At 66.2% G+C, this 54253-nt stretch carries 57 protein-coding genes (2 of these 57 running past the window's edge); 13 read left to right on the top strand and 44 right to left on the bottom strand.

Features of this window, described 5'->3' with window-relative positions:
* From WKW82_RS19320 to glnA, 3 genes are all read left to right on the top strand, one after another.
* Positions 1-846 carry the 3' portion of an EI24 domain-containing protein gene (locus WKW82_RS19320; protein ID WP_340343935.1) on the top strand. 36 nt of this gene lie to the left of the window's left edge, so 846 of the gene's 882 nt are visible here — the last part of the coding sequence; its start codon lies beyond the left edge, outside the window; it ends in the stop codon at positions 844-846.
* Entirely contained in the window at positions 843-1745 is a 903-nt protein-coding gene (locus WKW82_RS19315) for a competence/damage-inducible protein A (protein WP_340343934.1), read from the top strand. Before WKW82_RS19320 ends, WKW82_RS19315 begins: the two co-directional genes overlap by 4 nt.
* A 148-nt stretch (positions 1746-1893) precedes the next feature.
* Positions 1894-3309, top strand: coding sequence for a type I glutamate--ammonia ligase (gene glnA, locus WKW82_RS19310; protein WP_340343933.1), 1416 nt, complete (start codon positions 1894-1896; stop codon positions 3307-3309).
* On the opposite strand, the gene WKW82_RS19305 is transcribed toward glnA, so the two are convergent.
* Positions 3297-3515, bottom strand: a complete 219-nt coding sequence (locus tag WKW82_RS19305) for a hypothetical protein (RefSeq protein ID WP_340343932.1) — start codon at positions 3513-3515, stop codon at positions 3297-3299. The two genes, glnA and WKW82_RS19305, sit on opposite strands and share 13 nt — an antisense overlap.
* Between WKW82_RS19305 and WKW82_RS19300 the strand changes: the two genes are divergently transcribed.
* The 3 genes from WKW82_RS19300 to ntrC are packed head-to-tail and all read left to right on the top strand — an operon-like array spanning position 3514 to position 6658.
* Positions 3514-4014, top strand: coding sequence for a hypothetical protein (locus tag WKW82_RS19300; RefSeq protein WP_340343931.1), 501 nt, complete (start codon positions 3514-3516; stop codon positions 4012-4014). The genes WKW82_RS19305 and WKW82_RS19300 overlap by 2 nt on opposite strands.
* Positions 4015-4019: 5 nt before the next feature.
* Positions 4020-5096, top strand: a complete 1077-nt coding sequence (glnL, locus tag WKW82_RS19295; protein WP_340343930.1) for a nitrogen regulation protein NR(II) — start codon at positions 4020-4022, stop codon at positions 5094-5096.
* 23 nt (positions 5097-5119) lie between these two features.
* On the top strand, positions 5120-6658 hold the full coding sequence (gene ntrC, locus WKW82_RS19290; RefSeq protein WP_340343929.1) for a nitrogen regulation protein NR(I): 1539 nt from the start codon (positions 5120-5122) through the stop codon (positions 6656-6658).
* Here the strand turns inward: ntrC and WKW82_RS19285 are convergent, their stop codons facing one another.
* From WKW82_RS19285 to xth, 5 genes are all read right to left on the bottom strand, one after another.
* Positions 6659-7408, bottom strand: coding sequence for a GntR family transcriptional regulator (locus WKW82_RS19285; protein WP_340343928.1), 750 nt, complete (start codon positions 7406-7408; stop codon positions 6659-6661).
* A gap of 43 nt (positions 7409-7451) precedes the next feature.
* Complete coding sequence (locus tag WKW82_RS19280; protein ID WP_340343927.1) at positions 7452-7871, bottom strand: aconitase X swivel domain-containing protein; 420 nt, start codon at positions 7869-7871, stop codon at positions 7452-7454.
* Positions 7868-9103 carry an aconitase X gene (locus WKW82_RS19275; RefSeq protein WP_340343926.1) on the bottom strand — a complete coding sequence of 412 codons (1236 nt, stop codon included), beginning with the start codon at positions 9101-9103 and terminating at the stop codon, positions 7868-7870. Before WKW82_RS19275 ends, WKW82_RS19280 begins: the two co-directional genes overlap by 4 nt.
* A 27-nt stretch (positions 9104-9130) precedes the next feature.
* Positions 9131-10150 carry a Bug family tripartite tricarboxylate transporter substrate binding protein gene (locus WKW82_RS19270; protein WP_340343925.1) on the bottom strand — a complete coding sequence of 340 codons (1020 nt, stop codon included), beginning with the start codon at positions 10148-10150 and terminating at the stop codon, positions 9131-9133.
* Positions 10151-10243: 93 nt separating this feature from the next.
* Positions 10244-11017: an exodeoxyribonuclease III gene (gene xth, locus WKW82_RS19265; RefSeq protein WP_340343924.1), complete on the bottom strand. Its 774-nt coding sequence runs from the start codon at positions 11015-11017 to the stop codon at positions 10244-10246.
* Between the two features lie 844 nt (positions 11018-11861).
* On the opposite strand from xth, the gene WKW82_RS19260 reads away from it, so the two are divergent.
* Complete coding sequence (locus WKW82_RS19260) at positions 11862-13340, top strand: coniferyl aldehyde dehydrogenase (RefSeq protein WP_340343923.1); 1479 nt, start codon at positions 11862-11864, stop codon at positions 13338-13340.
* A 236-nt stretch (positions 13341-13576) separates the two neighbouring features.
* Here WKW82_RS19260 and WKW82_RS19255 read toward each other — a convergent pair whose 3' ends face one another.
* Positions 13577-14302 carry an SOS response-associated peptidase gene (locus tag WKW82_RS19255; protein ID WP_340343922.1) on the bottom strand — a complete coding sequence of 242 codons (726 nt, stop codon included), beginning with the start codon at positions 14300-14302 and terminating at the stop codon, positions 13577-13579.
* Between the two features lie 97 nt (positions 14303-14399).
* Between WKW82_RS19255 and WKW82_RS19250 the strand changes: the two genes are divergently transcribed.
* Positions 14400-14657, top strand: a complete 258-nt coding sequence (locus WKW82_RS19250; protein WP_340343921.1) for a type II toxin-antitoxin system Phd/YefM family antitoxin — start codon at positions 14400-14402, stop codon at positions 14655-14657.
* 6 nt (positions 14658-14663) lie between these two features.
* The gene (locus WKW82_RS19245; protein WP_340343920.1) at positions 14664-15089 is read left to right on the top strand and encodes a type II toxin-antitoxin system VapC family toxin; all 426 of its coding nucleotides are present in this window, start codon (positions 14664-14666) and stop codon (positions 15087-15089) included.
* A gap of 106 nt (positions 15090-15195) precedes the next feature.
* On the opposite strand, the gene dhaK is transcribed toward WKW82_RS19245, so the two are convergent.
* The 17 genes from dhaK to WKW82_RS19160 all read right to left on the bottom strand — a co-directional run bounded on the left by dhaK (position 15196) and on the right by WKW82_RS19160 (position 29961).
* Positions 15196-16185: a dihydroxyacetone kinase subunit DhaK gene (dhaK, locus tag WKW82_RS19240; RefSeq protein WP_340343919.1), complete on the bottom strand. Its 990-nt coding sequence runs from the start codon at positions 16183-16185 to the stop codon at positions 15196-15198.
* A 22-nt stretch (positions 16186-16207) separates the two neighbouring features.
* Entirely contained in the window at positions 16208-16828 is a 621-nt protein-coding gene (dhaL, locus tag WKW82_RS19235; RefSeq protein ID WP_340343918.1) for a dihydroxyacetone kinase subunit DhaL, read from the bottom strand.
* Between the two features lie 26 nt (positions 16829-16854).
* On the bottom strand, positions 16855-17883 hold the full coding sequence (locus WKW82_RS19230) for an ABC transporter ATP-binding protein (RefSeq protein ID WP_340343917.1): 1029 nt from the start codon (positions 17881-17883) through the stop codon (positions 16855-16857).
* A complete protein-coding gene (locus WKW82_RS19225) occupies positions 17876-19000 on the bottom strand; it encodes an ABC transporter ATP-binding protein (RefSeq protein ID WP_340343916.1) in 1125 nt (374 codons plus the stop codon). Before WKW82_RS19225 ends, WKW82_RS19230 begins: the two co-directional genes overlap by 8 nt.
* An 11-nt stretch (positions 19001-19011) precedes the next feature.
* On the bottom strand, positions 19012-19218 hold the full coding sequence (locus WKW82_RS19220; protein ID WP_340343915.1) for a hypothetical protein: 207 nt from the start codon (positions 19216-19218) through the stop codon (positions 19012-19014).
* Positions 19215-20171, bottom strand: a complete 957-nt coding sequence (locus WKW82_RS19215) for a carbohydrate ABC transporter permease (RefSeq protein WP_340343914.1) — start codon at positions 20169-20171, stop codon at positions 19215-19217. The genes WKW82_RS19220 and WKW82_RS19215 overlap by 4 nt, the downstream gene beginning before the upstream one ends.
* A gap of 7 nt (positions 20172-20178) precedes the next feature.
* A complete protein-coding gene (locus WKW82_RS19210; RefSeq protein WP_340343992.1) occupies positions 20179-21135 on the bottom strand; it encodes a carbohydrate ABC transporter permease in 957 nt (318 codons plus the stop codon).
* 33 nt (positions 21136-21168) lie between these two features.
* Complete coding sequence (locus WKW82_RS19205) at positions 21169-22491, bottom strand: ABC transporter substrate-binding protein (protein ID WP_422823527.1); 1323 nt, start codon at positions 22489-22491, stop codon at positions 21169-21171.
* Positions 22492-22561: 70 nt separating this feature from the next.
* On the bottom strand, positions 22562-23593 hold the full coding sequence (locus tag WKW82_RS19200) for a LacI family DNA-binding transcriptional regulator (protein ID WP_340343912.1): 1032 nt from the start codon (positions 23591-23593) through the stop codon (positions 22562-22564).
* Positions 23594-24003: 410 nt separating this feature from the next.
* Positions 24004-25062: a phosphatidate phosphatase App1 family protein gene (locus WKW82_RS19195; protein WP_340343911.1), complete on the bottom strand. Its 1059-nt coding sequence runs from the start codon at positions 25060-25062 to the stop codon at positions 24004-24006.
* Entirely contained in the window at positions 25059-26093 is a 1035-nt protein-coding gene (locus WKW82_RS19190) for an NAD(P)H-dependent flavin oxidoreductase (RefSeq protein ID WP_340343910.1), read from the bottom strand. Before WKW82_RS19190 ends, WKW82_RS19195 begins: the two co-directional genes overlap by 4 nt.
* Positions 26090-26584 (bottom strand): dihydrofolate reductase, encoded by a 495-nt coding sequence (locus WKW82_RS19185; protein ID WP_340343909.1) that lies wholly within the window; start codon positions 26582-26584, stop codon positions 26090-26092. Before WKW82_RS19185 ends, WKW82_RS19190 begins: the two co-directional genes overlap by 4 nt.
* A 70-nt stretch (positions 26585-26654) precedes the next feature.
* Positions 26655-27488 (bottom strand): thymidylate synthase, encoded by an 834-nt coding sequence (locus WKW82_RS19180; RefSeq protein ID WP_422823522.1) that lies wholly within the window; start codon positions 27486-27488, stop codon positions 26655-26657.
* A gap of 1 nt (position 27489) precedes the next feature.
* Complete coding sequence (locus WKW82_RS19175; RefSeq protein WP_340343908.1) at positions 27490-27804, bottom strand: CcdB family protein; 315 nt, start codon at positions 27802-27804, stop codon at positions 27490-27492.
* Between the two features lies 1 nt (position 27805).
* Positions 27806-28075: a type II toxin-antitoxin system CcdA family antitoxin gene (locus tag WKW82_RS19170; protein ID WP_340343907.1), complete on the bottom strand. Its 270-nt coding sequence runs from the start codon at positions 28073-28075 to the stop codon at positions 27806-27808.
* A 57-nt stretch (positions 28076-28132) separates the two neighbouring features.
* Positions 28133-29551, bottom strand: a complete 1419-nt coding sequence (locus WKW82_RS19165) for an FAD-binding oxidoreductase (RefSeq protein WP_340343906.1) — start codon at positions 29549-29551, stop codon at positions 28133-28135.
* Entirely contained in the window at positions 29548-29961 is a 414-nt protein-coding gene (locus WKW82_RS19160; RefSeq protein WP_422823521.1) for a DUF2069 domain-containing protein, read from the bottom strand. Before WKW82_RS19160 ends, WKW82_RS19165 begins: the two co-directional genes overlap by 4 nt.
* Before the next feature lie 125 nt (positions 29962-30086).
* Between WKW82_RS19160 and WKW82_RS19155 the strand changes: the two genes are divergently transcribed.
* Genes WKW82_RS19155 through WKW82_RS19145 form a run of 3 tightly spaced genes read left to right on the top strand, consistent with a single transcriptional unit; the run spans position 30087 to position 32348 of the window.
* The gene (locus tag WKW82_RS19155) at positions 30087-31283 is read left to right on the top strand and encodes a YihY family inner membrane protein (protein ID WP_340343904.1); all 1197 of its coding nucleotides are present in this window, start codon (positions 30087-30089) and stop codon (positions 31281-31283) included.
* 27 nt (positions 31284-31310) lie between these two features.
* On the top strand, positions 31311-31679 hold the full coding sequence (locus WKW82_RS19150) for a thioredoxin family protein (RefSeq protein WP_340343903.1): 369 nt from the start codon (positions 31311-31313) through the stop codon (positions 31677-31679).
* A 3-nt stretch (positions 31680-31682) separates the two neighbouring features.
* Positions 31683-32348, top strand: a complete 666-nt coding sequence (locus WKW82_RS19145; RefSeq protein WP_340343902.1) for a Rossmann-fold NAD(P)-binding domain-containing protein — start codon at positions 31683-31685, stop codon at positions 32346-32348.
* 112 nt (positions 32349-32460) lie between these two features.
* Here the strand turns inward: WKW82_RS19145 and rraA are convergent, their stop codons facing one another.
* From rraA to WKW82_RS19065, 16 genes are all read right to left on the bottom strand, one after another.
* Complete coding sequence (gene rraA / locus WKW82_RS19140) at positions 32461-32961, bottom strand: ribonuclease E activity regulator RraA (RefSeq protein WP_340343901.1); 501 nt, start codon at positions 32959-32961, stop codon at positions 32461-32463.
* Positions 32962-32963: 2 nt separating this feature from the next.
* Entirely contained in the window at positions 32964-33929 is a 966-nt protein-coding gene (locus tag WKW82_RS19135) for a Bug family tripartite tricarboxylate transporter substrate binding protein (protein ID WP_340343900.1), read from the bottom strand.
* 27 nt (positions 33930-33956) lie between these two features.
* On the bottom strand, positions 33957-35945 hold the full coding sequence (locus WKW82_RS19130) for an aconitase family protein (RefSeq protein WP_340343899.1): 1989 nt from the start codon (positions 35943-35945) through the stop codon (positions 33957-33959).
* Between the two features lie 93 nt (positions 35946-36038).
* Entirely contained in the window at positions 36039-36926 is an 888-nt protein-coding gene (locus WKW82_RS19125; protein WP_340343988.1) for a LysR substrate-binding domain-containing protein, read from the bottom strand.
* A 49-nt stretch (positions 36927-36975) separates the two neighbouring features.
* On the bottom strand, positions 36976-38010 hold the full coding sequence (locus tag WKW82_RS19120) for a phosphotransferase family protein (RefSeq protein ID WP_340343898.1): 1035 nt from the start codon (positions 38008-38010) through the stop codon (positions 36976-36978).
* The gene (locus WKW82_RS19115; RefSeq protein WP_340343897.1) at positions 38007-39218 is read right to left on the bottom strand and encodes an acyl-CoA dehydrogenase family protein; all 1212 of its coding nucleotides are present in this window, start codon (positions 39216-39218) and stop codon (positions 38007-38009) included. Before WKW82_RS19115 ends, WKW82_RS19120 begins: the two co-directional genes overlap by 4 nt.
* 82 nt (positions 39219-39300) lie before the next feature.
* On the bottom strand, positions 39301-40440 hold the full coding sequence (gene phaC, locus WKW82_RS19110; protein ID WP_340343896.1) for a class III poly(R)-hydroxyalkanoic acid synthase subunit PhaC: 1140 nt from the start codon (positions 40438-40440) through the stop codon (positions 39301-39303).
* The gene (locus WKW82_RS19105) at positions 40437-41453 is read right to left on the bottom strand and encodes a poly(R)-hydroxyalkanoic acid synthase subunit PhaE (protein WP_340343895.1); all 1017 of its coding nucleotides are present in this window, start codon (positions 41451-41453) and stop codon (positions 40437-40439) included. Before WKW82_RS19105 ends, phaC begins: the two co-directional genes overlap by 4 nt.
* Positions 41454-41476: 23 nt before the next feature.
* Positions 41477-42265 carry an SDR family NAD(P)-dependent oxidoreductase gene (locus tag WKW82_RS19100; protein ID WP_340343894.1) on the bottom strand — a complete coding sequence of 263 codons (789 nt, stop codon included), beginning with the start codon at positions 42263-42265 and terminating at the stop codon, positions 41477-41479.
* Positions 42262-43905, bottom strand: coding sequence for an acyl-CoA synthetase (locus WKW82_RS19095; RefSeq protein WP_340343893.1), 1644 nt, complete (start codon positions 43903-43905; stop codon positions 42262-42264). The genes WKW82_RS19100 and WKW82_RS19095 overlap by 4 nt, the downstream gene beginning before the upstream one ends.
* A 3-nt stretch (positions 43906-43908) precedes the next feature.
* Positions 43909-44448 (bottom strand): carboxymuconolactone decarboxylase family protein, encoded by a 540-nt coding sequence (locus WKW82_RS19090; protein ID WP_340343892.1) that lies wholly within the window; start codon positions 44446-44448, stop codon positions 43909-43911.
* Positions 44449-44478: 30 nt separating this feature from the next.
* Positions 44479-45105 (bottom strand): protocatechuate 3,4-dioxygenase subunit alpha, encoded by a 627-nt coding sequence (gene pcaG / locus WKW82_RS19085; protein ID WP_340343891.1) that lies wholly within the window; start codon positions 45103-45105, stop codon positions 44479-44481.
* Positions 45102-45845, bottom strand: coding sequence for a protocatechuate 3,4-dioxygenase subunit beta (pcaH, locus tag WKW82_RS19080; RefSeq protein ID WP_340343890.1), 744 nt, complete (start codon positions 45843-45845; stop codon positions 45102-45104). The genes pcaG and pcaH overlap by 4 nt, the downstream gene beginning before the upstream one ends.
* Positions 45846-45890: 45 nt before the next feature.
* Entirely contained in the window at positions 45891-47285 is a 1395-nt protein-coding gene (locus tag WKW82_RS19075; RefSeq protein WP_340343889.1) for an MFS transporter, read from the bottom strand.
* Between the two features lie 414 nt (positions 47286-47699).
* Positions 47700-48506 (bottom strand): alpha/beta fold hydrolase, encoded by an 807-nt coding sequence (locus tag WKW82_RS19070; protein WP_340343888.1) that lies wholly within the window; start codon positions 48504-48506, stop codon positions 47700-47702.
* 1 nt (position 48507) lies between these two features.
* Complete coding sequence (locus WKW82_RS19065) at positions 48508-49812, bottom strand: O-acetylhomoserine aminocarboxypropyltransferase (protein WP_340343887.1); 1305 nt, start codon at positions 49810-49812, stop codon at positions 48508-48510.
* 143 nt (positions 49813-49955) lie between these two features.
* Here WKW82_RS19065 and WKW82_RS19060 point away from each other — a divergent pair, with 143 nt between their 5' ends.
* On the top strand, positions 49956-50411 hold the full coding sequence (locus WKW82_RS19060) for a CBS domain-containing protein (RefSeq protein ID WP_340343886.1): 456 nt from the start codon (positions 49956-49958) through the stop codon (positions 50409-50411).
* On the opposite strand, the gene WKW82_RS19055 is transcribed toward WKW82_RS19060, so the two are convergent.
* From WKW82_RS19055 to WKW82_RS19040, 4 genes are all read right to left on the bottom strand, one after another.
* Positions 50366-50917: a hypothetical protein gene (locus WKW82_RS19055; protein ID WP_340343885.1), complete on the bottom strand. Its 552-nt coding sequence runs from the start codon at positions 50915-50917 to the stop codon at positions 50366-50368. The genes WKW82_RS19060 and WKW82_RS19055 overlap by 46 nt on opposite strands.
* A gap of 11 nt (positions 50918-50928) precedes the next feature.
* On the bottom strand, positions 50929-51639 hold the full coding sequence (locus WKW82_RS19050; protein WP_340343884.1) for a hypothetical protein: 711 nt from the start codon (positions 51637-51639) through the stop codon (positions 50929-50931).
* A 341-nt stretch (positions 51640-51980) separates the two neighbouring features.
* Entirely contained in the window at positions 51981-52877 is an 897-nt protein-coding gene (locus WKW82_RS19045) for an alpha/beta hydrolase fold domain-containing protein (RefSeq protein ID WP_340343883.1), read from the bottom strand.
* A 51-nt stretch (positions 52878-52928) separates the two neighbouring features.
* Positions 52929-54253 carry the 3' portion of a homoserine dehydrogenase gene (locus WKW82_RS19040; protein ID WP_340343882.1) on the bottom strand. It continues 37 nt past the right edge of the window, so only the last 1325 of its 1362 coding nucleotides appear in the window; the start codon falls outside the window, past its right edge; it ends in the stop codon at positions 52929-52931.

Genomic DNA, 54253 nt, shown 5'->3' with positions numbered 1-54253 from the left:
GCGTATTGCCTGCGCCCGCGGGTGATCCTGCTGTCGCTCCTGCCACTGGTGCTGATGGTGGGGCTGGCGGCGGGTCTGGGCTATTTCTTCTGGGATCCGGCGGTGGCCTGGACACGCGCAACGCTGGATTCCTGGCCGCTGCTGGCCAACTTCTGGGGCTGGATCGGGCGCCTCTTTTCCGGCGACATCTCGGGCACGCTGGCGCAGCTGGTGGTGGTGCTGGCGGCAACGCCGGCCATCGTGCTGGTTGCGCTTCTGGTCGTGTCGGGCCTCATGGCGCCGGCGTTGACGCGACTGGTGGCCACGCGACGCTTTCCTGCACTGGAACACAAGAAGGGGCCCTCGCTGATCTGGAGCGTGGTCCGGTCGCTGGGGCTCACGCTGCTGGCCTTGCTTGCGTTGGTGGTGTCGATGCCGTTGTGGCTGGTGCCGCCGTTGGTGCTGGTGCTGCCACCGTTGATCTGGGGCTGGCTCACCTACCGCGTGATGAGCTTTGACGCGTTGGCCGAGCATGCCGATGCCGAGGAGCGCACGACGATCCTGCGCACGCACAAGGTGCCGTTGCTGGCCATCGGCGTGTTGTGCGGCTACCTGGGCGCCGCGCCCAGCATCGTGTGGGCATCGGGCCTCCTGTTCGCCGCCGGTTTCTTCGTGCTGGCACCGATCGCGATCTGGATCTACACACTGGTGTTCGCGTTCTCGGCGCTGTGGTTCGCGCACTACTGCCTCGATGCGTTGTCGCAACTGCGTGCCGAGCGTGCCGCGCTGGCCTATGCCATCAACAAGGGGCCGGCCATTTCGCACGATGTGGACAAAGCCATCCAGACTCAATGGGGAGCGCCATGACAAGTGAATCGAGTGGCGCCGGGCCGTCGCGAGCCGCGAACGTCCCCTTGGAGGGAAGCGAGCACACGTCGGTGCCGAGCCTGGGGGCGCAGTCCATCGGCGCCCGGTCCTTTGGCCTGATCGTCGTCGGCGACGAAATCCTTTCCGGCAAGCGCCTCGACAAGCACATGCCCAAGGTCATCGAACTGCTGGCGGCGCGCGGCCTGCAACTCGATTGGGCGGAGTACGTCGGCGATACGCCGGAGCGGATCACCGCGGTGCTCCGGCGTGCCTTCGCCTCGGGGGACGTCGTCTTTTCCACCGGCGGCATTGGCGCCACGCCGGACGACCATACGCGGCAATGCGCTGCGGCGGCGCTCGGCCGGCCGCTGGCCCTGCATCCGGAGGCGGAAGCGCTGATCCGCGAGCGCATGCGCGACACCGCGGTCGAGCAGGGCATCACCTACGAACCCGACCGCCCCGACAACGTGCATCGGCTCAACATGGGCGTGTTCCCGGAGGGCGCGACGATCATCCGCAATCCCTACAACAAGATCCCGGGCTTCAGCGTGGCCGACGTTCATTTCGTGCCCGGCTTTCCCGTGATGGCCTGGCCGATGATCGAATCGGTGCTGGACGAGCGCTATGCCGACCTGTTCGCCCTTGGGCGCAGCGCCGAGAAATCCGTGATCGTCTATGGTGCGATGGAGGCCACGCTCACCCCGCTCATGGAAGCCGTCGAGCGCACGCATCCTGGCGTCAAGGTGTTCAGCCTGCCGAGCGTCGACCATCCGGAGCACGGCCGCCATATCGAATTGGGCGTCAAGGGCAATCCAGCAGGCCTTGCGGCCGCATACCAACAACTCATCGAAGGCCTGCACAGCTTTGAGGCGCGTCTTGGCCCCGAAATGGTGCGTTGAAAAATCGCGCACCAAAAGAGGAGAATAGGCGCCCCATCGGGGCCAAATGGCGTATTCGAGGCCCTTGTCGCATGCGGTGACAATGGCACAGAAACTGCATTCCCAACCCCTGATTTTCAAACCAACCCCCCATCGCAAGGAGAATTTGATGGCAAAGACCGTCGCCGACGTACTCAAGCTCGTGAAGGAAAACGAGGTCAAGTTCGTCGATTTCCGCTTTACCGACACCCGCGGCAAAGAACAACACGTTACCGTGCCGGTCTCGCACTTCGATGAAGGCAAGTTCACCGATGGTCACGCCTTCGATGGTTCCTCGATCGCTGGCTGGAAGGGCATCGAGGCTTCGGACATGCAACTCATGCCCGACCCGAACACCGCCAACATCGACCCGTTCTTCGAGGAAACCACGCTGATCCTGACCTGCGACGTGATCGACCCGTCGGACGGCAAGCCCTACGAGCGCGACCCGCGTTCGCTGGCCAAGCGCGCCGAGGCCTACATGAAGGCTTCGGGCCTGGGCGACACGGCCTTCTTCGGTCCGGAACCTGAATTCTTCGTGTTCGACGGCGTGCGCTGGAAGAACGACATGTCGGGCTGCTTCGTGAAGATCGATTCCGAAGAAGCTTCCTGGAACACCGACAAGGAATACGAGCACGGCAACACCGGCCACCGTCCCGCCACCAAGGGCGGCTACTTCCCGGTGCCCCCGGTCGACAGCTTCCAGGACATGCGTTCGGAAATGTGCCTGGTGCTCGAAGCCCTCGGCATCCCGGTCGAAGTGCACCACCATGAAGTGGCCAACGCCGGCCAGATGGAACTCGGCACCAAGTTCAGCACGCTGATCCAGCGCGCCGACTGGGTCCAGCTGCAGAAGTACGTGATCCACAACGTGGCCCACGCCTACGGCAAGACGGCCACCTTCATGCCGAAGCCCATCGTCGGCGACAACGGCTCGGGCATGCACGTGCACCAGTCGGTCTGGAAGGACGGCAAGAACCTGTTCGCCGGCGACGGCTATGCAGGCTTGAGCGAGTTCGCGCTGCATTACATCGGCGGCATCATCAAGCACGCCCGTGCCCTGAACGCCATCACGAACCCCGGCACCAACAGCTACAAGCGCCTGGTGCCCGGCTTCGAAGCCCCGGTGAAGCTGGCCTACTCGGCCAAGAACCGCTCTGCCTCGATCCGCATCCCGTTCGTGGCCAACCCGAAGGGCCGCCGCGTCGAAGCGCGCTTCCCGGATCCGCTGATGAACCCGTACCTCGGTTTTGCCGCGCTGCTGATGGCCGGCCTCGACGGCGTCGAGAACAAGATCGATCCGGGCGAAGCCGCGAGCAAGGACCTGTACCACCTGCCGCCGGAAGAAGACGCGCTGATCCCGACCGTCTGCCACAGCCTCGACCAGGCACTGGAATACCTGGACAAGGACCGCGCGTTCCTGACCAAGGGCGGCGTGTTCACCGATGCGTACATCGATGCCTACATCGACCTCAAGATGCAGGAAGTCACGCGCTTCCGCATGGCGACGCACCCGGTCGAATTCGACATGTACTATTCGCTGTGAGCCCCCAGGGTCGGGCTGCGCCCGACCCGCCCGAGCGGGAGATCAAGTCGAGATGGCGAAGCCACATCGACTTGGGCGCCTCCCGCCTCAGCAACGAAAAAGGACGGCTTCGGCCGTCCTTTTTCGTTGACGGGGAACATGCGAATGCCCAGCGCATCCAATTGCAACGAAAATGTTTCCCAGCCGCGCACCTTCCACATGACCATGAAACCTGTCTCGATCCTGCTACTGCCCTTGGCCCTGTTGGCCGGATTGCCGGCGTTTGCCCAGGAGCGTGTCTATCGCTGCGGCAACGAATACACCAACAACGCCACCGAGGCGCAGAAGCGCGGGTGCAAGGTCATGGAGGGCGGCAACGTCACCGTGGTGCAAGGTGCGCGGCCGGCCGCCGCTGCATCGTCGACCGCCGCCGCGGTGAGGTCGCCGCCGGGCAGCCCGCGTGTCGAAACCGTCGATCAGCGCGCGCGTGATGGCGAGGCGCGCACGGTGCTGCAATCCGAACTCAAGAAGGCCGAGGCACGCCAGGTCGAACTGCTCAAGGAATACAACAACGGCGAGCCCGAGAAGCAGGGCAGCGAGGCCCGCAATTACCAGAAGTACCTGGACCGCGTGTCGGAAATGAAGGCCAACATCGCCCGCAATGAGAGTGACATCGCGGGCATTCGCCGCGAACTCGGCCGCCTGCCGCCGCCGGCCAATCCGTGATCGCCATGGCCTTCGGCAAGGCCGCTGCGAAAACCAAGCGCTTCCAGTCCTTCGATCTCCTTGCGACGCTCATTGCGGTCGTGAAGCCCGACGGCTCGGTAATTTTCGCCAACGCCGCGCTCGAAGATGCACTTGGCACCTCGCGGCGCACGCTCGAGGGTTCGCAGTTCGGCGCTTGTTTTCATGAGCCTGCCGTGCTGCGCACCGCCATCGATGGCGCCTGCACGCACGAGTTCGCCACGCTGCGCTACGAGGCCTTCCTGCGTCGCGTCAACCATGAATTGATGGCGGTCCAGGTCACGCTCTCCCGTGCCGAGAAAACGGGCGAGTTGATTATCGAGATGTCTGCCATCGAGAACCAGGTGCGGCAGGACCGCGAGGAGCGCCTGATCGACCAGGCACAGGCCAACAAGGAATTGATCCGCAACCTGGCCCACGAGATCAAGAACCCGCTGGGCGGCATCCGCGGCGCGGCCCAGTTGCTGCAGATGGAGGTCGAGTCGCGCGACCTCATCGAGTACACCCAAGTCATCATCCATGAGGCCGACCGCCTGCAGACGCTGGTCGACCGGCTGCTGGCGCCGCACCGTCGGCCGCACGTGGTGGGCGACGTCAACATCCACGAGGTGTGCGAGCGGGTGCGGTCCGTGATCCTGGCGGAGTTCCCGCGCGACCTGCACATCGAACGCGATTTCGATCCGTCCATCCCCGAGTTCCGCGGCGACCGCGAGCAACTGATCCAGGCCACGCTCAACATCGTCCACAACGCGGCGCAGGCGTTGAGCGAACGCCGTGCCGCGGGCGATGCGCGGATCACTTTCAAGACACGGGTGGCACGTCAGGTCATCTTCAACAAGCAGTGGTATCGACTGGCACTGGAATTGCATGTCATTGACAATGGACCGGGCGTGCCGGACGCGATCAAGGACCGCATCTTCTACCCGCTGGTATCGGGCAGGGAAGGCGGGACAGGGCTGGGACTGACGCTGGCGCAAACCTTTGTGCAGCAGCACCACGGCGTGATCGAGTGCGACAGCGTCCCGGGCCGGACCGATTTCAGGATATTGATACCGCTGCCTTAGCAGCCAGGCCGAACAGGAGTTGCATGAAGCCGATCTGGATAGTGGATGACGACCAATCGATACGCTTTGTGCTTGAGAAAGCGCTGCTGCGTGAAGACATGCCGACGCGCAGCTTCACCAACACGCGCGAAGTCGTTGCGGCGCTCGAGGCCGCCAAGGAAGACGAGTCGCAGGGACCGCAAGTCCTGGTGAGCGACATCCGCATGCCGGGCGGTTCGGGCCTCGAACTGCTCGACAAGATCAAGCTCACGCACCCCGGCTTGCCGGTCATCATCATGACCGCGTTCTCCGACCTGGACAGCGCCGTGTCGGCGTTCCAGGGCGGGGCTTTCGAATACCTGCCGAAGCCTTTCGACCTGCCGCGTGCGGTCGAGTTGATTCGCCGCGCGGTCGATGAAAGCCAGCGCGAGGAAGTGGCCGAGGAACGCATGGTCGCCGCGCCCGAGATGCTCGGCCAAGCACCTGCGATGCAGGACGTGTTCCGTGCGATCGGGCGGCTGTCGCAGAGCAATGTGACGGTGCTGATCACTGGCGAATCGGGCTCGGGCAAGGAGCTGGTGGCGCGTGCATTGCACAAGCATTCGCCGCGCACCAACGGACCCTTCGTCGCCATCAACACGGCGGCGATCCCGAAGGATCTGCTGGAAAGCGAACTGTTCGGTCATGAGCGCGGCGCCTTCACCGGCGCGCAGACGATGCGGCGCGGACGCTTCGAGCAGGCCGACGGCGGCACGCTGTTCCTCGACGAAATCGGCGACATGCCCTTCGACCTGCAGACGCGCTTGCTGCGCGTGCTGAGCGACGGGCACTTCTACCGCGTGGGTGGGCACAACGCCGTGAAGACGAACGTGCGCGTGATCGCGGCGACGCACCAGGACCTGGAGCAGCGCGTCAAGCAAGGCAGCTTCCGGGAAGACTTGTTCCACCGCCTCAACGTGATCCGCCTGCGCCTGCCGGCGTTGCGCGAGCGGCGTGAAGACGTGTATGCGCTCACGCGGCACTTCCTGCAGCAGAGCGCGAAGCAACTGGGCGTGGACCCCAAGCGCATCTCCGACGCGGCGCTGGCGCAGTTGTCGACATTCAACTTCCCGGGCAACGTCCGGCAGCTGGAGAACATTTGCCACTGGCTCACGGTGATGGCGCCGGCGCAGTTGATCGAGCCGAAGGACCTGCCGCCTGAAGTGATTGCCGGTGCGCCGGTGGAAGCTCCGGTGGGCATTCAACAGGCATCGGTGCCGGTCAATGCGCCTGTGGAGCATGAGCCCTTCGTCGAAGCGTTCGCGTCACCCGTGGCAACGCTGGCGCCCGCGTTGGGCGAGCCCGTGACTGCGTCCGTTGGCGGGGGTGTGGAGGCGTGGGAAACGGGGCTCGAGCATGAAGCCCAGGCCTTGCTCGCGGCCGGCCGTCACGATGTGTGGGATGCGTTGTCGCGCCGCTTCGAGTCGCGCCTCATCCTGACCGCGCTGGCCAGCACGCGCGGACGCCGTATCGAGGCCGCGCAGAAGCTCGGCATCGGGCGCAACACCATCACGCGCAAGATCCAGGAGCTTGGGATCGAGTAGTCAGGACCGTGCGCTGTCGCTGTCGCTGTCGCGTATCGACGAGCTGATCGGCAGCGGCCCGACCGTGTTCAGGACGAACTCGTAGCGTTCGGGTCGGATGAAGAAGGTCGTGCGCTCCAGCGTGCGGCCGTCTTCCGCGAAGGACTCGCGGTCCATCGTCAGCACGAAGGACTTGCCGGCCAGGCCCAGCGCCTTGCGTACCTGTGCGTCGGCCGGCAACACGCGGATGCGCACGCTCGTGCGGGTCACCTTCAGTTGCAGCAGCGTTTCGAGGATGCCGTAGATGGGATGCTCGGCGGCTTGCTGCCAGGTGATGCGTGCCGCTTCGGGCGGCAGCCATGCGCTCACCAGCGCGATCGGCGCCTCGTCGACTTCGTAGAGGCGCTGCAGCGCGAAGCCCGATGCGTCGTCGGCGCCCGCGGGTGCGAAGGACAGCAGCCGCGTCTTCGGGTGGATGCCCTGCTGCAGCAGCGAATCGTAGAAGCCGCGCATCGAATGCAACTCGTGCTTGAGCGTCGGGCCGCTGCTGACGAAGGTGCCCTTGCCCTGCTTGCGCACCACGCGCTCCTCGCGCAGCAATTGCGTCATGGCCTGCCGCACGGTGACCCGGCTCACGCCGAAGCGCGTCATGAGATCGCGCTCCGGCGGCACCATTCCGGTGTCCGCGAAGGCGCCGCGCGCGATGTCGGCCTTGAGTTGGTCGGCGATCTGCTGGTAAAGGGAAACGGCGGTCGAGCGGTCGACGGTCATGCGGGAGGGATGCGGTGGGGCATCCCGCGAGTATGGCAAGCCCTCAATCCACGATGCGCAGCGACTTGCGGGCCGGGTCGACCTCGACCGTGGCGCCATGCGGAATCAGGGCCGTGATGTCCTCGTCGAAGCCAGCGAGCATGGTGATGCCGCCGAAGGCCGCGCCCTGCGCCAGGATGGGGTTGACCGTGTTGAACACGATGGCCAACGGCACGATGCGGCGTGACGCCATCTCGTGCAGCATCCACGCGCTGGCGACGCCGCCCTTGGCCGTGTCGAGCACGAGGATCTTGCCGACGTACGACTGGCCCGCGAGCTTGTGCGCCGGCCGCGAGAACACGCCGGCATTGCGGTCGAGGTCGTAGCGGGCTGAGAAGCCGTCGTGCGCGACCAGCGCCGTGGCGCGTACCGCCTGGCCGATCGCGTGCCGTGCCGTCCATTCCTTCGTGGTGATGCTGCTCATGACAGTTTCCCCGTTGCGGCCGCTTCGACGCAGCGTTCCATCGACGCGAGCATCGGCACGTAGCCGTAGCCGCCCAGGATATTGACCAGCTTGGCGCTGTTGGTGGCGAGCCGCTTCCAGCCCTTGGCCTCGGCCATCTCGCGTGCATAGGACTGGTAGAAGCACATGCCCGACATCACGTGGCCACCGGCCTTCTCGATCTGCGACGTGAAGCCCATGCGATCACAGTCTGGCTTGACCTGTGGGCTGGTGATCGCGAGCAGCGGGCGCTGGAAGTTGCGGCCATCGCACAGGGCGGCGAGCTGGCGCAGTTCGTAGAGGCTCAGTTGCGGTGCAGAGAACACCACCACGTCGACCTCGTCGCTCACAGCGTAGTGCGCCTGCAGTGCCTTGACCTCGGCCTCGCCGATGCGGTGCGCCACGGGCAGCTTGTCGCCGCCCACGTCCTCGATCCGCTGCGCCTCGGGCGTGATGCCGACCAGGTGGAACAGCGCGATCGAGCCGAAGCTTGCCATGGCCGCGCCGAAGTGCTTCAAGGCGTCCGAACCCGGTGCGCCCTCCAGCCCCACGACCACCGGCACCGACCAATAGTTGCCCGCGAGCTTGCCGATGACGCCGCCGAGCGCGCCCCAGTCGTTGAGCGTCTGCGGCGTCCAGTCGGCACGGATGCGGGTCGTCGCCTGGCGCTGTGCGTCGAGGTGAAAGCCGTAGCGCGGCGTGCGCCCGGTGAGGCCGGCCGACAGCGCCGAGGGGCCGCCTTCGAAGTTGGAGCGCGCGCCGCAGACGGCGTTGGAATAGATCACCACGCCGGTGTCGCCGAAGGCCACGTGCTCGCCGCGCGTGGGCGCCTGGATGGTCTGGTAGTTGATGCAGGTGTCGGTCATCGACACGCCGAGCTTGACGAAGGCGTCGATGGCGCGCTGCTCCAGTTCGAGCATCCAATCACTCTGGCCGAGCACGCCGGACTTGTTGAAGTCGGTGCCGCGCGGGTCGGTGATGGTCGGGATGCGCACGGTGCGCTGGCCCTCGCGCGTGGCCGCCATCTTCTCCAGCCACATCACGCCGGCCTGCCCCAGGCTCTCGGTGTCGGCCATGATGTGCGCCTGCGTCACCGGCACGAAGTCGGTGGCGCCGAAGAAATCGCCCACTGCGATCTGATGTTGCAAGGCCCATTGCGGGACGGGGCCGTCATCGCCGGCCAGGATGGCCTGTTCTTGGTCGTTGAGTTTCATGGCGTTCGTGGAGTGGAAGGGTGAAAGTCAGTCGAGCGAGGCGCCGGAGTCGCGCACGGCCTTGCCCCATCGGGCCAGTTCGGCGCGGTTGAACTCGACGAAGGCCTCGCCGGTCATGGCGGTCGGCACGACGCCCAGGCTGCCCAGCTTTTCGCGGTAGGCATCGGAGCGCACGACGCGTTCGATCTCGGTGCGCAGCGTTTGTGCGATGGGGGCTGGCAAATTGGCCGGTGCGTAGACACCCCACCACGCTTCGGCCACCATGTCCTTCAGGCCGGACTCGGCCATCGTCGGCACGTCCGGCAGCACGGGCGAGCGCGCGGCGCCGCTGATGGCGAGAGGGCGCAGTTTGCCGGCCTGCACCTGGGTCAGCACGGACTGGAGCGGGTCGAACATGGCGTTGATCTGGTTGCCGAGCAGGTCGGTCACTGCCGGTGCGCTTCCCCGGTAGGGAACGTGCCGCAACTCGATGCCGGCGGCCTTGGCGAACAGCACGCCGGTCAGGTGGCCCGGCGTGCCGTTGCCGGCGGAGCCGAAGGTGATCGACCCCGGCTTGGCCTTGGCCGCGGCGACGAAGGCGGCCATGGTCGGCCATGGCGCCTCCGCACTGGTGACCAGCGCCACCGGGCCGCTCGCCACCAGCGCCAGCGGCGTGAAGTCTCGCGCCGGGTCGTAAGGCAGCTTCTTGTAGAGCGTGGCATTGATCGCCTGCGTGCCGACGGTGCCGATCAGCAGCGTGTAGCCGTCGGGTGACGACTTGGCCACGAACTCCGCCGCGATCGCGCCGCCCGCGCCGCCGCGGTTGTCGACCACCACTTGCTGCCTGAGCGGTTCGCCCAGCAGCAGGGCCAGCGGTCGGGCGACGATGTCGGTCGGGCCACCCGCGGGGAAGGGCACCACGAAGCGCAGCGGGTGACTCGGAAAGGGCGCCTGCGCCAGCGCGTCGGCGCCGTGCAGCAGGCCTGCGGACACCCCCGCGAGGCAGGCCGCGTTCGCTAGGAAGGTTCGCCGCGTGCTGGCCGGGTTGCGGCCGGAAGCGTCATCCATGGCTCGTCCGTGAAGAGTTGACGAGCCGTAAATGTATTAAATGGTCCTATACATTGCAAGACAAATCAACACTTTCGACGGACACGTCCCGTGTCAGATCTCCAGCACCACCGGCGCATGGTCGCTCGGCGTCTTCCACTTGCGCGGCACCCGGTCGATCACGCAGCTCTTGGCCTGCGGCACGAGGGGCGCGCTGACGAGGATGTGGTCGATGCGCAGGCCGCGGTTCTTCTGGTAGCCGAGCATGCGGTAGTCCCACCATGAGAAGCTTTTCTCGGGCTGGTCGAACAGGCGGAACGCATCGGTGAGGCCCAGTGCGAGCAGGGCCTTGAACTGGTCACGCTCCGCGGTCGTGTGGTGGATGGTCTCGGCCAGGCCGATGGGGTCGAAGCTGTCCCGGTCTTCCAGCACGATGTTGAAGTCGCCGAGCAGCACGAGGTTCGGGTGCGCAACTATTTCCTGGCGCAACCATTCGCGCAACGCATCGAGCCAGTTCATCTTGTATTCGAACTTCTCCGAGCCGGGGGCCTGGCCGTTGACGAAGTAGCCATTCACCACGCGCACTTCACCGACCGGCGTGTCGATGGTGGCGGCGATCACGCGCGATTGCTCGTCGGCGAAGCCGCTGATGTTCTTCACCACGTCGCGCACCGGTTGCAGGCTCAGGATGGCGACGCCGTTGTAGGTCTTCTGGCCGAACACCGCGGCTTCGTAGCCGGCCGACTTGAGCACCTCCAGCGGAAACTTGTCGTCGGTCGTCTTCAGCTCCTGCAGGCAGAGCACGTCGACCGGATTGGCGATCAGCCAGTCGAGCACATGCTGCAGACGGGCGGTGAGGGAGTTGACGTTCCAGGTGGCGATTTTCATTTTTTGTATCTTGTAGATTCTTGATGCGAAGAACTCTTGGGATTGGTGGCAAGGAATTGTCGACGGCGCAGGATTGTCCACGGCGGCGGTCGGCGCTTGCGACGAACCGACCGATGCGGTGGGCGACCCGTGTTTGCTGCGCAAGGTAAATCAAGACGCAGCCGCTGTACCTGCTTCTACAGCGTCATTCCTTGCGCGTTCCCCTGCGACTGTGCTTGCTGTTGCGCCCATTGCGGGTTCCGCTGCTGCCTTTCGGTTTCCTGCTGCTGCGCGAACTGCTGTGCCTGCGGCCACTGCTGGCCGGTCTGCTCTAACTCGGCTGCCCGCAGCGGCCTGCCGAGTACCGTTTACCTCAGCCCTGTCCGGGCTGAAGACTTGCACTACGCGCTGGGACCTGACCGCATGTAGCCTTTTGCTGTCTGTGCAAGAACTGACAAGTCTTCTAGTCTCCTGGTTTCCTGCTTTGAACTGGAAATAATGACTTTCATTGCCAAGACCGTTCATCAGCGCCTTTCCCCCCAGCCTCTCCATGCAAGACGTCTCGATGTTTTCCGGGCGCGAGCCACCGTCCTCGTTGTGGACAACTGGTTGACGCCTCGATCGCATGGACGCACCATGAGCGCCCGAGCCGGGCACGAGCCCTTGCCTGACTCGGGCGGGCCTGTCCTGAATCTCGTCGACTTTCGACCAGGCGATGATTCGGGGGTGAGCTGTTTGGCAGGATTTCACCTCAGAAGTGTCGGAGTTGAATCTAGGCACCCGCCAGGATGACCCTGAAAATTCGCCATGTCGAGATGCGCCGACATTCCAACCCTGCGCGCACGCCCTCCCCTGGAGATACTCCATGAACAACGCTCCATTCCAGACTCCCGCAGCCCTCGAAGCCAACGACCGCGTCGCGCGACTCTTCGCCGCGCAGCAAGCCGCCTACCGGGCACAGCCCTATCCCTCCGGCTCCGAGCGCGTTGCGCGCGTGAAGGCGGTCAAGACCCAGCTGCAGCGCTACCAGGACGTGCTGGCCGACTCGATGAGCAAGGACTTCGGCTTCCGGTCGCATGCCGAATCGAAGATGCTCGACCTGCTGGGCTGCACGATGGAAGCCAGCCATGCCATTTCGCACCTGAAGGGCTGGATGAAGTCGAGCCGCCGCTCGCCCGAACTGCTGTTCAAGACCAACAGCGTGACGGTGCGGTACCAACCGAAGGGTGTCGTCGGCGTGGTGACGCCGTGGAACTTCCCGATCTACCTGTCGATCGGCCCGGCCATCGCTGCGCTGGCGGCGGGCAACCGCGTGATGATCAAGATGCCGGAGGCCACCCCGGCCACCAACGTGGTGCTGCGCAAGATGCTGGCCGAGGTGTTCCCGGAAGACCTGGTGGCCGTGGTCGGCGAGGAACTGGTGGACCCGAGCGTCTTCACCACGCTGCCCTTCAACCACATCGTGTTCACCGGCTCGCCGGCGGTCGGCAAGATCGTGATGCGTGCCGCGGCAGCCAACCTGACGCCGGTGACGCTGGAGCTCGGCGGCAAGTCGCCCGCGCTGGTCACCCGCAACTATTCCGTGACCGATGCCGCCAAGCGCATCACGCACGGCAAGACGACCAATGCCGGCCAGATTTGCGTGTCGCCCGACTACGCGCTGGTGCCGCGCGAGAGCATCAACGAGTTCATCGCCGGCGTGCGCAGCACGGTGCAGAGCTTCTACAACGGCAAGACGGCGGGCAACCCCGACTTCACCTCGGTGGTCGACGACCGCCAGTACGCGCGCCTCACCAGACTGCTGGACGACGCCCGTGCCAAGGGCGCGAACATCGAGTCCTGTGGCCCGATGCCCACGGGCGGCGACCGCTCGTTGCCGCTGCAGATCATCACGAACCTGAAGCCCGACATGCTGGTGATGAGCGAGGAATTGTTCGGTCCGCTGCTGCCCGTGGTGCCCTACGACACGATGGAAGAGGCCATCAACTACATCAACGACCGCGAACGGCCGCTCGCCCTGTACTGCTTCAGCCACGACAGCGCGGAGCGCGATGAACTGCTCGCGCGCACCCACTCGGGCGGTGTGGCGGTCAACGACTGGGGCTGGCATGTGGTGAACCACGATGCTCCGTTTGGCGGCATCGGCAACTCGGGCATGGGCAATTACCACGGCGAGGAAGGCTTCCGCGAGCTGTCGCACGCGAAGACGGTGTTCAAGCGCCATCGCTTCTTCCCGGTGGACCTGTTCTACCCGCCGTATGGCAACTTTGCGCAGCGGCTGACGATGAAGTATTTCCTCGGCACGCCCGATGCGAGCCTGGGCGGCACGCCAGACAAGCATTGAGAAGGCGCGAACCTTTCTACTGCGGCCACCGATCTCGGGGCTGCGGTGTTGGCTCCGGCATGACAAGCGCTTTGCGCAGTTGTCAGCCTCTGCCGCAACTTCGTTGTCACCGCACGAGAGTGCGGTTCCGCTCCTCAACCCGACCTCGGCGCCCTCGCTACGAAATCTTCACGCCTTCTGGCGCCTGGCACTGAAGCGGCGCCACGCCACCCCGTGTGGACGGACGTTGCCGCGCATCACCAAAGGCCGGGCTGTTGCGGTGGATCCTGCGGCGGCTTCGGCTTCTTCGGTGGCGGAACTGGCGCGATGGAGGGCGCACCGACGAATACGTAGTCCGGTGCGAGGCGCAGCAACTCGGTTGCTTCCTTGACTGTGCCGGCCAGCCACTGGTCGACATCCCCTCGCTCGATCGGGATCACGCTGCGCTTGTCCTGCTGATCGGGGCCGAGCTTGGGGTCGGGCTTGTGCATGCGGCTCATCAGCGGATGCGCGTCCGCGTTGATGGTGAGCATGGTGTAGCTCTCGTGTACCTCGCCGGTCAGCTTGTCGGTCCAGAGGTTCCACAGTCCGGCCAGGCCCCATGGCGCGCCGTCGGCGCGGCTGAAGGTCCACCAGACGTTCTTGCCGGTTTCCCAGTTGGGTTCATCGAAGGTGGTGGCCGGAATGATGCAGCGTTGGCCGCGCGCCCATGGCTGCTTGTAGCTTGCCTTCGCTGACAGCTCTTCGGAGCGCGCGTTGCTGGTGGGGAACTTGAGCTTGGGCTCGGTCGCGAACCAGGGGATCAGGCCCCATTGGCCGACGACGAGTTCGCGTGCGTAGTCGACCTCATCGCGCGCACGGCGGATGAAGGGGCCGGGCGAGCGCGGGAAGATCTCGGCGGGCCAGGGCGGCTGGTTGCGGGCGCCGATGAGCCACTCGCGCTCGATGGCGGCCCAGTCGGGTGGGGTGTAGCGGGTGCACATGAGAGTCGCGATTGTGTCGCAGGCTTCTGGCTCCGGTGTTCGACACGCAACGAGACTGTTGGCAGACTAGTCAAATAACTAGTCTGTTGGAGTTTGGATGCGTACGTGGCCTGTTCAGGATGCAAAAGCGCGGTTCAGCGAATTTCTGGAGGCGTGCCTCTCGGAAGGGCCGCAGATGGTGACCAAGCGAGGTGCCGAGGCAGCTGTTCTGGTGCCGGTGCAAGAGTGGCTACGCCTGCAGTCGGCTGCGCGCCCGTCGTTGAAGCAACTGCTGCTTTCGGACACGGCGCGCCCGGACATGATCGTGCCCGGCCGAGGAGGCGCAAGGCGCCGCAGTGTGACGTCGATCCGGTAGCGCCGCATGGACCTGCTGGATGCCAACGTCGTCTCCGGACTCCGCAAGCCTCGACCTCAGGGCGCAGTGGTCGCCTGGATCGAAGCAATGGATGACGCGCAACTTTTCCTGTCAGCCGTGACCCTGGGCGAGATCCAGGCTGGCGTCGAGTTGACGCGGGAGCAGGACACCGGAAAGGCCGACGAAATCGAAGCCTGGCTCGAGATGCTGTCTGGGGCCTATAACGTCTTGCCAATGGACGTGCCGGCATTCCGGAACTGGGCGCGCCTGATGCACAGGAAGTCCGACACGCTCTACGAAGACGCCATGATCGCCGCGACGGCGCGAGTCCATGGGCTCACTGTTGCAACCCGGAATGTCGCGGACTTCAAGGCACTTGGCGTCGAAATATTCAATCCTTTCGCGACAACTGCGGGTCGGTCCGCGCGGTAGAACGTTCGCGTCTTTTCAGGCGACGGTATTCAACGCATCCTCGAAGCCCTGATGCAGTCGTCGACGCGGAACCCTCGCGCGCCGAAGCGGCCTGAAGGCCCGCCGGTCAGACGCCCCAGCGCAAGGCGGCCGTATGCACCGGCGCATCCCACAGTGCTAGCGTTTGCGCATCCACAGCCGTCACCGTCACCGAGCAACCGGCCATCTCCAGCGAGGTGACGTACGGCCCGGTGAGGAAGCGCGCCACCTTCAGGCCATGGCCGCTCAAGATCTTGCGCACCGAGTTGACCATCAGGTACAGCTCCATCAGCGGTGTGCCTCCGAAGCCGTTCACCAGCAGGATCACCTCCTGCCCGGCCTTCAAAGACAGGTCCTTGAGGATCGCGCTCGTCAGCTCTGCCGCGATGTCGTCGGCCGACGCAAGCTTGACGCGGCGGCGCCCCGGCTCGCCATGGATGCCGACGCCCATCTCCATCTCGTCCGGCCCGATCTGGAAGGTCGGCTTGCCAGCGGCCGGCACGGTGCAGGAGGTCAGCGCCACGCCCATCGACGCGGTCGCCTTGTTGACCGCATCGCCGAGCACCTTCAGTTGTGCGAGCGAGTCGCCGCGTTCCGCCGCGGCGCCGACGATCTTCTCGACGATGAGCGTGCCGGCCACGCCGCGCCGGCCGGTCGTGTAGGTGGAGTTCTCCACGGCCACGTCGTCGTTGACGATGACGGTTTCGTTGTCGCAGTCGACCATCTCCGCGGCCATCTGGAAGTTCATCATGTCGCCGGAGTAGTTCTTGACGATGAACAGCACGCCGGCACCGGTGTTCACGGCCTGCGCGGCGGCCAGCATCTGGTCGGGCGTGGGGGAGGTGAAGACCTGGCCGGGGCAGGCCGCGTCGAGCATGCCGTGGCCGATGAAGCCGGCATGCAGCGGTTCATGGCCGGAGCCGCCACCCGAGATCAGCGCCACCTTGCCGGGCTTGGGCGTCTTGCGCCGCACGAACAGGCCGCCCTCGCCGAGCGTCACGATGTCGGCATGCGCGGCGGTGAAGCCGTCGAGGGATTCGGTCAGGATGTTGTCGACGTCGTTGATGAGCTTCTTCATTTGGCAGGGGCTTTCTGGCGAGTCATGCAGAGAGGGAAGAGGTCGGCGCGGGCGAGGAAAGGCTGTCACAGATCGAACCGATGACCAATGCCATCGAACGCGAACCCGGGTCCACATGACCGAGCGCGCGGTCGCCGAGGAAGGAGGCGCGGCCCTTGATGGCGTCCATCGCGGCAGTGGCCTCGGCGCTCTTGAAGGCGCAGTCGCGCACGCGCGCGGTGAGGTTGTCGCCGCCCTCGGCCAGCACCTTCTGCACCGGATCGAGCACGTCGAGCAGGGTCTTCTGGCCGACCTCCGCCTTGCCGAGCCGCGTCAACGCCTTGATGCCGGCGTCGACCGCGCTGGCCAGTGCGGCAGCGGTCGGCGGGTCGGGCAGTTCCTTGCCGAGCGTGACCATCAGCGTGCCGAACACCGGGCCCGACGAACCGCCGATGGTCGACATGCAGGTCATGCCCATGGTGCGCAGCGCGTCATTGAGCGACTGGCCGGCCATGTCGTCGAGCTTGCCCTGGATGGCGAGCGCGCCGCGCCGCATGTTGAGACCGTGGTCGCCGTCGCCGATGGCCTGGTCGAGTTCGGTGAGTTCGTCGACGTGATCGATGAGCGTCTGCGTGGCGTTGCGGATGAGGTCGGTGTATGGCATGTCGTTCTTCCCTGGTTGTGATGCATTCAAGCGGCGATACGCTGGCCCTCGGCGTCGAACCAGAGCGGGCGCATGAGTTCGACGCGCACGGCATCGTCGGGCGCGAAGCTGTCGCCGCCGGGCGCGGAGACGATCAACTCCTGGTCGCTGTCGTCGAGGCCGACGTGCACCAGGTGCTGGTCGCTCAGGCGCTCGATGCGCTTGACGCGAGCGTCTCGGTGCGCGGTGTTGCTGGCGTCGCGATGGATGCGCAGGTGCTCGGCGCGCACGCCGACCGTGACCGCCTGCTGCGGCCCGGCCACGCCAGGCACCAGCGCGCGCGGAAAGAGGTTGATGCGGGGTGAGCCGAGCCGCGCGGCGACGTGGCTGCTGCGCGGGTCCTCGTAGATCTGCTGCGGCGTGCCGACCTGCACCAGCACGCCGGCATCGAGCACGCCGATGCGCGTGGCCATGGTCATCGCCTCGATCTGGTCGTGCGTGACGTAGAGCATCGTGGCGCCGAGGTCCTGCTGGATGCGCTTGAGTTCGAGGCGCAGGTCATTGCGCAGCTTGGCATCGAGCGAGGAGAGCGGCTCGTCCATGAGGTAGATCGACGGGCTGCGCACGAGGGCGCGGCCGATGGCGACGCGCTGCATCTGGCCGCCTGAGAGTTTGGTCGCGGGGTTCTTCAGCTTGTCGTGGATGCGCAGCATGTGGGCGACCTCCTCGACCTTGCGGCGGACCTCTCGTTCAGGCGTGGGCCTCAGCGGAGAGCGCAGCGGAAAGGCGAGGTTGTCGAAGACGCTGAGGTGCGGGTAGAGCGAGTACTGCTGGAACACGAAGGCCACGTCGCGAAGTGCGGGGGCGTGCGCTGTCACCTCGCGTCCGCCGATGTAGACGTTGCCTGCGTCCGGCTGCTCCAGTCCGGCCACGAGGCGCAAGGTCGTGGTCTTGCCGGCACCGCTGGGGCCGAGCAGCACGAAGAACTCGCCGCTCGGGATGTCGAGGTGCAGGCTATCGACAGCCTGGATCGCGCCGAAGCGCTTGCCCACGTTGGTGAGGCGAAGCTCAGCCATGGCGTGCTCCCTGGCGTCGGATAGCGTGGGGCTGGTCGTCGCGTGCGGTGCGCAGCGCGCGTCCGGAGCTTGCGTCGAACAGCGACACGGCGCGCGCATCGAATGCGAGGCCGACGTGGTCGCCGCGCCGCGCTGGATTCGCGACGTCGACCTTCGCGCGCACCGTCGCGCCTTGTGCGGTGGCCAGCGTGACGACGGTGCTGGTGCCGAGGTACTCGGTGCCGAGCACTTCGGCGCGCAGCATGGAGTCGTCGTGAAAGCGCACATGCTCGGGCCGCACGCCGCAGAGCAGGTTGCGCGCCGAGATGTCTTCGCGCGCGGCCGGCACGATGACCTTCGCGGGGCCGATGTGGATCGCATCGTCACCGCTGGCCATCGCCGCCTCGAAGGGCAGGAAGTTCATGGACGGTGCACCGATGAAGTCGGCGACGAAGACGCTGGCCGGCCGCTCGTACACCTCCAGCGGCGCGCCGAGTTGCTCGATGACGCCCTCGTTCATGATGGCGATGACATCGGCCATCGCCATCGCTTCCATCTGGTCATGCGTGACGTAGACGGTGGTGGCATGCAGGCGGTCGTGCAGGGCGCGCAGTTCCTGGCACATGACCTCGCGGAATTCGGCATCGAGTGCGCCGAGGGGTTCGTCCATGAGGAAGGCGAGTGGCTGCCGGACGATCGCGCGGCCGAGCGCCACGCGTTGCCGGTCGCCGCTGGACAGGCCCGACACCGGCTTGTCGAGCAGATGCGTGATGCGCAAGGTGCGTGCGGCCTGTTCGACGGCCTGATTGATCTCGTTGCGCGGCATGCCCTGCGACACCAGCGGAAAGGCGATGTTGCGCCGCACGTTCATGTGCGGGTACAGCGCGAACATCTGGAACACGAAGGCAATGTCGCGGGCCGACGCACGCTTGAAGCTCACGTCCTCGTCGCCGAGGAAGATCTGGCCGGAGGTCGGCAACTCCAGCCCCGCGATCATGCGCAGCGTGGTGGTCTTGCCGCAGCCCGAGGGGCCGAGCAGGCAGAAGAATTCGCCGTCGTGCACGGTGAAGGTCGAGTCCTTGACCGCGGTGAAGTCGGCGAAGGCCTTGTGGAGGTGGTGGACGCGGATGTCGGCCATTTCAAACTCCGCTACTCGGGGAACTTCGATACGACCATGAACAGCAGGGTGCCGAACAACGTCGTCACGAACGACCAGGTGTAGAGCACCATCGCCAGCGGTTGAAGCATCATCACCAGCCCGGCGGTGATGACGATGCAGGCGACGATTTCCATCGGGCCGCGTCGCAGCCATCGGGGCCAGCGGCGTTGTTCGTGCGTGGAGGTGGGCAAGTTCATTTGCGCACCGCTCCGAAGGTGATGCCGCGCAGCAGGTGCTTTCGCAGCAGGATCGTGAAGACAAGGATCGGTATCAGGAACAGGGTGGTCCCAGCAGCCACTGCCGGCCAGTCCTGTCCACCCTCGCCGATGATGATGGGGATGAAAGGCGGCGCGGTCTGTGCAGTGCCGGACGTCAGCAGAACTGCGAACGCATACTCGTTCCACGCGAAGATCAGGCAGAAGATGGACGTGGCAACGATCCCGGTCGTCGCCTGCGGCAACACCACCTTGCGGAAGGCCTGCAACCGCGTGTAGCCGTCGACCATCGCGGCTTCCTCATACTCGCGCGGTATCTCGTCGATGAAGCCCTTGAGCAGCCACACCGCGAGCGACACGTTGACCGCGCTGTAGAGCAGGATCATCCCCAGCCGCGTGTCCGACAAGCCGAGCTCCCGGTACATCAGGTAGATCGGGATCGCCACGGCGATAGGCGGCATCATCCGCGTCGACAGGATGAAGAACAGCAGGTCGTCCTTCAGCGGCACCTTGAAGCGCGAGAAGGCATAGGCCGCCATCACGCCGAAGCCCACCGAGAGCACGGTGGAACCGAACGCGATGATCAGCGAGTTGATGAAGCGCGGCACATAGTTCGACGGCCCGGCGATCACCATGTTGTCGGCGCGCGCGACCTTGTCGCAGGTCTCGGTGGCCGGCGGCAGCGCGGCGACGTATTCGGGCGTCTGGCGCGAGCGTGTCGTGAACAGGTTGCAGTAGCCCTGCGGCGACGGCGTGAAGACGATCTTCGGCGGGTAGCTGATCGAATCCGGCGGCGTCTTGAATCCCGTCAGGATGATCCACACGAGCGGAATCATCGTGATCAGCGCATAGAGCACGACCACCGAGCCCGCGAACCAGCGCGTGCGTGAACTCGGTTCGACGACGGAATGCGCGGTGCTGATGCCTTGGCTCATGTCGTCCTCAGCGGTTCTTCACGTGATTGAGCGCCTTCACGTAGATGTTCGCCAGCCCGAACACCGACACGAAGAGGATGATCGCGAACGCCGACGAATAGCCCGTGCGCCATTTCTCGAAGGCCTCGCGTTTCAAGGTGATCGAAGCGAGTTCCGTCGCCGACCCCGGCCCGCCCGAGGTCAGCAGGTTCACCATGTCGAACATCTTGAAGTTCTCGATGCCGCGGAACAGCACCGCCAGCATGATGAAGGGCAGCACCATCGGCAGCGTGATCGACCAGAACTGCCGCCACTTCGAGGCCCGGTCCACTTCGGCGGCCTCGTAGATGTAGTCCGGTATCGAGCGCAGCCCCGCCAAGCAGATCAGCATCACGTAGGGCGTCCACATCCACGTGTCCACGATGATGATCGCCCACGGCGCCAGCTTCACCGAACCGATCATCTCGAAGGACGAGGCCGGCACGCCGGTGAGGAAGGACACCGCGTAGTTGAACAACCCGATCTGCGGCTGGTAGAGAAAGGCCCAGAAGTTGCCGACGACCGCAGGGGACAGCATCATCGGAATCAGGATCATCGTGGTCCAGAACCCATGCCCGCGGAACTTGCGGTCGATGAGATAGGCCAGCGCAAACCCGATCGTCATCTGCAGGAAGATGGTCCAGAACAGGAAGTGCGCCGTCGCCTGCATGGCCAGCCAGATGTCCGGGTCCGTCAGCACCGACACGTAGTTGTCGATGCCCACGTCCAGCACGTTGGCGTTGGGCCGGTTGGCCCGGTAGTTGGTGAAGGACAGCTTGATCGTCCAGATCAACGGGAAGATGTTGATCGCGAGCAGGAGCACCATCGTCGGCCCGACGAAGAGCCACGCGATTGCCCGGTCCGACAAGCCGCGCATGCGCATCGCCACGGCCGGTGGCGTGGCTTCGGCAACGCGGGCGACGATTCCAGGGGTCGGGCTCGGCATCGGTGGACGGATGGCGCTCACGGTCGTTGCGCCTTACTTGGACTTGCCATCGTCCTTGAACACCTTGCCCCAGTCAACGACCAGCGCGTCCAGTGCCTCCTTGGCGGTGCCCTTGTCGGCCACCACGTAGTCATGTGTGCGCTTCTGCATGGCGAGCATCAGTTGCGCGTACGAAGGCTCGGCCCAGAAGTCGACCACCATGCCCATCGAGTCGAGGAAGGCTTGCGCGAAGGGTGAACTCTTGGGGTAGCCGGGGTCGTCCAGCACCGCCTTGGCGGCCGACGAGCCGCCGATGGCTTGCCACTTCTTCTGCACCTCAGGGCTCGCGAACCACTTGATGTACTGCAGCGATTCGTTCCGATTGGCCGAGTACGACACCACCGAGATGCCCTGGCCGCCCAGTTGCACGCCCTTGGTCTTGTCTGACGGATTGGTGAAGAAGCCGATCTTGTCGCCGCCGACGTTCGGGTCCTTGTAGAGGCCCGGGAAGAACGCGAACCAGTTCATCATCATCGCGACCTGGCCGGACTTGAAGGCATCGAGCCCTTCGCCCATGTACGCGTTGGTCAGGCCGGGCGGCGTGCTGCCCTTGTAGATCGACTTGTAGAACTCGAGGCCGCGCACCGCATCGGGCGAGTTGACGAAGCCTTGCATGGCATACGGCTTCTTCGGGTCTTCGTACTTGAAGCCGAAGGGGTAGAGCACGTTGGTCACGCCCATCGTGATGCCCTCGGAGCCGCGCTCGGTAAAGATGTAGGCGCCGTAGACCTTCTTGCCGTCGATGGTCTTGCCCTGGAAGAACTCCGAGACTTCCTTGAACTCGGTCCAGGTCTTGGGTGGCGCGAGGTCGCGCTTGTACTTGCCCTTGAACTCGGCCTGGATCTCGGGCTTGGCGAACCAGTCCTTGCGATAGGTCCAACCCACGGCGTCTGCCATGGCGGGCAGGGCCCAATAGTTGGGTGTGTTCTTCGGCCACTCCGCATAGCCCACCACGGTGGCGGGCGCGAAGTCGGTCATCTTGATGCCTTCCTTGGCGAAGAAGTCATTGAGCTTGACGTAGTGGCCCTGCTCGGCCGAGCCGCCGATCCACTGGCTGTCACCGATGATAAGGTCGCACAGCTTGCCCTTGGAGTTGAGCTCGTTGAGCATGCGGTCGGCGAAGTTGGTCCAGGGCACGAACTCGAACTTCATCTTCACGCCCGACTTGGCGGTGAAGTCCTTCGAGAGTTCGACCAGCGCGTTCGCCGGGTCCCATGCCGCCCAGCACAGGGTGATGGTCTTGTCCTGCGCCTGCACGTTGGCGCTGGTGAGGCCGAGAACGGTGGCCGTTGCCAGGGCGAGCACCCCCGGCAGCATCTTCGAGATCGATTTCATGAGCAGTCTCCAGAAAAACAAGGGGTTTCAAGGACACATACCCGGCTGCCGTTCAGTGAAGGTTTTCGGCCGTCAGGATCTCGATGCGCGGCTGCACCACGTTGAGTGCGCCGCGGACGTTCTCGCACAGGGCGCGCAACACGCGCGCCGCCGTCAATACGCAGTAATGGATGTCCTGGTGCAGGACGTAGCTGAGCGCGTTCGCCGACAGCAGCGAGCCGTGCTCGTCGGTGAGGTCATGGGCAATCGCGCCGGCTTGGGGAAGCAGGCCCGCCTCGCCCAAGGCGCGGGCGACACCGGCGCTGCCCGAGCCGACGTTGTAGATGCCGGCTACGCGGGCCGGGTCGATGTCGCCGCGCAGGGTTTGCAGCAGCGTCTCGCAGGCACCATCGTTGTCGGGTGGCAGGTCGGGCGTGCGCTGCAATTTCAGAGCGGGGAAGCGCTCTTCGAGGACCTGCGCGAAGCCGATGCGCCGCTCGATCTCGGAGCTGAGCCGCGTGGCCTGCGACGAGAGCAGCAGCGTATCGCGCTTGCCACCGCCCGCCATGCGGCCGAGCAGCAGTCCTGCCGTACGGCCCGCGGCGCGGCTGTCCGCGCCGATGCAGGTCTCGCGCATGGACCCGGCCACGTCGGAGAAGAGGGTGACCACATGCACGCCGGCACGCACCAGTTCGTTGATGGCCCGCTTGATCGGAGGCAGGTCGGGCGCCATCAGCGCGATGCCTTCGCAGTCGCCGACCTGGGCCAGTTCTTCGGCGAAGCGCACCGGGTCGAAGGTGTCGATGCGGTGGGTGATCTCGGTGATGCGCGCGTGGCGGAAGTCGCCGGCGGCCTGGGCGATCTGGCGTTCGACCAGGTCGACGAAGGGCGATTCGTCAGCCGGTAGCACGAAGGCGAAGCGCGCGTTGGCGCCCTTGCGCGGCCTGCCGGGTTGTTGCGGCGTGCCTAACTCGTCCACCACCTGCATGACGCGTTGCACTGTCTCGGCATTGACGCCGGGGCGGCGATTCAGGACCCGGTCGACCGTGGCCGTTCCCACGCCAGCGATGCGGGCGATGTCGGCAATGGTGGGGGTGGCGGACATGCTTGATGTCGTATTGATTTTTGAATGCTATTAACATCAGTAAATAAATCAATCAGGGTTTTGGAGCATTCGGCGCCCGAACGCGCTTGTCGGTTGCCGGGCTACCGGACCGCTGGGGAAGCGGGGGATTGCGCGCCGGCGTTCAAGTCGATGTCGTCTTCCAACCGAGACCGCTTCTCTGCAGAGGTCTGCCCGATCCTGAGGCGTGGAGAAGAGGAGAACAGGAGAACAGGAGAAGGGATGAGACGGAGTGAGACGGCGTAAGACGGCGTAAGACGGGGTGAGACGGGGTGAAGATTTCGTAGCGAGGGCGCCTGCCGGAAGGCCGTTCGCGCACCGGAGCCGAACACCCGTGCGGCGAGGACCGCAGGCCCGAGATCGGTGGCCGCCGTAGGAGGATTTGCCCCTTCTCAGCGCGGCAGTTCCGGCCAATCAGCCCCGTCGGCGAGCACGTGCCAGCGCGCCGGGTCCACGTCCTGGAATGCGCTCACGTAGCGCGGCGCATCGCGACTTTCCTCGGTCACGTCGCGGATGACCACGGCGACGACGCGCTCGGGATGGCGGCGCGCGAGTTCGGCGTAGGTCTCGGGGTCGGACTCGCCCGAATCGCCGATGAGCAGGAAGCGACGCCGCGGAAAGTCTTCCATCAGGCGTTCGATAGCGCTCAGCTTGTGCGACCGCGTGGCGTCCGTCGTCAGCAGGGAACGCCAGGTGGTGCTTTCGCGCAGGTGCACGCTGCCCGGCGGAAAGGCGCCGTCACGCAGGAAGTCGGCCAGCGGGGGATAGAGCTGGATCGGACTGCCCGAGACGTAGTGGAAACGCGTGCTGGAGTCGGCCGCCGACATCATCCGGAATCTGTCGGCCATGCCGGGAACCGGTGCGAACTGGCGCGCAAAGGTGTTCAGCAGCATCTCGTGCCGGTTGCGCACGTGGGTCTGCTTGATGGTGTCGTCGATGTCCGAGACCACCGACAAGCCTTCCGGCGGAACCAGCAAGGCCTGGCCCCGGAAGCGGCGCGCGTCGCCGACGGAGGTCCAGGCATGGAAGCGCACGAAGCGGTCCTTGCTGCGCACCTGGGAAGCCGGCACGACGACGCGGGCGTTGCTGCGGCCGTTGTCCTCGGTGCGCGGCAGGGGAAGGGGATGCTTGGTCCCGTCGAGCACGATGCCGATGAATCTCTCGTCGTTCGAATGCGTGTGGAACAGGCCGGTGCGCTCCTCGAAGCGTCCGCGCGCAGACGGCGTCAATGTCGGCAGGTCGATGTCCAGGAAGCGCGCCAGCGCCGAATTGATTCCGCGGATGCGCGACTTGTGATAGAGCCAGGCATGCACGTCGAGCTCGTATTGCCCGTCGGGAAGGACGCGCGCGGTGCCCGGCATGAAAAGCACTTCGTCCTTGGGCCGCAAGGGCGCGGCATGCAGCGCGGAGGCCACCAGCGCCAGCGCGAGCCACGCCAGCAAATGCCTCATGACGGTACCAGTGTGCGCACCAGTTCTGCCGCCGGAATGGCGCGGCAACCCGTGGCGTTCTGCCCCGACCACAGCGTGGAGAAGTCGTCGCGGCCCAGCGTCTCGGCGGCGGCCTTCAGCGGCGCGAGCGCGGCGGTAGCGAACGGGAAGGCGGGCGGTGCATCGCTCAGCGCGCCCAGCTCCTTCATGATCCGGTTGTACATGCCGCGTGCCGGACGGCCAGTGAAGACGTTGGTGAGCGTGGTGTGTTCGGCACGCGGGCTCTGCAGCGCGGCGCGGTGCAGTGGGGATGTCGAGGCCTCGGGGCACAACAGGAAGGAGGTGCCGATCTGCACGCCGGCCGCGCCCAGCGCCAGCGCGGCCACGACACCTTGGCGGTCCGCAATGCCGCCGGCCGCGATGACGGGCACCTTCACTGCGCGCACCACCTGTGGCAACAGCGCCATCGTGCCGACCTGTGTCGTGAGGTCGTCGCTCAGGAAGATGCCGCGATGGCCGCCCGCTTCGACGCCTTGGGCGATGACGGCATCGACGCCGTGGGCTTCGAGCCAGCGCGCTTCCTCCACCGTCGTGGCCGAGGCGATGACCTTGGCGCCCCAGCCCTTCACCTTGTCGAGCAGCTCTGAAGGGGGCAGTCCGAAGTGAAAGCTCAGCACGGGCGGCTTGAACTCGGCGATCAGCTCGGCCACCTCGGCCGAGAAGGGCGCGCGTCCACCGCCGGCAGGCACCGCGGCGGGGTCGATGCCGAGCTCCGTGTAATAGGGCGCCAGGACGGCGCGCCATTTCGCCTCGCGCGCGGGGTCGGGCTCGATGGGTTGGTGGCAGAAGAAGTTGACGTTGTAGGGCCGCGTGGTCTGCGCCGCGATGGCCTTCAGCTCGGTGCGCAGGCCATCGGGCGTGAGCATGGCGCAGGGCAGCGAGCCGAGGCCGCCCGCGTTGGACACGGCAATGGCCATCGCGCTGGTTTGCACGCCGGCCATCGGGGCCTGGATGATCGGCAGTTCGATGCCGAACAGCTGCTGGATGTTCATGTCGGGGCACTCCTTTGCAGGGTCACGAAGCTGAAGGGCAGGCCGTTGGTCGAGACGCCCGGTTCGCGGGCCACTTCGTGCCAGTCCGCACCCAGTTCCGGCGCGTGCACATCGCCATCGAAGTCGCGGTCGATCTCGGTGACGACGGCGCGGGTCGCGAGCGGTGCGGCCTCGGCGTAGATCTGGGCGCCGCCGATGACCCAGACGTCGGCGCCAGGGGCGCAGGTCGCCAATGCCTCGGGCAGGCTCGACGCGCGTTGCGCGCCGGTGTCGTGCCAGTCCGGCTGGCGGGTCACGACGATGTTGGTGCGACCCGGCAGCGGCCGGAACTTCGGCGGCAGCGAATCCCAGGTCTTGCGGCCCATGATGACGGGGCAGCCGACGGTGGTGCGCTTGAAGTGGGCCAAGTCCTCCGGCAGGTGCCAGGGCAGCTTGCCGTTGATGCCAATCACGCCATTGGCGGCGCGGGCGAAGATGAGGTTGAGGGTCATGGGGCGCGGCGGATGTTCACGGGGAATCGATTGTGCCCACTCCGCATGCGCGCCCGCGCCGACCCGAAGGCTACACCGCGACCGGCGCCTTGATCGCCGCATGGTGCTGGTAGTCCAGCACGTCGAAATCTTCGTATTCGTACTCGAAGATCGACGACGGCTTGCGCTTGATGTGCAGCGTGGGATACGGATGCGGCGTGCGGCTCAGTTGCAGCGCGACCTGCTCGGCATGGTTGCTGTAGATGTGGCAGTCGCCGCCGGTCCAGACGAAGTCGCCCATGTCCAGGTCGCACTGCTGCGCGACCATGTGCGTGAGCAGGGCATAGCTCGCGATGTTGAAGGGCACGCCCAGGAAGATGTCGGCGCTGCGCTGGTAGAGCTGGCAGCTGAGCTTTCCGCGCTCGCCCTCGGCCTGCGGCGGCGCCACGTAGAACTGGAAGAAGGCATGGCAGGGCATCAGCGCCATCTTCGACAGCTCGGCCACGTTCCAGGCGCTCACGATGATGCGGCGCGAATCGGGGTTGCTCCTGAGCGTCTTGATGACGTCGCTGATCTGGTCGATGTGGCCGCCGTCGGGCGTGGGCCAGCTGCGCCATTGCACGCCGTAGACGGGGCCCAGGTCACCATCCTCGCGCGCCCATTCGTCCCAGATCGTGACGCCGCGCTCCTTGAGCCAGTTGTTGTTGCTGGAGCCGGTGAGGAACCACAGCAGTTCCTGGATGATGGACTTGAGGTGCACCTTCTTGGTGGTGACCAGCGGAAAGCCTTCGTTGAGGTCGAAGCGCATCTGGTAGCCGAACACGCTCTTGGTGCCGGTGCCGGTGCGGTCGGCCTTGAACACGCCGTGCGTGTCGACGTGGCGCATGAAGTCTTCGTATTGGGAGCGGATGGGGCGGGGGGTCATGTCAATAGCCTCCGAACAAGGTGTCGAGGGCGTCCTGGATCTCGGATTGGTGATTTGTGATGTTGGCGACCGGGCGGCGCAGGTCGGCTGTTGGAATGGCGCCGATGGACGCGGTGTCCATCACGACCGCCTTGCCGGAGACATCGAGGAGAGGGTTGAGGCTGGGCAGGCGGACGCTGAATCGGGCGCTGGCGAACAATGGCACGACAACCCGGGTGTCCATGCCGCCGAGGTGATTGCTCTGGACATCCAGCATGAACGGGATCGTCGCGCGGCTCTCGGAATCCGGATTGGCATAGACATCGAAGCGCGCCATCTCAGCCCTTCTTTCCGTCGCCCAGGCTGCGTGCAAACGTCCGGTACTTCGCCAGAGGTATCCCTTCCTTTGCGATCCGGGCGTTATAGGCCGCGATGCCTTCCTTGTTGTCCTCGGCCCATTTTTCCCAATAGCGCCGCTTGACCTCTTCGGCCAGCAGGCCATCCACGGTCTGGGACACGTTCATGCCCAGTTCGCGTGCCATTTCCAGCACCTTGCTGTTCAGGGAAAGATTGGTCGCCTTCTTGGGCGCGTTGTCGAAACGTAGCATGTGGCCTCCGAGGGGCATGGTCTATGCGCATAGTTTACGCGCATGACTTGCCTGCGCTCAAGCCCGCAGCACCCGCCCCGGATTGAGGATGTTCTGCGGATCGAGCCCGCGCTTGATCGCGCGCATCATGCCGAGCGCCACCGGGGACTTGTGCTTCTCCAGCTTGTCGACCTTGAGTGCGCCGATGCCGTGTTCGGCCGAGAAGGAGCCGCCGAATTTGGCCACCGCGTCGTACACGAGGCCGTTCACGCGCGCTTCCTCGTCCCGCAGGAAGGCCTTCGAATCGCCATCGGCCGGGGCCTGCACGTTGTAGTGCAGGTTGCCGTCGCCGAGGTGGCCGAAGTTGACCAGGCGCACGCCGGGAATCGCGCGCTGCAGCAGCGCGTCGGTCGAGGCCACGAACGCAGGGATGCGCGACACGGCGATCGAGATGTCGTGCTTGATGTTGAGGCCTTCCTCGGCTTGCGCGAGCGGGATGCTTTCGCGGATGTGCCAGAGCTGGTGCGCCTGCGTGAGGTTCTCGGCCACGACGGCATCGGTGATGCAGCCGTCCTCGAAGGCCTTCTCCATCAGCGCCTCGAAGCGCGCGCGGGCATGGCCTTCGGATTCGCTGTCGGAGTTCTCCAACAAGACGCAGTAGGGGGCCGATTCATCTCCAGCGAACGGCACGCGCATGGCGGGGAAGTGCTTCACCACCAGGCTCAATGCGAACTGGCCCATCACCTCGAAGCCGGTCAGGCCGGCGCCCAGGTACTGGTGCGCGAGGCCCAGAAGCGTCACCGCGTGGTCCAGCGACGGCACTGCCGCCCAGGCCGTGAGCTGCGCGGCAGGCATCGGGTAGAGCTTCATCGTCGCGGCGGTGATGATGCCCAGCGTGCCTTCGCTGCCGATCATCAGGTCGCGCAAGTCGTAGCCGGTGTTGTCCTTGCGCAGGCCGCTCGTGCCTTCCCAGATCTCGCCCTGCGGCGTGACCACTTCGAGGCCCAGGCACAGGTCGCGCGTGTTGCCGTAGCGCACGACCTGCGTGCCGCCGGCGTTGGTCGCGAGGTTGCCGCCGATGGTGCAACTGCCTTCGGCGGCGAGGCTCAGGGGGAACAGGTAGCCGGCCTTTTCGGCAGCCTCCTGCAGCGACTGGAGTACGCAGCCGGCTTCCACCGTCACGGTCATGTTGGCGCCGTCCAGCTCGCGCACCGCGTTCATCCGCTGCAGGCTCAGCACGACCTGTTCGCCGCTGGCATCCGGCGTCGAGCCGACCGCGAGGCCGGTGTTCCCGCCTTGCGGCACGAGCGAGGTGCCGGCAACTGCGCAGGCCCTGACCACGTCGGCCACCTGCCGGGTGCTGCCCGGCCGCACCACCGCCAGCGCCTTGCCGCGATCGCGCTTGCGCCAGTCCTGCTCGTAGGCGGTGAGATCGCCTTCGGTGAGCACGTTGGGAGCGCCGACTATGGCGCGCAATTGGTCCAGCAAATCGGTCATGAGGAGGCAGTCTCGGTCGGGTGTTGCGCCGCGGCGTTGCGCAGGCGCAGGCGCACATGGAATGCGCAGGCGGCGAAGAGGACGAGGCACAGGGCCACTTCCAGCAGCGCCAGCGCGCGGCTCAGGGGCAGCACGTCGCTCCAGGCGCGCACCACGCCTTCGGTGAAATAGAGCCAGACCATCAGGCTGACCCAGCGGTAGGTGTACATGCGGTTCTTCAGCAGCCCGGCCAGCGGCACGATCAGCGGCAGCACCTTGAGCGCCAGCCAGGAGCCGCCCGGTCGCACCGGCGCCAGCCACATCTCCCAGGCCAGCCCGAGCACGATCAGGCCGACCAGGCTGCCCACAGCCAACAAGCGGGTCAGGGAGACGGAGGAAGAGGGCGTTGCGGTGGTGGTCAATGGAGGCATTGGATGGTGGCGGGCCCCCTCACGGCAACTTCAGGGGACCCGGTCTTGCCGGGCAGCCGATGCGGCTTCCGGCGAGCAGGTTGGGAGAGCGATACGCCGGTGTCGGGCAGCCTTGGGGGGCACCTATGATACCGGCCATGAATCCCCGTCAGTGGCTGCAGGACCTCTCGCAATTTCCCTGGCGCAACACCGCCGCCGTCCTCGGGAAGCGTTTTCGTGAAGACCGGCTTGGCCTGACGGCCAGCAGCCTCACCTTCACCACCACCATTGCCCTGGTGCCCTTCTTTACCGTGGCGCTGGCCTTGTTCACGGTGTTTCCGATGTTCGCGTACATGCGCGGGCGTCTCCAGCGCTGGCTGATCGAGAGCCTGATCCCCGAGAACATCGCGCGCCAGGTGCTCGACTATCTGAACCAGTTTTCGAGCAAGGCCAGCGGGCTGGGCATCGTCGGTCTGGTGATCGTGCTGGCGACGGCGGTGGCGCTGATGCTCACGATCGACAAGACGTTGAACAGCATCTGGCGCGTGCCGCGGCCCCGACCGCTGGCGCAGCGCGTGCTGATCTACTGGGCGGCCATCACGCTGGGGCCGCTGGTGACGTCGGCGAGCCTCTACGTGTTCTCGGCGCGGACCTTCGTGGGCGCCGATTCGCTGTTCAACCTGGGTTTCGACCTGTTCGAATTCCTGCTGTTCGCGGGTGGCTTGGCGGCGCTCTACCGCTTCGTGCCGAACACCTCCGTGCGATGGGCGCATGCCTGGGCCGGCGGGATTTTCGTGGCGATCGCGATCGGCATCGCCAAGCGGCTGCTGGCTTTTTACCTGGGCGCGATGCCGACCTATTCGGTGCTGTATGGCGCCTTTGCGATCGTGCCGATCCTGCTGGTCTGGATCTACATCGCGTGGGTGATCGTCTTGCTTGGCGCCGTCATCGCGGCCTACCTGCCGAGCCTGCTGACCGGCGTGGCGCGGCGCGGCAATGCGGCGGGCTGGCGCTTCCAGCTGGCGCTCGAAGTGCTGCAGAACCTGCACGAGGCCCAGTCGACGCCATTGCGCGGACTCGGCGGCGCCCAGTTGGTGCAGCGCATCCGCGTCGACGCGCTGCAGCTTGCGCCGGTGCTGGAAGCGCTGGTCGCGATGGACTGGATCGCGCCGCTGGCCGAGGAATTCGCCAGCGACGACCCGCGCTTCGTGCTGCTGGCCGACCCGGACCGCACATCGCTCGTTCCCCTGATCGGGCGGCTGCTGTTGCCGCCGGTGGACACGCTGCAGTCGGTTTGGCAGAAGGCGCCACTGGCTGAACTGCGCCTGCGCGATGCACTGTAATTTCACCCGATCGATAATCCGCCTTCCTTGAACGCCGTACTCCAATCCCCCGCCGATGACGCCCTCTGGGTGGTGTGCCTTTGCGCCGAATGGTGCGGGGCCTGCCGCGAATACCGTCCGCTGTTCGAGCAGGTGGCCAAGGCGCATCCATCGCTCCGCTTTGCCTGGGTCGACATCGAGGACCATGCCGAAATCGCCGACGACTTCGATGTGGAGACCTTTCCGACGATCCTCGTTGCTGGCGACGAGGGCACCCGTTTCGTCGGGCCGATGCTGCCGCATGCCGAGACGCTCTCGCGCATGCTCGCGTCGCTGCAGCCGGCCCGCGTGGCCGACCCCGAGGTGAACACGCTGCTGGCCGCGTTGCGCCAGACCCCTGAACAATTCGAGATCTGATCCATGAAAGTCCTGCTTTTCGGCGCCAGCGGCATGGTTGGCCAGGGTGTGCTGCGGGAATGCCTGCTCGACCCCGACGTGGAGCGCGTGGTGGCGGTGGGGCGCAGTCCGCTCGGCCAGTCGGATCCCAAGCTCGGCGAATTGATCGTCAGCGACTTCTACGACTACTCGGCGGTCGAATCGAAGCTCAAGGGCTTCGACGCCTGCTTCTTCTGCCTGGGCGTGTCATCCGTGGGCATGTCGGAGGCCGACTACCGTCGGTTGAGCTACGACCTGCCGTTGGCCGCGGCCACGGTGCTGGCACGGCTCAATCCGCAGATGACTTTCACCTTCGTGACGGGCGCCGGTTGTGACAGCACCGAGCGCGGGTCGGTGATGTGGGCGCGGGTCAAGGGCGCGGCGGAGAACGCGCTGCTGAAGCTGCCGTTCAAGGCCGCCTACATGTTCCGGCCCGGCATCATCCAGCCGCTGCATGGCGTGCGATCCAAGACGGCGCTGTATCAGACCGCCTACAACGTGGCCGGGCCGCTGTTCTGGGTGCTGTCGAAGACCGCGCCGAACATGGTCACCACCAGCGAGAAGGTCGGCCGCGCGATGCTGGCCGTGGTCAAGCGTGGCGCGCCGTCGCCGTTCGTGGAGATGGCGGACATCAATCGGCTCGGGGCTTGAGGATCGGCCCTTTCTTCTCCTCTTCCGAGCGCGGCTTGCGCCCGCGCAGGCGCCACGGGGCGGCAAGTCTGCGACGATTCGAGAGGGGAACCAGCAGCTCCCGTCGACCGCATCAGGCGGTCGACGCGGGCGCCTCCGGCAAGACGATGAGGCCGTCGCGATCCATGCAGATGAAGCTCCCTGGCGTGAACACGGCGCCCCCGAAGGTGACGACCACGTCGCGCTCGCCAACGCCCGACTTGCCGCCGCGCATGGGGACACTGCCCAGCGCAAGGATGACCAGATCCATCGACGCCAGCCTGCCTGCATCGCGTACCGCGCCGTTGATCACAAGGCCTTGCCATCCGTTTTGAATGGCGAGGCGCGCCATGTTGTCGCCAAGAACGGCCACGCGCTCGGAGGCGCCGCCGTCCACCACAAGGATGCGGCCCTCGCCCGGCATTGCCAACCGGGCGCGCAGCAATGCCGCGTCCTCGAAGGTTCGAAGGCACGCGATCGTTCCGCAGGCCTCGCTGCGCCCGCCCCAGGACCGCAGGGGGGCACGGCAGACCTGGGCCTCATCGCCAAACTGGTCGCAGAGATCGGCTGTCGCAAGCGTGCGCAAGGACGCCATGTTCAATCCAGCGTCGCACCGGACTGCTTGACCAGCTTCTGATGCTTGACCAGTTCAGCCTGGAAGAAGGCCGGGGCCTGCTCTGGCCCCATGTTGAGCACCGTCAGGCCCTGCGCCGCGAGGACTGTCTGCGCCTCGGGTGAGGCGATGGCCGCCTTCACCGCGGCATAGTCGCTGTCGACGATGGCCTTCGGCAGGCCGGCCGGGCCGATGAGCGCGATCCATGCGTCGAAGCTGTACCTGGGCACGCCGGACTCGGCGAGTGTCGGGACATCGGGCAAGGCCGGCGAGCGTGCCGGCGTCGACACCCCCAGCGCATGCAAGGTGCCAGCCTTGACCTGCGGCGCGACCTGCGAGATCGAGACGAAACCCAACTGCACCTGGCCGCCGATCATGTCGGTGATGAGCGGACCGGTGCCGCGGTAGGGCACGTGCTTCATGTCGATGCCGGTCTCGCTGGTCAACAGTTCGCCGGCCAGGTGCAGCGTGCTGCCGTTGCCCGCCGAGCCGTAATTGAGCTTGCCCGGGTTGGCCTTGGCATAGGCGAGCAGTTCCTTGACGTTCTTCACCGGCAACGACGGGCTGACGACCAGCACCAGCGGCACCGTGGCGAGCACGGCGATGGGCGTGATGTCCTTCAGGCTGTCGTAGGGGATGCTCTTGTAGATGCCGGGATTGATCACGTGGTTGGACGAGATCATGCCGAGGGTGAGGCCGTCCTTTGGCGCCTTGACGATCTGGCCGGTGCCGGGAATGCCGCCGGCGCCGACCACGTTCTCCACCACGATCGGATGGCCGGTCGCCTTGCCGAAGCCTGGCGCGATGGCGCGTGCGACCGCGTCAACGGTGGAGCCGGCGGCCAGCGGCACAACGATGCGCAGCGGCCGGTCGGACTGTGCTTGCGCGTTGCCGACGCAAGCGAGGGCAAGCAGCGCAGCCAGCGCCGCGCGGCGAGAGGTCGGGATCATGGGAAGTCTCCTGTCGTGTCGATGAATTCAGGCGTGGCGTTGCTGCAGGGTCTCGAAAGACACGAGTTCGCCGGCAATGGCGCTGGCGGCGACGGTGGGCGGGCTTGCGAGCCATACCTGGCCCGGTCCGCCGCGGCCGGGGAAGTTGCGGTTGATGGCACTGACGGTGACCTGTTCCTTGCTGGAAGAGCCGCCGGGCCCGCAGTTGCCGCATGCGCCGCAGGACGGTTGCAACATGCGCGCGCCGACCTTTTCGAAAGCGTCCATGTAGCCTTGCGCGATGCAGTGGTCGCGGACCGCCGTGGTGCCGAACTGAAGGAAGAGCTGGACGTTGGGCGCGATGCGCAATCCGCGGTTCGCGGCCCAGCGCAGCACCGCGTGGTAGTGGTCGAAGTCCTCGCGCTTGCCCGCGGTGCAGGAGCCGCCGTAGGCGATGTCGATGCGTACCGGTTCGCTCACATCATGCAGCGGCAGGCCGTTGCCGGGGTCGCCGGGGCGGGCCACCATCGGCGGGATCGTCGCGCAGTCGACGTGGAGTGTTTCGGCATGCACGGCGCCTTCGTCGCTTTGCATCCAGGGCTCCAGCACGAACTCGATGCCGCGCCGCTCGCGCAGGAAGCGCATCGTCTCCGCGTCGGGCGCGACGATGCCTGTGAACCCGCCGAGTTCGGCCGTCATGTTGGTCAGGGTGGCGCGCTCGTCGGTGGACATCGCGGTGATGGCCTCGCCGCAGAACTCGAATACCTTGCCGACGCCGCCGCCCGCGCGAATGAAGGGCAGGGCCAGCAGGTGCAGCACGATGTCCTTGGCGGTGACGCCGGCCGGCACGCTGCCGTCGAGCACGATGCGCAGCGACTGCGGCACGGTTAGGCGTACCGCGCCCGTGACGAAGGCGTTGGCCATGTCGGTGGTGCCGACGCCGAATGCCACGCAGCCGAGTGCGCCGCTGTGCGGGGTGTGCGAGTCGGTGCCGACGACCAACTGGCCCGGCAGCGCGTAGTGCTCGGCCACCATCGCGTGGGAGATGCCGGCCACGTTGCTGCCGTCGTCCTGGCGGGCTTCCAGTTCGGTAAGCGTGCGGTGCGAGCGCAGGCCGTAGGTGGCGGCGAAGTCGCGCTGCGCCTGCACCATGCGGTGCACGTTGGGCACCAGTCCGCCGCGCACATGGGCCGGGCTCTCCTCGACATAGGAGGTGTGGTCCTCGAACACGATGATCGACGCGGGATCGTGCAGCGACAGCGGTCGGCCGAAGGTGGCGTGGAGCATGTGCGCGGCCATGCCGGTGTAGTACTCGTGGATGAAGCGCCAGTCGGCGCGCACGAAGGCGCCGTCGCCCGCAGCGGGATGCGCCGACGTGAGTTCGGTCGCGAGGGCGTGGCGCGCCACGATCTTCTCGAACAGCGTGCGCGGCGTGGACGAGGGTGCCTCGGGCGGGGCGCTGATGTCGCGCATGAAGCGCTGGCCGAAGCGCAGCAGACCGCCGTTCTGGAGGATGGCTGCGGCGAGTGCGTCGCGGCCTGCCACGAGGTCGTCGAGCGGGATCGCCTCACCGGCCTGGATGCGGTCGATGAGACTGAAATCGGTCGAGGTGAAGAGGCCGATGTTGTCGGCGTTCTGCCGATAGATGCGCTCGAAGCTTTCGGCGATCACGAGACGGACGCCAGCCAGCTTCTCCGCGGCGGGGCTGTGCTCGCGCGAGGAGCCTTTGCCGTAGCGCTTGCCGGCCACGACGACCTCGATCTTGCTGTTGCGGATCGCGTCGGTGCCGATGGGCGTGGCGTCGCCCGCGCGGAAGCCGGTGTAGGGGTAGCGGCCGAGCTTGTCGTCGTAGTGCGTGAGGATCGGCAGCGGGGTGATCTCGTCGGTGGAGACGTCGTCGCGCAAGGGGCTCGCGTCCGCCAGAGAAAGTCGTTCGCCATTCAGACTGCGTTCGACGACGCTGGGCGATTGGCTCAGGAAAAGGACGCGGGGCGCGAAGGTGATCGCTGGGACGTTGGCTGGCAAGGTGGCTGGCATGCCTGATCTTCGCGATCGGGCCGCATGCAGGGAAGCGCCGATGCGGCAGACGGGCTCTCGCGAAATGCGAGAGCCGATTGCGTCAGTACTGCGCTATCCGCGCAGGCTGTCGATCAATGCCGCAACCGCCCGCGGGCGCGGCGACTTGCGCAGCGCATACATGCGCAACTCGCGTGCGGCCCAAGGCTCGTCGAGCGGCCGGCGCACGAAGCGCGGGTTGCCCGCATAGGCCGCAGCTGCACTCTGCGGAATCACGGCGATGCCGAGCCCGGCCTCGACCATGCGGCACACCGCGTCGAAGCTGCTCACCGAGACCGTCGGTGCGAAGGATCGATGCAGCGCGGCAGCGCGCTCATGCAGCGATCGATCCAGCGCGCCGCCCTGGTGGACGCCGATGAGCGGGTGTTCCAGCGCCTGCGCGAAGCCAAGCGACTTGTGGCGGGCCAGTGCATGGCCGGCAGGCAGCACCACCTGCAACGGATCGGCCGCGAAGGGCCAGGACTCCAGGCCCGAGGGCACCGGTACGTCGACGCCGATGCCCACGTCGGCCCGGTCGTCGAGGCAGGCGCGGATCACGTCGCGCGTGTCGTTCTCAAGTAGCGAGACTTCGACTTCCGGGAAGGCGGCCATGAAAGCGCGCAGGCGCTCCGGCAGGAAGCCGATCACGGCCGACATGTTCGCGTAGAGCCGCACGGTGCCGCGCACCGCGTCGCCCTGGGTCTGCACCTCGCGCACCAGCGCCTGCAAGTCCTCGTCGATCTTCTCGCCGCGCGCCAGCACCATGTGCCCGGCCTCGGTCAGCGTGACGCCGCGCGGCGAACGGATCAGCAAGGGCGTGCCGAAGGCGTGCTCCAGGTCGGCCAGCCGGCGGCTCAGCGCCGAAGGGGCGATGTGTTCCTGCTCCGCGGCGCGCACGATCGAACCCGTCCGCGCGGCGGAGACGAACAAGCGGACGCTGTAGGGGTCGATGCGGCGGGCCAATGCGAGCAAGGAGAGTGGAACGCCTATTCTTGCAGCGCTCCGCCCCAACTCACTTGGCCTTTCGCGCCTGCTCCCAGGCCAGCTCCGCCACCCGCTCGAACTTGGACGACAGCGCCACCGCCTCGGCGCTCGACGCGGTTCCGCGCAGCACGCGCCCGCGGATGCCATGCAGGATCGCGGCGAAGCGGAACATGTTGAAGGCAACGTAGAAATCCAGATCGTCGATGCCGTCGCGCCCGGTCCGCTCGCAATAGTTGCGCACATAGGTCGCCTCGTCCGGCAGCTGTGAGGCCGCCAGGTCCACGCCCTTGATGCCGCCCAGGATGTCCGGTGGCATGCGGTACATCATCGCGTGATAAGCGAAGTCGGCCAGCGGATGACCGAGCGTGGACAGCTCCCAGTCGAGCACGGCGATGACGCGCGGCTCGGTCGGATGGAACATCAGGTTGTCGATGCGGTAGTCGCCGTGGACGATGGAGGTCTCGTCACCTTCCGGGAGGTGCTTCGGCATCCATTCGACGAGCAGGTCCATGTGCGCGTTGCGACCCGCGGCCTCGTCTTCGAAATACTGCTTCGACCAGCGCTTGACCTGGCGCTCCACGTAGGCACCCGGGCGGCCGTAGTCGCCGAGCCCGATGGCGGCGTAGTCGACGCGATGCAGCTGCGCCATCGTGGCGTTCATCGCGTCGAAGTACGCGGCGCGTTCAGCGGCCGGAAGCTTAGACAGCGTCGCGTCCCAGATGATCCGGCCTTCCATCATTTCCATGACGTAGAACCAGCTGCCGATGACCGCGTCGTCCTGGCACAGGCCATAGATGCGGGGCACCGGAAAGCCCGCGCCGTGCAGCGCGTTCATCACACAAGCCTCGCGCTCGACCGCATGCGCGCCCTTGAGCAGATGCCCCGAAGGCTTGCGCCGCAGCACGTAGGCGCGTGTCGGCGTGGTGAGCTTGAAGGTCGGGTTCGACTGGCCGCCGGCGAAGCGCTCCGCCGTGATCGGACCTTCGAAGCCTTCGACGTTGGCCGTCATCCACTGCGCGAGGCCTTCGCCCGTCAGTTCCTGTTGCAGAGACACCTTGCTCATCCGTTCCCCTTTCCGAGCGCATCGCGCTTGATCTTCTTGGCCAGCGACCACTTGTGGACTTCGGTCGGGCCGTCGTAAATGCGAAAGGCGCGGACTTCGCGGAACACCTGCTCCACGATGCTGTCGCGCGAGACGCCCGTGCCGCCCATGACCTGCACGCAGCGGTCGGCGATGCGGAACAACAGGTCCGACACCGCCACCTTGGTCATCGAGCTTTCCATCGTGCCCAGCGAGCCCGAGTCGAGCACCGTCGCGCACCAGTCGATCATCAACTCGGCCTGCTTCAGGTCGATCATGTTGTCCGCGAGCATGAAGCCGACGCCCTCATGGTCGACCAGCAGCTTGCCGAAGGCCTTGCGCCGCACGGCATAGGCGGTGGCGATCTCCTGCGAGCGCACGCATGCGCCTAGCCAGCGCATGCAGTGCGACAGGCGGGCCGGGGACAGGCGGATCTGCGCGTAGCGGAAGCCTTCGTCCACTTGCCCGAGCACCTGGTCGTCGGCGACTCTCAGGTTGTCGATGAGCACCACGGAGTGGCCGCCGGGCATCGAGCTGTCGATGGTGTCGAGCACGCGTTCGACGCGGATCGCCGGATCGGGCAGGTCGACCAGGAACATGGTCGCGGTGGTCTTGTCGCCGGTGCTGGTGCGCGCCATGACGATGCCCACCGATGCGCCGACCGCACCTGTGATGAAAGCCTTGCGGCCGTTGATGAGCCAGCCGTCGCCGTCGCGCACGGCGGTGGTCTGGAGCATCGACGGGTCTGAGCCGGCGCCGCCTTCGTCGGCCGGTTCGGTCATGAAGAAGGCGGAGCGCGCCTCGCCGCTCACCAGCTTGGCGAGGAAGCGTTCCTTCTGCGCGGGCGATGCGACCTTGCCGAGCAGGAACATGTTGCCTTCGTCGGGCGCTGCCGTGTTCACTGCGGTGGGGCCCAGCGTCGAGAGTCCGCTGAAGCGCAGCACATGCGCTGTCTCGAGTTGTGACAGGTGGTCGCCCCCGTCGAGGATGTGCGGCGTGAGCACGCCGGCCTCGCGGGCCTTGGCGCGCAGCTCTTGCACGAGGTCTTCGCTGGGGCCGTGCGGGCCGCAGCGCGGATCGCGCTCGTAGGGGATGACGACTTCGCGGACGAAGGCTTCGACGCGCTTGCCGATGGCATGGGCGCGTTCCGTGGGGAGATGGCCGATGTTGGCGTGGGGCAATGTGGTCATGGGAGCCTCCGTACTCGGTGCTTCGTGTCCTCGCGGCGGTGCGAGGAGGGGTGGGCTTGCTTGCAGTGGCGCTGCACTGCGCTCATTCTGCCGTCCCCTCGTTGCGTTCCTTCAGCCACTTGGCGATCGAAGGCGCCAGCACCTTCTGAGCCTTGCCGCCCACGAAGGTGCCGATATGCCCGCCGGGCACCGACAATTCGCTGTAGTCGTCCGTTCCGAACTTGTCGCCCATGTCGCTGGAGCAACACGTCGGCACGACCACGTCGCCTTGCGCATAGACGTTGAGTACCGGCATGCGGATGTTGTTCATGTCCACGCGCCGGCCGCCGAGCATCAGCTCGCCGCGGATCAGCTTGTTCTCCTGGTACAGGTCCTTGAACCATTGGCGCAGGACCTCGCCAGGATGCCCCGGCCGGTCGGCGATCCAGCGCTCCATGTGCAGGAAGCCGAGCATCTTGTCCTCGTCGTCGAGGATGTCGACCAGCTCGGTCGTGTACTTGGTCATGTTGAGCACGGGACTCATCATGAGGAAGGACAAGCCGACGGCGGCGCCGGGCGCCACGCCCATCGTTTCCACCATCAGGTCGATGTCTTCCGGCTGCAGCGCGCGTGCCCACAGGTTCATGTAGCCGGAGCCGGGCTCTGGCGGCAGGGCCTTGTCGCCGTGGAAATCGAGCGGCGTCACGGTGATGACGAGGTTCTTGATCTTCTCCGGGAACAGCGCCGCATAGCAGGTGCAGAAGACGCCGCCCTGGCAGACGCCCAGCAGGTTGATCTGGTCGACGCCGTGGCGCTCGCGGATGAAGTCGACGCAATCGTCCAGGTAGCCCGAGACATAGTCGTCGATGGTGAGCCAGCGCTGCGCGCGCGTGGGATGGCCCCAGTCGACGACATAGACGTCGAGGCCTTCTGCCAGCAGCTTGCGCACGAAGGAACGGTCCGGTTCCAGGTCGATCATCTGGTAGCGCCCGACCAGCGCATAGGCCAGCAGGATCGGCGGGCCCACCGGCTTGTCGACGGTGGGGCGGTAGCGGTAGAGGCGCACGGTGTCCTGGCGCCAGACCTCGTCCTTGGGCGTGGTCGCGATGGCCAGCTGGTCCTCGGTGTAGGAGGCCAGGCGCTGGCTGCCGCGCGTGATGTTCTCGCTGACGCGTTGCAGTTCGCGCATCACGCCTTCAGGGGTGAGGCGGATCGGCAGCGTGGCGGTGGGTGTGTCGGTCATGCTTTCTTGCCCTTTGACGTTGTGATGCGCTTGGCAGCGGCGGGGAGGGATCGCGTGCGCTTGGCCGCGGGCTTTGGCTTGGGCGGGGCAAGCTCGGCGCTGGCGGATGCGTCGACCGTTGCTGGCAAGGGCTTGCGCAGGCGGCGCACCTGCCGCTTGAGTTCCTGGATCTCGCGGTAGGCGTCGTCGACTTCCGCGCGCGTCGGGATGTTCAGCGCCTCGCTGGCGATGGCGACGATGCGTTGCTTCTGCTGCCTGGTGCGGGCGCGGGCGCGCACCAGTTCGGCGGAGGCTGCGAGCGCGTCGGGGCCTTGCATCGCGCCGTGCATCGCCTGGTCGAGCGCGCGGGCCCACAGCCGCACCAGCTTCAGCAGCGAGTCGACGGACTCGCCGCGCTCGCCCATCGATCGCAGGTCCTTGAGAAGCATGTCGTTGCCCTTGGCCAGGGCCGCCACCACGATGCTCATGTATTGCGCCTGCGCCTGCTGCTTGCCGAGCGAAGCGGCCGCCAGTTCGCGCGCCGCACCCTGCAGTTCACGCGACGGGGCCAACCCGAAGGCATCGGCCAGGCCGCCATAGGCGCGCTCCAGGTTGAGGGACAAGGGCGCCAACGCGTGGTTGAACATCTCCATCGGCGCGCCGATCAGGCCCACGCCGTCCGTCAACAAGGTCTTGGCTGTCCCGAGGCCCGGCGCCATCGCACTCAACGCATCCGAGACGCCCTGCATCTGCCGGCGCAACATGTCCTGCAGCGAGATGAACGCCTCACCCGGGTTCGGATTGGCAAGCAGCGCCTGGAAGTAGCCCTGGTAGAGCGGGCCGATGAGTTGCTGCGTGAGTTGCAGCGCCTGCGCCACCTGGCCGACCGGAAAGAGCAGCCCGTCCGTGGCTGCGTCTGCAGCGACGCTGCCGTTGGGCTTGGCGAGCCCGGCCAGGTTGGCGATCTGGTCGCGCCACCATTCGAAGAGCTGGCCGGTTTCGTTGCGGGGCGCGTTGGCCGTGTCGACAGTCATGTGTGTTCTTTCTTGTGTGCCGTTCAAAGCGAGCTGACGAGGTGCCCGCCGTCCACCGCGAGTACCGCGCCGGTCATGTGGGAGCCTGCGGGGCTGGACAGAAGCAGCAGCGGGCCGTCCAGGTTTTCGAGTTGGCCGAAGCGGCGTGTCGGGATGCGCGCGCGCAGCTTCTCGCCGGCCTCGCTCTGGAGGAAGTCGCGGTTCAGGTCGGTGACGACGTAGCCCGGAAGGATCGCGTTGACGCGGACGTCGTAGCGGGCCAGTTCGAGCGCCATCGCCTTGGTGGCCTGCACCACGCCGGCCTTGGAAATCGCGTAGGGCGCCACGCCACCTGCCACGCGCTCGCCGAGGATGGACGCGATGTTGATGATGCTGCCGCCCTTCTTCGCCGCGACCATGCGGCGCGCCGCCTCCTGCGCGACCATCCAGCCGCCCTTGAGGTTGGTGCCGACCACGGCATCCCAGTCTTCCTCGGTGTGTTGCAGGATCGACTTGGTGACGGTGACGCCAGCGTTGTTGACCACGATGTCGGCCGGTCCGCCGCAGGCGCGCTCGAGTTCGTCGAAACAGGCGACGATGCTGGCGCTGTGGGTCACGTCCAGGCTCAGCGCGGTGCATTTGCCGCCCAGCGCCTGCACTTCTTCCACCAATGCGCCGAGCTTGTCGGCCCGCCGCGCAACGACGACCAGTTCAGCCCCGGCCTTCGCCAGCGTCAGTGCGAAGCGGCGGCCGAGTCCGCTCGATGCGCCCGTCACCAGCGCTCGCTGTCCGTCGACGCGGAACATGTTCTCGATGTGGGGTTGGGTGGTCATATCAGGGCTGCCTGTTGGCGCAATACGTTCTTCTGGACCTTGCCCGTCGCCGTCTTCGGCAACTCGCCGAACACCACGTTCTTCGGGCACTTGAAACCGGCCAGGCTGGCGCGGCACCACTTGATGATGTCCTCGGCGCTCACCTCGCCGGCGTCGGTGCGCAGCGTGACGAAGGCGCAGGGTGTCTCGCCCCACTTCTCGTCGGGCTTGGCGACCACGGCAGCATCCATGACCTTGGGATGCCGGTAGAGGACTTCCTCCACTTCCAGCGTCGAGATGTTCTCGCCGCCCGAGATGATGATGTCCTTGAGTCGGTCCTTGATCTCGATGTACCCGTCGGGATGCATCACGGCCAAGTCTCCCGAGCGGAACCAGCCGCCCTTGAACGCCTCTTCGGTGGCCTTTGGGTTGTTCAGGTAGCCCTTCATCACGGTGTTGCCGCGGATCGCGATCTCGCCGACCGTCTTGCCATCGGCCGGGGCGCGTGCGCCGGTGTCGATGTCAAGCACGGCGATCTCCTGCTGCGTCGGCATGGCGACGCCCTGCCGCGCCATCTTGCCGGCGCGTGCCGTGAGGTCGAGGTCGTCCCAGTCGTGCTGCCAGGCGCACAGCGTGGCGGGGCCGTAGGTTTCGGTCAGGCCGTAGAGGTGGGTGATCTTGAAGCCGATGCGTTCCATCGCCTCGATCACCGCGCTCGGCGGCGCGGCGCCGCCGGTCGCGACTTCCACGCGATGGTCATAGCGCTCCTTCGGCAGGGCCGGCGAGTGCAGCAGCATGTTGAGCACGATCGGCGCCGCGCACATGTGCGTGATGCGTTCGCTGCCGATCAGCTTGAAGATCTGCGCCGGGTCCACCGTGCGCAGGCACACGTGCGTACCGCCCACCAGCGTCACGGCCCAGGTGTAGGTCCAGCCGTTGCAGTGGAACATCGGCAGCGTCCAGAGGTACGCCGTGTCGGGTGTCAGGCCGAAGGCCAGCGCATTGCCCATGGCGTTGAGATACGCGCCGCGATGGTGGTACATCACGCCCTTCGGGTCGCCGGTCGTGCCCGAGGTGTAGTTCAGCGCGATCGACTGCCATTCATCCTCAGGCAGCTTCCATTCGAAATCGGCGTCGCCCCGCGCGAGGAAGTCCTCGTAGCTGAGTTGGCCGACCGCCATCGAATCGCCGTGCCCGTCCTTGCCCGTGGCCGTGTCGACGATGTCGATCACCAGCGGCGGCGATTCGAGGCCTTGCAGCGCCTCGCGCATCGGCTTGAAGTAATCGCGGTCCGCGATCAGCACCTTGGCTAGGCTGTGCTTCAGGCCAAAGCCGATCGCCGGGCCATCCAGCCGCGTGTTGATGGTGTTGAGGATGGCACCCGCCATCGGCACGCCGTAGTGCGCCTCCAGCAGCGCCGGCACGTTGGGCGCCATGATCGCCACCGTGTCGCCGAGCCCGACGCCGGCCTTGGTCAGCGCCGACGCAAAGCGCTTGCAGCGCGCATACAGCTCGGCATAGGTGATGCGCCAGTCGCCATGCACCACCGCCGTCTTGTTCGGATAGACCTTGGCAGCACGTTCCAGGAAGCTCAGCGGCGAGAGCGGGACGAAGTTCGCCTCGCGACGGGGCAGGCCGTCGTCTTGGGTGGGGGACGCCATGTCTTATTCCCCGGACGCGTCGATGTCCAGCACGACCAGGAAGCGCGACACCATGTTGTAGCCGGCGATGGTGCCCATCAACTCGACCAACTGTTGCTCGCCGAACAGTACGCGCGCCTTCTCGATGATCTCCTTGCGCACCTTCACCTGGCGCGTCATGTCCAGCGTCAGGCGCAGGGCGATGCGCTCGTGCTCGTTGAACAGTTCGGTGTTGTAGCAGGCGGCCGTCACGTCATCCAGCGCATCGAGCTGCGCCTGGTTGCCGTTGGCGCCCAGGAACTCCGGCGCATGCTGGATCCATTCGTAGTCCGCGTTGTTGAGCCGCGCGACCGCGCAGATCACCAGCTCGTTGATGTGGCGCGGCACCTGCAGCTGGTTGCGGATGGCGGCGAACATCGAGTTCCAGCCACGGGCGAAGGCCGGGGAGTGCAGCAGCATGCGGTCCAGGTTGAGCAACTTGCCGCTGGCGCGGCGGTTGCGGATGGTCGAGACCAGTTCGGCGATCTCGGGATCGTCGACGTTGCAGTATTCGATGTTCGGCACAGGTTGTCTCCGGGTATTGGATTTGTGAAGTCAGATGTCGAAGAAGACGGTTTCACCGTCGCCTTGCAGGCGGATGTCGAAGCGGTAGACCACCTGGCCGTCGCGCGTTTCGCGCTGGGCGATCAGGGTCTTGCGGCGTACTTCCCATTCGATGAGGTTGAGCACCGGGTCCTTGGCGTTGGCCTCGGCTTCATCGCTGAAGTAGAGGCGCGTGTGCAGCCCCAGGTTGATGCCGCGCGCAACGATCCACAGCGCGATGTGCGGCGCCATCGGCCGGCCCTTGCGGCCCTCCACGACGCCGGGCTTGATCGTCTCGATGGTGTAGACGCCGGTATCGAAATCGCTGCAGGCGCGGCCCCAGCCACGGAACGAAGGGTCGGGCGACTTGCCGGGCTGCTTGTCGGCGGGATGGTTGTACGCGCCATCGGCATTGGCCTGCCAGGACTCGATCAGCACGTCGCGCACGGGCGTGCCGGAGCCGTCGTACACGATGCCCTCGATGCGGATGCGCTCGCCCTTGGTCTCCGGCGCGACCAGCACGTTGCCGAAGTTCTTCTCGAAGATGTCGAAGCCGGCCTGGTTGGGCGCGAGGCCGATGTGGACGTACGGGCCGGCGGTCTGCGAGGCGGTTTCGCGCAGCAGCTTGGTGGTGTTCATGCCTTGGCTCCTTGCACGAAGTTCTCGAACAGCGTGGCCCGGTGGCCGCGCAAGGTGATGTCGAAGCGATAGGCGCGGCTGTCCAGCGGCACGAAGGCGCTGGTGTCCTGCATCGCGATGAGGCCGCGGATCTGCTCCTCGCTCGGCACGATGCCCAGGATCGGGCAGGCCCAGATCAGCGGATCGCCCTCGAAGTACATCTGGGTGATGAGCCGCTGCACCCAGCCGTCGCCCGAGATCGCGTAGTGGATGTGGGCCGGGCGCCAGTCGTTGACCCGGTTGCGCCACGGGTAGGGGCCGGGGCGGATCGTGCGGTAGGCGTAGTAGCCGTTCTCGTCGGTCAGCATGCGACCGCAGCCGCCGAAGTTGGGGTCCATCGCGCCGATGTACTGGTCCTTCTTGTGGCGGTAGCGTCCGCTCGCATTGGCCTGCCAGACCTCGACCAGCGCATTGCGCACTGGCCGGCCGAACTGGTCACGCACATAGCCGTGCACCACAATGCGCTCGCCGATGGGCAGGCCATCCTTGGAGGCGTTCATGATCAGGTCGTTGTCGAGCGGGCCCAGTTCGTCGGGTCGGAACACCGGCGCCGTGACTTCGGTCAGCGACTGCTGCAGCGAGATCAGTGCGTTGCGCGGGCTGCGCAGCACGCTGGTCTTGTAGGCCGGGGCGTAGGCCGCGGGATGCGATGCGGTGTCGCGCATCATGAATTCATCGCCGGGTGCGGCGGCATGCGTCATCTCTGGCTCCTTGTTGTTCGTAGCGTTGTTCGGGTGTCGTTCGCGTCAGGCCTTGCCACCGGCGATCGCCTGTTCCCGCAGCCGGTCGTATTCGTCCTTTGGCACAGGGACCGCATTGGCGTTGCCCAGGTCGTTCATGTGCACCCGGTAGGTTTCGCGGGCAGTCCAGGCGGCGATGGCGGCCACTGCGCAGATGGCCAGCGTGATGCAGCCGATCGTGACGGGGATGTTGGTCGCGCCGGGAGGCGCCACGGCCACGAAGAGTGCCGGCAGCAGCGCGCTCACCGCGGTGCCCAGGTTCTGCGAGATGGCCATGCCGGAAACGCGGGTGCGGGTCGGGAACATCTCGGGGTAGAAGCTCGGGAACACGGCGTTGTAGCCCTGGTAGACCACGCCCCACATCAGCAGCGAGAAGATGATCGCCATCGTCACGCTGTGGATGCTGATGGCATAGAGGTAGCCGAAGGACAGCAGGCCCGCCAGCAGGGCGCCGACGATGATCGGGATGCGACGGCCGATCTTGTCGGAGAGATTGCCGACGAACGGGATCACGATCACCGCGAGGATGTTGCCCATCACCGGGATCCAGAGATAGACGTCCTTCTCGAAGCCGATGCCATAGCCCGGTTGCACCGCGTAGGCCGCGCCGAAGATCGTTGCCACCACCGGGATGACGTTCATCAGCGAGCACAGCATCACGCGGATCATGTCGCGCCAGCTTTCGGTGACGGCCTGGATGACGGGTGCCTTGGGCACTTCGCCATGCGCGCCTTCTTCGGTGAAGGCGGGCGTCTCGTCGACTTCCTTGCGGATGATGTAGCCGGCGATGATCACGACGAAGCTCAGCAGGAAGGGAATGCGCCAGCCCCAGCTGTTGAAGGCGTCCTTGTCCATGTAGTGCGCGAGCGGCAGGAACACCGCGGCGGCCATGATCTGGCCGGCCTGCACGCCTTGCAGCGTGAAGCTGGCGAAGAAGCCGCGTCGCCCGAATGGCGCGTGCTCCAGGATCATCGAACTGGCGCCGGAGATTTCACCGGCCACCGCGAAGCCCTGGATCAGCCGCAGCACCACCAGCATCGCCGGTGCCCAGAGGCCGACCTGCGCATAGGTCGGCAGCAGGCCGACGGCGATGGTCGAGAAGCCCATCAGGAACATGCAGACGATCAGCACCATCTTGCGGCCATGGGTGTCGCCCCAGTGGCCGAGCACGGCGGCCCCGATCGGGCGGGCGATGTAGCCCACGCCGTAGGTGGCCAGCGACGCGATGATCGCGACCTTGGGGTCGGTGTTCGGGAAGAAGATCTGCGGGAAGATCAGCGACGCCGCGGTCGCGTAGATGAAGAAATCGTAGTACTCCAGCGCCGAGCCGATCCAGCCACTGGCCGTGGCTTTCTTGGTCTGGTGCCTTGCTTGGGGCTCGTGGGAAGAGGTGCTTGCCATCGTTGTCTCCGGTGAGGTTTGTTGAACTCTTTGGGGGGCGCCCCGTAAGGTATTCAACCGGCTCTCCGGTCGCAACGAATGCTTGGACAGCAACGGCGTTCATCGACCGTCCTGCGCGATGAACGAACGTTTTAATGGTTTCTACTAGGGTTTGCGGCGGATTTGGCCCTGGGTCGGCGCCTGGATTTCGGTCGATTTGCGGTCGAATTACCGGTTTTGTGGCGCGCGGAAACCTTCTGGACAGGATCTACCGTCTAGCGTGGTGTAGGGCAGGCCATCGAGCACGATCGGGTCGCTGCGGCGCAAGTCGGTGGCTGCGGAGTCAAGGTCCGTCGCGAGCGGAGTCGGGCCCGGCGCGAGAGGGCGCGCGGGCCTTGCGCACGCCGCCGTGTATTTTTTCAGGAGCGCCGGCCCTCAGGCGCCGAGGAAATCCTTCAACGCAAACAGCGTCTGCTCGGGCGCCTCGGTCATCAGCGCATGGCCGGCCGGCACGGTGACCACCTTCGCGCCGCGCGCCTTGGCGATCAACGCCTTGGCAGCGCGCGGCGGCGTCATCTGGTCGGCCTCGCCGAGCACGAACAGCACCGGGCAGGTCACTGCCGCCATCGCCGCTTCCCCGTTCGAATAGTCGTTGCAGGCCTTGAAGCCGATGTGGAACACGTTGGCCTCGCGGTTGCTCGCGAGCACGCGCCGCATCAGCGCGCGCGAGCCGCCCTGGAGCCAGGTGCCGGGCCCGAGCGAGGAGGGCGGCGGCGCCAGCAACGAATGCGAGAAGGTGTTGACCATGTCGATGGCGCGCTGAGGTGCGTTGATCGCGCCGTCCAGCAGGGCCGGCGACACCGTCATCGGAGACGCGGTGCCGACCAGCGCCAGGTGCGAGACGCGCTGCGGCGCCCGGGCCGCCGTCTCCAGCGCGATCAGCGAGCCGAAGCTGTGGCCGACCAGCGCGGCCTTGTCCACCCCCACCGCATCGAGCAGCGCCAGAACGAATCCCGCTGCATCTTCCACGCTCGCAGGCGGCTTGCCTTCGCTGCGGCAGTGACCCGGCAGGTCGACCGCCAGCACGTTCCAGCCGTGGTTGGCGAACCATCGGCTTTGCAGGATCCAGACGCTGTGGTCGTTCAGCACGCCGTGGATGAACACGACGGTGGGCTTGGCTACGTCGAAGGACTTGCCGCCGGTGTAGCAGTAGGTGGTGTGGCCGTTGACGGTGTAGTTCATGTCACCCCTTCTCCGCGGCCTTGAGTGCGCGCTTCAGGTCATCGATCAAGTCGGCCGGGTCTTCCAAGCCGATCGACAGCCGGATCGTCCCCTGAGAAATCCCGGCGCCCGCCAGCGCCTCGTCCGTCATTCGGAAGTGCGTCGTGCTGGCCGGGTGGATCACGAGGCTGCGGCAGTCGCCCACGTTCGCCAGGTGGCTGAACAGCTTCAGCGCCTCGATGAACTTCTTGCCTTGTTCGCGCGTGCCCTTGAGGTCGAAGCTGAACACCGCTCCCGCGCCCTTCGCGCCGTGGCGCAGCAACTTGTTCGCCAGGGCATGGCTCGGATGCGACTCGATCAGTGGATGCCCGACATGCGAGACGAAGGGATGCGCCGCCAGGAACTCGACCACCTTCTGCGTGTTGTCGATGTGCCGCTCCATGCGCAGCGGCAGCGTCTCGATGCCTTGCAGGATCAGCCAGGCGGTGTGCGGGCTCATCGACGCGCCGAAGTCGCGCAAGCCCTCGCGCCGTGCACGCAGCAGGAAGGCGCCGACCGTGCTCTCCTCGCTGAACACCATGTTGTGGAAGCCGTCATAGGCCTCGGTCAGTTCGGCGAACTTGCCCGAGCGCTCCCAGTCGAAGCTGCCGCCATCCACCACCACGCCGCCGATCACCGTGCCATGGCCCGACAGGAACTTGGTCGCCGAGTGATAGACCAGGTCCGCGCCCCAGTCGAAAGGCTTGATGAGGTAGGGCGAGGTCAGCGTCGAGTCGACCAGCAATGGCACGCCCGCCGCATGCGCGACGTCGCTCACCGCCGGAATGTCGAGCACGTCCAGCCCCGGATTGCCGACCGTCTCGCCGAACAGCAGCTTCGTCTCCGGCCGGATCGCCGCGCGCCAGCCGTCCAGGTCGCCGGGCTTCACGAAGGTGGTCGAGATGCCGAAGCGCCGCATCGTGTAGTGCAGCAGGTTCTGCGAGCCGCCATACAGCGCGGTGCTGGCCACGATGTGCGAGCCGGCGCCCATGAGCGTTGCGATGCTCAGGTGCAGTGCGGCCTGCCCGCTGGCCGTGGCGATGGCGCCGATGCCGCCTTCCAGCGCGGCCACGCGTTGTTCCAGCACTGCGTTGGTCGGGTTGCTGATGCGGCTGTAGACATGGCCGGCGCGTTCCAGGTTGAACAGCGCCGCCGCGTGATCGCTCGACTCGAAGACGAAGGACGTGGTCAGGTGGATCGGCACGGCGCGTGCGCCGGTGGCGGGGTCGGGCGCTGCGCCGGCATGCAGCGCGAGCGTGTCGAAACCGGGATCGGAATAGCCGGGCATGAAGGGCTTTCGTTGGGGCTGGAAATCGGCATCGCCCGCCGACCCCTGCAGTGAAGCGGTAGACGGCGCGGAGCGCATGGCGGGCGATGATTGTGGGCTATATTCAAATCGCATTGGCCACCGCCCAGCAGAGGAAAACCACCATGAAAGTCAGCGACATCCTGCGCGTCAAGGGCAGCACACTCTTCACCGTCACGCCCGACGAGACCTTGTTGGTGGCGGTCAACACCATGGCCGAGAAGGACATCGGCTCGCTGGTCGTCATGGAGCATGGCGAACTGGTGGGCATGCTCACCTTCCGCGAGGTGATCCAGGCCATCGTGGCCAACGGCGGCAGTGTCGGCAGCACGCTGGTGCGCAAGGCGATGGACGGCAATTCGGTGACCTGCACTTCGGAAACCGAACTCGACGAGATCCGGCGCATCATGCTCGAGCGGCATACGCGCTACATGCCCGTGATGGACCAGCGCATGCTGATGGGCGTGATCAGCTTCTACGACGTGGCCAAGGCGGTCGTCGAGAGCCAGAACTTCGAGAACAAGATGCTCAAGGCCTATATCCGCGACTGGCCCGAGGAAGACACGTCGGGCAGCAACTGAGCGGGCAGGGCGCTCGAGTTCTCGAAGCCGTCGAAGCCGCCACGCCCCTTGACGCGGGCGGCCGTGCGCCGGCCTTGCGGCGACGGCAGCCTGAATTTGCCGGCGCACTTGTGGCAGGCACAGTCGGTCGCGACCGACAACCACACGCCGCCATCACTCGCGCGAACCGAAATGACGTCGTTGCAAAGCGGGCAAGTCTGGCTGACGCCCGCGGCGCGCCCGTATTGCGCGATGGCCCTGGCGCTGGCGTTCTCGCAGGCGATTTCCCAGGCGGCCTCGGGCATGGCTGCCTGTTGCTGGAGCTTTTCCGTGTCCGGTCCGGCGAAGCGCGCCAGCACGGGCCAGGCAGACCAGACCAGCAGCAACGCCGCGGCGTATTCGATGGCACTTGACGCGTCGAGGTCACCGGAAGTCCAGCCGATGTACCGGTTGTAGGCATTCCAGGCCACCAGCAGCAGGCCGCTCATCACCATGCGGCCCAACGATTTGGCAACGAGTTCAAGCATGGCCGCCCCGCTCAGCCCTGTTCCTTGATGTTGCGCGCCACCCGTTGTGCCAGGCCTTGGATGCCGGCGTCGAGGCTGGCGATGACTTCCGCCGGTCGATCCACCAGCGATGCGAAGTCCGCAAAGCGGAAGCGCTCGGGCGCGGGCACGCTCCAGGACGCCTCGCCACGCGAATCGGCGCCGTAGTAGATCGTTTCGCCATACAGCGATCCGACCTTGCCACGGCCCACCAGGTCCACGCTGATGTTGACGCGCGGCTGGTAGTAGCGGGAGAGCCTGGCGGAATCCATGCCCGTGTCGCCGAAGTAGACGTGCAGGACCGGATCGGTGCCGGGCAGCTTGTCGATGTCGATGGAGTAGGGGTCTGCCGGATTGCGGCCGGGCCACTCGAGCACCTCGGCGTCATAGCCCTCGCGGCGCAATTGCTCGACCAGCGCGGTCGTGAGCTTGGGGCCCATGGCCTTGCGCTCGGCGACCATGTTCTCGTCGAAGATGTTGCTCTTGATGCGGTTGGCGACCGCCGACGGAATGGCGGCGAAGCCCAGGACCCAGTTGTTGTAGGTCCAGAACCGGTCGGGCGGCAGGACCGGCAACACGAGGATCTTCTTGACCACCGGCCGCGGCGCCTCGGGCATGGAACTGCGCGAGCAGCCCGTCAATGCAACGGCGCCAAGCGCTGCGGCGGCGGCCGACAGCACGAACTTTCTTCTCGTGGAACTCATCTCGTTTTTTCCTGAATACATCCCTGGAGGCGCGATGCTATCGAGGAACGAGGAGGTCGTGGCACTGTCTATTGGCAATTGTTCACGGCTTAGACACATTAGGGTGTGAATGTGTCTGGAAGGCCGTGATTCGTTGGGCGCGGTCTCCGGTAGTGGCCAACAAATTCACAGGGCGACGTGGCTGCGAAATGCGCCGCTCCCCAAGGCCCACGGGAAGGGCCACGGCCCACTCATGCGCCTTTGCAATCAGGCGCAGAACCGATGCCCGGGCGCCGCAGACAGTGCTGCAGCACGGCAAAAAGGAGATCCAGCGCAGTCGTGCGTGTGCTTGCGAAGTCGGATCAGCGCAGCAGGATGGCTTTCATGACGCGCTTGGCCTCGCGTGCCTCCGGGATCGGAAACAGCGGATAGACGTGCAGCATCTTGCGGGCCTCGTGGTAGTCGAGCGACACGTTGGCTGCCTTGGCCAGCGCGACGAGGCGGACTGCATCCGGGTGGGCCATGTCGTAGGTGCCGCTGAACAGCGTCATCGGCCCCAGCCCGCGCAGGTTGCCGAAGGCGGGGCTGACGATGGGATCGTCGAGCGACAGCTGGCCGCGCCACATGCCCGCCGCCACCTCCACGCCGGGGATGTCGAGAATCGGGTCACGCGGGCTGATCGGCGCGATCGCGGGGTCGGTGAAGTGCAGGTCGATGGCGGGCGATATCAGCATCACGTTGCCGAGCGGCGCGATCCCCCGGTCGCGCAATTGCATCGCTGCCGCCAGCGCGGTGGTGCCGCCGGCCGAGTCGCCCATCAGGTAGGTGTGCGCGGGCCCGACTTTTTCGCAGGCCTGCGCCGTGAGGTCGGCGACGATGGGAATGACCTCGGCGGCCATCCCCACGGGCGCCAGCGGGTAGATGGGCACGAGGAAGGGGATGCCGGTCGAGCTGACCATGTCCGCGATGAAATTCCAGTGGAACGAGGTGATCTCCAGGATCCACGCGCCGCCATGCGGGTAGATGACGCGGCGCGCCAGCGCGGTGCCCCGGGGCCGGACCTCGTAGACGGGCCATCCGCCGTAACGGCGCACGCTCAGTTCGACGCGGCTGTCCAGCGACTTGGGTGGCCCGTAGCTGGCGGGGCGCAACTGCAATTCGGCGACATGGGCGCGGGTGGTCTCGGCCGAGCCGAGGATCCTCTTCGCGCCCGTCAGCGAGATGATGAAGGGCATCAGCTTGCTGGCAAGGCTGGTCATGGTGTCGGCGCTCCCTGAGTGTTTGCGTTCGACTGTATTCGAGGCTTGGCTTCAGGTCATCCATTCTTCGACACGCCAGCGCGCGATCGGACCTGTGACTGCGCGATGGGCTTGCAGTGCCGGCACCGCGCGATCGAGGATGGACTGCGGCACCGCATCGGTCAGCACCAGCAGTTGCGGGCCAGCGCCGGGCAGGACGTCTGCGACGACGACACGGCGCACGGGCACCTGGTGGGTTGCGAGCAGCGCTGCGAGGGCCTCGGTCTGGCTGGCATCCGCCATCGGGATCCGGAGGCAGTGGGTGCCGCAGACTTCAGCCTGCGGGATGACTGGCAGGTCGCGCAGCGCATGTGCCTGGAAGCCCAGATGCGGCACGCGTTGCGCGGGGCGGGTGCCGTCGAGCCGCGCAACGTCCACCAGGTCGGCGATGACGGCGGACGCGGTCTGCTCGGAGCCGGCACCTGCGCCGTAGTACATCGTGATGCCGGCCGCGTCGCCCTTGACCATGACGCCGTTCATCGAACCGTTCACCTGCGCCAGCATGTGCGTGGCGGGCAGCAGCGCGGGCTGGACGCGCAGTTCCACGCCGTGGGCATGCCGGCGTGCGATGCCCAGCAGCTTGACGCGATAGCCCAGGTGCTCGGCGCAAGCGACGTCCAGGCGCGACAGGGATGTGATGCCCTCGACCTGCGCGTCGGCAAAGCGGATCGGCATGCCGAAGGCGTTGGCCGCCAGCAAGGAAAGCTTGTGCGCGGCATCGGTGCCTTCGACGTCGAAGGCGGGATCGGCCTCGGCATAGCCCAGGGCCTGGGCCTGCGCAAGCGCGGTGCCGAAGTCCAGCGCCTCGTCGCGCATCTTCGAGAGGATGAAGTTGCTGGTGCCGTTGATGATGCCGGCGACCCATTCGATGCGGTTCGCGGCCAGTCCTTCGCGCAGCGCCTTGACGATGGGGATGCTCACCGCCACCGCGCCCTCGTAGGCCACGGCCACGCCCTGGCGGCACGCGGCCTCGAGGATCTCCGTGCCATGCACGGCCAGCAGCGCCTTGTTGGCCGTGACCACGTGCTTGCCGTTGGTGATCGCGGCCAGCACCCAGTCGCGCGCCGGGCCGGTGCCGCCGGCGACTTCGACCACCACGTCCACGCCGGGATGGATGGCCACCCGCAGGGGGTCATCGGTGAGTTCGACCCCGTCGCCCACGATCTCCGCGGCCCGGACGAGATTCCGGGCCGCGACGATCACGATCTCGATGCCGCGCCCGGCCCGCGCGACGATTTCGCCCTGGTTGCGGTGCAGCACGCGGAAGGTGCCTGCGCCGACGGTGCCGATGCCGATCATCCCCACGCGAAGGGGGCGAAGGCTGGCCGGAACGTGGT

Origin of the sequence: Variovorax rhizosphaerae, from assembly GCF_037889975.1 — a bacterium.
In the GTDB taxonomy this organism is placed as follows: domain Bacteria; phylum Pseudomonadota; class Gammaproteobacteria; order Burkholderiales; family Burkholderiaceae_C; genus Variovorax; species Variovorax rhizosphaerae.
Note: the sequence above shows the minus strand (reverse complement) of the source record. Positions and strands in the feature narration are given on the sequence as shown.

What these genes read in the sequence shown, in the direction of transcription:
- WKW82_RS19055 (WP_340343885.1), bottom strand. Translation starts at nt 50,917, where the DNA reads ATGCTTGAACTCGTTGCCAAATCGTTGGGCCGCATGGTGATGAGCGGC.
- WKW82_RS19225 (WP_340343916.1), bottom strand. Translation starts at nt 19,000, where the DNA reads ATGGCCGACATCCGCGTCCACCACCTCCACAAGGCCTTCGCCGACTTC.
- WKW82_RS19270 (WP_340343925.1), bottom strand. Translation starts at nt 10,150, where the DNA reads ATGGATGACGCTTCCGGCCGCAACCCGGCCAGCACGCGGCGAACCTTC.
- WKW82_RS19075 (WP_340343889.1), bottom strand. Translation starts at nt 47,285, where the DNA reads ATGGCAAGCACCTCTTCCCACGAGCCCCAAGCAAGGCACCAGACCAAG.
- WKW82_RS19100 (WP_340343894.1), bottom strand. Translation starts at nt 42,265, where the DNA reads ATGACCACCCAACCCCACATCGAGAACATGTTCCGCGTCGACGGACAG.
- WKW82_RS19145 (WP_340343902.1), top strand. Translation starts at nt 31,683, where the DNA reads ATGAAAGTCCTGCTTTTCGGCGCCAGCGGCATGGTTGGCCAGGGTGTG.
- WKW82_RS19155 (WP_340343904.1), top strand. Translation starts at nt 30,087, where the DNA reads ATGATACCGGCCATGAATCCCCGTCAGTGGCTGCAGGACCTCTCGCAA.
- WKW82_RS19210 (WP_340343992.1), bottom strand. Translation starts at nt 21,135, where the DNA reads ATGCCGAGCCCGACCCCTGGAATCGTCGCCCGCGTTGCCGAAGCCACG.
- WKW82_RS19130 (WP_340343899.1), bottom strand. Translation starts at nt 35,945, where the DNA reads ATGCCAGCCACCTTGCCAGCCAACGTCCCAGCGATCACCTTCGCGCCC.
- WKW82_RS19170 (WP_340343907.1), bottom strand. Translation starts at nt 28,075, where the DNA reads ATGCTACGTTTCGACAACGCGCCCAAGAAGGCGACCAATCTTTCCCTG.
- WKW82_RS19315 (WP_340343934.1), top strand. Translation starts at nt 843, where the DNA reads ATGACAAGTGAATCGAGTGGCGCCGGGCCGTCGCGAGCCGCGAACGTC.
- WKW82_RS19050 (WP_340343884.1), bottom strand. Translation starts at nt 51,639, where the DNA reads ATGAGTTCCACGAGAAGAAAGTTCGTGCTGTCGGCCGCCGCCGCAGCG.
- WKW82_RS19115 (WP_340343897.1), bottom strand. Translation starts at nt 39,218, where the DNA reads ATGACCACATTGCCCCACGCCAACATCGGCCATCTCCCCACGGAACGC.
- WKW82_RS19250 (WP_340343921.1), top strand. Translation starts at nt 14,400, where the DNA reads ATGCGTACGTGGCCTGTTCAGGATGCAAAAGCGCGGTTCAGCGAATTT.
- dhaK (WP_340343919.1), bottom strand. Translation starts at nt 16,185, where the DNA reads ATGAAGAAGCTCATCAACGACGTCGACAACATCCTGACCGAATCCCTC.
- xth (WP_340343924.1), bottom strand. Translation starts at nt 11,017, where the DNA reads ATGAAAATCGCCACCTGGAACGTCAACTCCCTCACCGCCCGTCTGCAG.
- WKW82_RS19215 (WP_340343914.1), bottom strand. Translation starts at nt 20,171, where the DNA reads ATGAGCCAAGGCATCAGCACCGCGCATTCCGTCGTCGAACCGAGTTCA.
- WKW82_RS19135 (WP_340343900.1), bottom strand. Translation starts at nt 33,929, where the DNA reads ATGATCCCGACCTCTCGCCGCGCGGCGCTGGCTGCGCTGCTTGCCCTC.
- WKW82_RS19105 (WP_340343895.1), bottom strand. Translation starts at nt 41,453, where the DNA reads ATGACTGTCGACACGGCCAACGCGCCCCGCAACGAAACCGGCCAGCTC.
- WKW82_RS19245 (WP_340343920.1), top strand. Translation starts at nt 14,664, where the DNA reads ATGGACCTGCTGGATGCCAACGTCGTCTCCGGACTCCGCAAGCCTCGA.
- WKW82_RS19070 (WP_340343888.1), bottom strand. Translation starts at nt 48,506, where the DNA reads ATGAACTACACCGTCAACGGCCACACCACCTACTGCTACACCGGCGGC.
- WKW82_RS19255 (WP_340343922.1), bottom strand. Translation starts at nt 14,302, where the DNA reads ATGTGCACCCGCTACACCCCACCCGACTGGGCCGCCATCGAGCGCGAG.
- WKW82_RS19180 (WP_422823522.1), bottom strand. Translation starts at nt 27,488, where the DNA reads ATGACCCCCCGCCCCATCCGCTCCCAATACGAAGACTTCATGCGCCAC.
- WKW82_RS19205 (WP_422823527.1), bottom strand. Translation starts at nt 22,491, where the DNA reads ATGCTGCCGGGGGTGCTCGCCCTGGCAACGGCCACCGTTCTCGGCCTC.
- rraA (WP_340343901.1), bottom strand. Translation starts at nt 32,961, where the DNA reads ATGGCGTCCTTGCGCACGCTTGCGACAGCCGATCTCTGCGACCAGTTT.
- WKW82_RS19300 (WP_340343931.1), top strand. Translation starts at nt 3,514, where the DNA reads ATGAAACCTGTCTCGATCCTGCTACTGCCCTTGGCCCTGTTGGCCGGA.
- WKW82_RS19120 (WP_340343898.1), bottom strand. Translation starts at nt 38,010, where the DNA reads ATGAGCAAGGTGTCTCTGCAACAGGAACTGACGGGCGAAGGCCTCGCG.
- glnA (WP_340343933.1), top strand. Translation starts at nt 1,894, where the DNA reads ATGGCAAAGACCGTCGCCGACGTACTCAAGCTCGTGAAGGAAAACGAG.
- WKW82_RS19160 (WP_422823521.1), bottom strand. Translation starts at nt 29,961, where the DNA reads ATGCCTCCATTGACCACCACCGCAACGCCCTCTTCCTCCGTCTCCCTG.
- WKW82_RS19275 (WP_340343926.1), bottom strand. Translation starts at nt 9,103, where the DNA reads ATGAAACTCAACGACCAAGAACAGGCCATCCTGGCCGGCGATGACGGC.
- WKW82_RS19175 (WP_340343908.1), bottom strand. Translation starts at nt 27,804, where the DNA reads ATGGCGCGCTTCGATGTCTATGCCAATCCGGATTCCGAGAGCCGCGCG.
- pcaG (WP_340343891.1), bottom strand. Translation starts at nt 45,105, where the DNA reads ATGAACACCACCAAGCTGCTGCGCGAAACCGCCTCGCAGACCGCCGGC.
- dhaL (WP_340343918.1), bottom strand. Translation starts at nt 16,828, where the DNA reads ATGCCATACACCGACCTCATCCGCAACGCCACGCAGACGCTCATCGAT.
- WKW82_RS19185 (WP_340343909.1), bottom strand. Translation starts at nt 26,584, where the DNA reads ATGACCCTCAACCTCATCTTCGCCCGCGCCGCCAATGGCGTGATTGGC.
- WKW82_RS19285 (WP_340343928.1), bottom strand. Translation starts at nt 7,408, where the DNA reads ATGACCGTCGACCGCTCGACCGCCGTTTCCCTTTACCAGCAGATCGCC.
- WKW82_RS19060 (WP_340343886.1), top strand. Translation starts at nt 49,956, where the DNA reads ATGAAAGTCAGCGACATCCTGCGCGTCAAGGGCAGCACACTCTTCACC.
- ntrC (WP_340343929.1), top strand. Translation starts at nt 5,120, where the DNA reads ATGAAGCCGATCTGGATAGTGGATGACGACCAATCGATACGCTTTGTG.
- WKW82_RS19260 (WP_340343923.1), top strand. Translation starts at nt 11,862, where the DNA reads ATGAACAACGCTCCATTCCAGACTCCCGCAGCCCTCGAAGCCAACGAC.
- WKW82_RS19095 (WP_340343893.1), bottom strand. Translation starts at nt 43,905, where the DNA reads ATGGCGTCCCCCACCCAAGACGACGGCCTGCCCCGTCGCGAGGCGAAC.
- WKW82_RS19045 (WP_340343883.1), bottom strand. Translation starts at nt 52,877, where the DNA reads ATGACCAGCCTTGCCAGCAAGCTGATGCCCTTCATCATCTCGCTGACG.
- WKW82_RS19065 (WP_340343887.1), bottom strand. Translation starts at nt 49,812, where the DNA reads ATGCCCGGCTATTCCGATCCCGGTTTCGACACGCTCGCGCTGCATGCC.
- phaC (WP_340343896.1), bottom strand. Translation starts at nt 40,440, where the DNA reads ATGACCGACACACCCACCGCCACGCTGCCGATCCGCCTCACCCCTGAA.
- WKW82_RS19305 (WP_340343932.1), bottom strand. Translation starts at nt 3,515, where the DNA reads ATGGTCATGTGGAAGGTGCGCGGCTGGGAAACATTTTCGTTGCAATTG.
- pcaH (WP_340343890.1), bottom strand. Translation starts at nt 45,845, where the DNA reads ATGACGCATGCCGCCGCACCCGGCGATGAATTCATGATGCGCGACACC.
- WKW82_RS19220 (WP_340343915.1), bottom strand. Translation starts at nt 19,218, where the DNA reads ATGAACTTGCCCACCTCCACGCACGAACAACGCCGCTGGCCCCGATGG.
- WKW82_RS19195 (WP_340343911.1), bottom strand. Translation starts at nt 25,062, where the DNA reads ATGAGGCATTTGCTGGCGTGGCTCGCGCTGGCGCTGGTGGCCTCCGCG.
- glnL (WP_340343930.1), top strand. Translation starts at nt 4,020, where the DNA reads ATGGCCTTCGGCAAGGCCGCTGCGAAAACCAAGCGCTTCCAGTCCTTC.
- WKW82_RS19165 (WP_340343906.1), bottom strand. Translation starts at nt 29,551, where the DNA reads ATGACCGATTTGCTGGACCAATTGCGCGCCATAGTCGGCGCTCCCAAC.
- WKW82_RS19230 (WP_340343917.1), bottom strand. Translation starts at nt 17,883, where the DNA reads ATGGCTGAGCTTCGCCTCACCAACGTGGGCAAGCGCTTCGGCGCGATC.
- WKW82_RS19280 (WP_340343927.1), bottom strand. Translation starts at nt 7,871, where the DNA reads ATGAGCAGCATCACCACGAAGGAATGGACGGCACGGCACGCGATCGGC.
- WKW82_RS19200 (WP_340343912.1), bottom strand. Translation starts at nt 23,593, where the DNA reads ATGTCCGCCACCCCCACCATTGCCGACATCGCCCGCATCGCTGGCGTG.
- WKW82_RS19190 (WP_340343910.1), bottom strand. Translation starts at nt 26,093, where the DNA reads ATGAACATCCAGCAGCTGTTCGGCATCGAACTGCCGATCATCCAGGCC.